Source organism: Streptomyces sp. S.PB5, assembly GCF_030403745.1.
GTDB lineage: Bacteria > Actinomycetota > Actinomycetes > Streptomycetales > Streptomycetaceae > Streptomyces.
The window spans coordinates 171145-227859 of record NZ_JAQMWP010000013.1; the positions used below are offsets into that span (position 1 = coordinate 171145).

Annotated in this window: 55 protein-coding genes and 2 pseudogenes (2 of these 57 cut by a window edge); 26 read left to right on the forward strand and 31 right to left on the reverse strand. The window is 69.9% G+C overall.

The features are described from left to right. The 3 genes from PH203_RS31485 to PH203_RS31495 form a co-directional block, all read right to left on the reverse strand. Positions 1–46, reverse strand: the 5' end (the start) of a protein-coding gene (locus tag PH203_RS31485; RefSeq protein ID WP_289924242.1) for a helix-turn-helix domain-containing protein. It extends 164 nt beyond the left edge of the window; the window shows 46 of its 210 coding nt (coding positions 1–46); its start codon is at positions 44–46; its stop codon lies off the left edge, out of view. 217 nt (positions 47–263) lie between these two features. Next, entirely contained in the window at positions 264–1412 is a 1149-nt protein-coding gene (locus PH203_RS31490) for a DUF3631 domain-containing protein (protein WP_289924243.1), read from the reverse strand. 23 nt (positions 1413–1435) lie between these two features. Further along, positions 1436–1792 carry a hypothetical protein gene (locus PH203_RS31495; RefSeq protein WP_289924244.1) on the reverse strand — a complete coding sequence of 119 codons (357 nt, stop codon included), beginning with the start codon at positions 1790–1792 and terminating at the stop codon, positions 1436–1438. 386 nt (positions 1793–2178) lie between these two features. On the opposite strand from PH203_RS31495, the gene PH203_RS31500 reads away from it, so the two are divergent. From PH203_RS31500 to PH203_RS31525, 6 genes and pseudogenes are all read left to right on the forward strand, one after another. After that, positions 2179–3105: a DUF4231 domain-containing protein gene (locus tag PH203_RS31500; protein ID WP_289924246.1), complete on the forward strand. Its 927-nt coding sequence runs from the start codon at positions 2179–2181 to the stop codon at positions 3103–3105. A 5-nt stretch (positions 3106–3110) separates the two neighbouring features. Further along, positions 3111–3722, forward strand: a complete 612-nt coding sequence (locus PH203_RS31505; RefSeq protein WP_289924247.1) for a TIR domain-containing protein — start codon at positions 3111–3113, stop codon at positions 3720–3722. 49 nt (positions 3723–3771) lie between these two features. Then, positions 3772–4620: a hypothetical protein gene (locus PH203_RS31510; RefSeq protein ID WP_289924248.1), complete on the forward strand. Its 849-nt coding sequence runs from the start codon at positions 3772–3774 to the stop codon at positions 4618–4620. 455 nt (positions 4621–5075) lie between these two features. Then, a complete protein-coding gene (locus tag PH203_RS31515; RefSeq protein ID WP_289924249.1) occupies positions 5076–5597 on the forward strand; it encodes a toll/interleukin-1 receptor domain-containing protein in 522 nt (173 codons plus the stop codon). Positions 5598–5952: 355 nt separating this feature from the next. Further along, positions 5953–6267: pseudogene (locus tag PH203_RS31520) on the forward strand (HNH endonuclease); the annotation flags it as partial. A gap of 316 nt (positions 6268–6583) precedes the next feature. Then, positions 6584–6766 (forward strand): hypothetical protein, encoded by a 183-nt coding sequence (locus PH203_RS31525; RefSeq protein ID WP_289924251.1) that lies wholly within the window; start codon positions 6584–6586, stop codon positions 6764–6766. A gap of 86 nt (positions 6767–6852) precedes the next feature. Here the strand turns inward: PH203_RS31525 and PH203_RS31530 are convergent, their stop codons facing one another. Then, positions 6853–7740, reverse strand: a complete 888-nt coding sequence (locus PH203_RS31530) for a helix-turn-helix transcriptional regulator (protein ID WP_289924252.1) — start codon at positions 7738–7740, stop codon at positions 6853–6855. 516 nt (positions 7741–8256) lie between these two features. On the opposite strand from PH203_RS31530, the gene PH203_RS31535 reads away from it, so the two are divergent. The 3 genes from PH203_RS31535 (at position 8257) to PH203_RS31545 (ending at position 9371) form a co-directional block, all read left to right on the forward strand. Further along, positions 8257–8565 (forward strand): hypothetical protein, encoded by a 309-nt coding sequence (locus PH203_RS31535; RefSeq protein WP_289924253.1) that lies wholly within the window; start codon positions 8257–8259, stop codon positions 8563–8565. A gap of 224 nt (positions 8566–8789) precedes the next feature. Further along, positions 8790–9038 (forward strand): hypothetical protein, encoded by a 249-nt coding sequence (locus tag PH203_RS31540; protein WP_289924254.1) that lies wholly within the window; start codon positions 8790–8792, stop codon positions 9036–9038. Positions 9039–9128: 90 nt separating this feature from the next. Beyond that, positions 9129–9371 carry a zinc-ribbon domain-containing protein gene (locus PH203_RS31545; protein ID WP_289924256.1) on the forward strand — a complete coding sequence of 81 codons (243 nt, stop codon included), beginning with the start codon at positions 9129–9131 and terminating at the stop codon, positions 9369–9371. On the opposite strand, the gene PH203_RS31550 is transcribed toward PH203_RS31545, so the two are convergent. After that, a complete protein-coding gene (locus PH203_RS31550; RefSeq protein ID WP_289924258.1) occupies positions 9322–10017 on the reverse strand; it encodes an NAD(P)H-dependent oxidoreductase in 696 nt (231 codons plus the stop codon). The genes PH203_RS31545 and PH203_RS31550 overlap by 50 nt on opposite strands. Positions 10018–10116: 99 nt before the next feature. Here PH203_RS31550 and PH203_RS31555 point away from each other — a divergent pair, with 99 nt between their 5' ends. After that, positions 10117–10965, forward strand: a complete 849-nt coding sequence (locus tag PH203_RS31555; RefSeq protein WP_289924260.1) for a helix-turn-helix domain-containing protein — start codon at positions 10117–10119, stop codon at positions 10963–10965. Here PH203_RS31555 and PH203_RS31560 read toward each other — a convergent pair whose 3' ends face one another. Then, entirely contained in the window at positions 10966–11676 is a 711-nt protein-coding gene (locus tag PH203_RS31560; protein ID WP_289924261.1) for a TIGR03943 family protein, read from the reverse strand. After that, entirely contained in the window at positions 11673–12740 is a 1068-nt protein-coding gene (locus PH203_RS31565) for a permease (protein WP_289924262.1), read from the reverse strand. Before PH203_RS31565 ends, PH203_RS31560 begins: the two co-directional genes overlap by 4 nt. A 193-nt stretch (positions 12741–12933) precedes the next feature. Between PH203_RS31565 and PH203_RS31570 the strand changes: the two genes are divergently transcribed. Next, positions 12934–14868 carry an NAD-binding protein gene (locus tag PH203_RS31570; RefSeq protein ID WP_289924411.1) on the forward strand — a complete coding sequence of 645 codons (1935 nt, stop codon included), beginning with the start codon at positions 12934–12936 and terminating at the stop codon, positions 14866–14868. A gap of 163 nt (positions 14869–15031) precedes the next feature. Here the strand turns inward: PH203_RS31570 and PH203_RS31575 are convergent, their stop codons facing one another. After that, positions 15032–16855, reverse strand: a complete 1824-nt coding sequence (locus PH203_RS31575; RefSeq protein ID WP_289924263.1) for a prolyl oligopeptidase family serine peptidase — start codon at positions 16853–16855, stop codon at positions 15032–15034. A 105-nt stretch (positions 16856–16960) separates the two neighbouring features. Between PH203_RS31575 and PH203_RS31580 the strand changes: the two genes are divergently transcribed. The 3 genes from PH203_RS31580 to PH203_RS31590 all read left to right on the forward strand — a co-directional run bounded on the left by PH203_RS31580 (position 16961) and on the right by PH203_RS31590 (position 19069). After that, positions 16961–17794, forward strand: a complete 834-nt coding sequence (locus PH203_RS31580) for a class I SAM-dependent methyltransferase (RefSeq protein ID WP_289924264.1) — start codon at positions 16961–16963, stop codon at positions 17792–17794. Positions 17795–17859: 65 nt separating this feature from the next. Then, the gene (locus PH203_RS31585) at positions 17860–18234 is read left to right on the forward strand and encodes a nuclear transport factor 2 family protein (protein WP_289924265.1); all 375 of its coding nucleotides are present in this window, start codon (positions 17860–17862) and stop codon (positions 18232–18234) included. A gap of 43 nt (positions 18235–18277) precedes the next feature. Then, the gene (locus tag PH203_RS31590; RefSeq protein ID WP_289924266.1) at positions 18278–19069 is read left to right on the forward strand and encodes an SURF1 family protein; all 792 of its coding nucleotides are present in this window, start codon (positions 18278–18280) and stop codon (positions 19067–19069) included. Positions 19070–19487: 418 nt separating this feature from the next. Here the strand turns inward: PH203_RS31590 and PH203_RS31595 are convergent, their stop codons facing one another. The 4 genes from PH203_RS31595 to PH203_RS31610 all read right to left on the reverse strand — a co-directional run bounded on the left by PH203_RS31595 (position 19488) and on the right by PH203_RS31610 (position 24137). Further along, positions 19488–20531, reverse strand: a complete 1044-nt coding sequence (locus tag PH203_RS31595) for a hypothetical protein (RefSeq protein WP_354671281.1) — start codon at positions 20529–20531, stop codon at positions 19488–19490. A gap of 194 nt (positions 20532–20725) precedes the next feature. Continuing rightward, entirely contained in the window at positions 20726–21301 is a 576-nt protein-coding gene (locus PH203_RS31600; protein ID WP_354671286.1) for a SigE family RNA polymerase sigma factor, read from the reverse strand. Between the two features lie 464 nt (positions 21302–21765). Continuing rightward, positions 21766–22860 (reverse strand): aspartate-semialdehyde dehydrogenase, encoded by a 1095-nt coding sequence (locus PH203_RS31605; RefSeq protein ID WP_289924269.1) that lies wholly within the window; start codon positions 22858–22860, stop codon positions 21766–21768. Continuing rightward, on the reverse strand, positions 22860–24137 hold the full coding sequence (locus tag PH203_RS31610; RefSeq protein WP_289924271.1) for an aspartate kinase: 1278 nt from the start codon (positions 24135–24137) through the stop codon (positions 22860–22862). Before PH203_RS31610 ends, PH203_RS31605 begins: the two co-directional genes overlap by 1 nt. 212 nt (positions 24138–24349) lie before the next feature. Between PH203_RS31610 and PH203_RS31615 the strand changes: the two genes are divergently transcribed. Further along, complete coding sequence (locus PH203_RS31615) at positions 24350–25093, forward strand: response regulator transcription factor (protein ID WP_289924272.1); 744 nt, start codon at positions 24350–24352, stop codon at positions 25091–25093. After that, complete coding sequence (locus PH203_RS31620; RefSeq protein ID WP_289924273.1) at positions 25090–26442, forward strand: HAMP domain-containing sensor histidine kinase; 1353 nt, start codon at positions 25090–25092, stop codon at positions 26440–26442. The genes PH203_RS31615 and PH203_RS31620 overlap by 4 nt, the downstream gene beginning before the upstream one ends. Here the strand turns inward: PH203_RS31620 and PH203_RS31625 are convergent. The 4 genes and pseudogenes from PH203_RS31625 to PH203_RS49750 form a co-directional block, all read right to left on the reverse strand. Then, positions 26408–26914: an SgcJ/EcaC family oxidoreductase gene (locus PH203_RS31625; protein ID WP_289924274.1), complete on the reverse strand. Its 507-nt coding sequence runs from the start codon at positions 26912–26914 to the stop codon at positions 26408–26410. The genes PH203_RS31620 and PH203_RS31625 overlap by 35 nt on opposite strands. A gap of 328 nt (positions 26915–27242) precedes the next feature. Further along, complete coding sequence (locus PH203_RS31630) at positions 27243–27461, reverse strand: hypothetical protein (protein ID WP_289924275.1); 219 nt, start codon at positions 27459–27461, stop codon at positions 27243–27245. A 403-nt stretch (positions 27462–27864) separates the two neighbouring features. Next, positions 27865–28098, reverse strand: coding sequence for a tetratricopeptide repeat protein (locus tag PH203_RS49745; protein WP_354671282.1), 234 nt, complete (start codon positions 28096–28098; stop codon positions 27865–27867). Further along, positions 28073–28246, reverse strand: a pseudogene (locus tag PH203_RS49750) (tetratricopeptide repeat protein); the annotation flags it as partial. The gene PH203_RS49745 and the pseudogene PH203_RS49750, both read right to left, overlap by 26 nt. On the opposite strand from PH203_RS49750, the gene PH203_RS31635 reads away from it, so the two are divergent. After that, entirely contained in the window at positions 28178–28870 is a 693-nt protein-coding gene (locus PH203_RS31635; RefSeq protein ID WP_289924276.1) for a hypothetical protein, read from the forward strand. The pseudogene PH203_RS49750 and the gene PH203_RS31635 sit on opposite strands and share 69 nt — an antisense overlap. A gap of 562 nt (positions 28871–29432) precedes the next feature. On the opposite strand, the gene PH203_RS31640 is transcribed toward PH203_RS31635, so the two are convergent. Continuing rightward, the gene (locus PH203_RS31640) at positions 29433–29993 is read right to left on the reverse strand and encodes a hypothetical protein (RefSeq protein WP_289924278.1); all 561 of its coding nucleotides are present in this window, start codon (positions 29991–29993) and stop codon (positions 29433–29435) included. Between the two features lie 286 nt (positions 29994–30279). Here PH203_RS31640 and PH203_RS31645 point away from each other — a divergent pair, with 286 nt between their 5' ends. Beyond that, complete coding sequence (locus tag PH203_RS31645) at positions 30280–31524, forward strand: IS110 family transposase (protein WP_289924280.1); 1245 nt, start codon at positions 30280–30282, stop codon at positions 31522–31524. Between the two features lie 310 nt (positions 31525–31834). Here the strand turns inward: PH203_RS31645 and PH203_RS31650 are convergent, their stop codons facing one another. The 4 genes from PH203_RS31650 to PH203_RS31665 form a co-directional block, all read right to left on the reverse strand. Further along, positions 31835–32146 (reverse strand): trypco2 family protein, encoded by a 312-nt coding sequence (locus PH203_RS31650; RefSeq protein ID WP_289924281.1) that lies wholly within the window; start codon positions 32144–32146, stop codon positions 31835–31837. A gap of 77 nt (positions 32147–32223) precedes the next feature. Further along, positions 32224–32886, reverse strand: coding sequence for a DUF5063 domain-containing protein (locus PH203_RS31655; protein WP_289924283.1), 663 nt, complete (start codon positions 32884–32886; stop codon positions 32224–32226). Beyond that, entirely contained in the window at positions 32879–33478 is a 600-nt protein-coding gene (gene recR / locus PH203_RS31660) for a recombination mediator RecR (RefSeq protein WP_289924284.1), read from the reverse strand. The genes PH203_RS31655 and recR overlap by 8 nt, the downstream gene beginning before the upstream one ends. Positions 33479–33596: 118 nt before the next feature. Next, positions 33597–33938 (reverse strand): YbaB/EbfC family nucleoid-associated protein, encoded by a 342-nt coding sequence (locus PH203_RS31665; RefSeq protein WP_289924413.1) that lies wholly within the window; start codon positions 33936–33938, stop codon positions 33597–33599. 258 nt (positions 33939–34196) lie between these two features. Between PH203_RS31665 and PH203_RS31670 the strand changes: the two genes are divergently transcribed. Beyond that, on the forward strand, positions 34197–34949 hold the full coding sequence (locus tag PH203_RS31670; protein ID WP_289924286.1) for an SLATT domain-containing protein: 753 nt from the start codon (positions 34197–34199) through the stop codon (positions 34947–34949). 381 nt (positions 34950–35330) lie between these two features. Here PH203_RS31670 and PH203_RS31675 read toward each other — a convergent pair whose 3' ends face one another. Further along, positions 35331–35909: a hypothetical protein gene (locus PH203_RS31675; RefSeq protein ID WP_289924287.1), complete on the reverse strand. Its 579-nt coding sequence runs from the start codon at positions 35907–35909 to the stop codon at positions 35331–35333. Then, on the reverse strand, positions 35906–36319 hold the full coding sequence (locus PH203_RS31680; protein ID WP_289924289.1) for a hypothetical protein: 414 nt from the start codon (positions 36317–36319) through the stop codon (positions 35906–35908). The genes PH203_RS31675 and PH203_RS31680 overlap by 4 nt, the downstream gene beginning before the upstream one ends. Before the next feature lie 216 nt (positions 36320–36535). Between PH203_RS31680 and PH203_RS31685 the strand changes: the two genes are divergently transcribed. Beyond that, positions 36536–37738, forward strand: coding sequence for a histidine kinase (locus tag PH203_RS31685; RefSeq protein ID WP_289924290.1), 1203 nt, complete (start codon positions 36536–36538; stop codon positions 37736–37738). Continuing rightward, positions 37735–38340 (forward strand): response regulator transcription factor, encoded by a 606-nt coding sequence (locus PH203_RS31690; RefSeq protein ID WP_289924291.1) that lies wholly within the window; start codon positions 37735–37737, stop codon positions 38338–38340. The genes PH203_RS31685 and PH203_RS31690 overlap by 4 nt, the downstream gene beginning before the upstream one ends. A 16-nt stretch (positions 38341–38356) precedes the next feature. Here the strand turns inward: PH203_RS31690 and PH203_RS31695 are convergent, their stop codons facing one another. From PH203_RS31695 to PH203_RS31705, 3 genes are all read right to left on the reverse strand, one after another. Further along, positions 38357–39823, reverse strand: coding sequence for a M20/M25/M40 family metallo-hydrolase (locus PH203_RS31695; RefSeq protein ID WP_289924292.1), 1467 nt, complete (start codon positions 39821–39823; stop codon positions 38357–38359). Positions 39824–39927: 104 nt separating this feature from the next. Next, entirely contained in the window at positions 39928–41448 is a 1521-nt protein-coding gene (locus PH203_RS31700) for a substrate-binding domain-containing protein (protein ID WP_289924294.1), read from the reverse strand. 57 nt (positions 41449–41505) lie between these two features. Continuing rightward, positions 41506–43821, reverse strand: a complete 2316-nt coding sequence (locus PH203_RS31705) for a protein kinase (RefSeq protein ID WP_289924295.1) — start codon at positions 43819–43821, stop codon at positions 41506–41508. Between the two features lie 337 nt (positions 43822–44158). Here PH203_RS31705 and PH203_RS31710 point away from each other — a divergent pair, with 337 nt between their 5' ends. The 3 genes from PH203_RS31710 (at position 44159) to PH203_RS31720 (ending at position 47132) form a co-directional block, all read left to right on the forward strand. Beyond that, positions 44159–45514 (forward strand): aspartate aminotransferase family protein, encoded by a 1356-nt coding sequence (locus tag PH203_RS31710; protein WP_289924297.1) that lies wholly within the window; start codon positions 44159–44161, stop codon positions 45512–45514. 143 nt (positions 45515–45657) lie between these two features. After that, positions 45658–46356 (forward strand): GntR family transcriptional regulator, encoded by a 699-nt coding sequence (locus tag PH203_RS31715; protein ID WP_289924298.1) that lies wholly within the window; start codon positions 45658–45660, stop codon positions 46354–46356. A 125-nt stretch (positions 46357–46481) separates the two neighbouring features. Beyond that, the gene (locus PH203_RS31720) at positions 46482–47132 is read left to right on the forward strand and encodes a hypothetical protein (RefSeq protein ID WP_289924301.1); all 651 of its coding nucleotides are present in this window, start codon (positions 46482–46484) and stop codon (positions 47130–47132) included. Between the two features lie 3 nt (positions 47133–47135). On the opposite strand, the gene PH203_RS31725 is transcribed toward PH203_RS31720, so the two are convergent. The 5 genes from PH203_RS31725 to fsxC all read right to left on the reverse strand — a co-directional run bounded on the left by PH203_RS31725 (position 47136) and on the right by fsxC (position 56063). After that, positions 47136–47426, reverse strand: a complete 291-nt coding sequence (locus tag PH203_RS31725; RefSeq protein WP_289924302.1) for a hypothetical protein — start codon at positions 47424–47426, stop codon at positions 47136–47138. 115 nt (positions 47427–47541) lie between these two features. After that, positions 47542–49380 carry an AAC(3) family N-acetyltransferase gene (locus PH203_RS49755; RefSeq protein WP_354671283.1) on the reverse strand — a complete coding sequence of 613 codons (1839 nt, stop codon included), beginning with the start codon at positions 49378–49380 and terminating at the stop codon, positions 47542–47544. Continuing rightward, complete coding sequence (locus PH203_RS31740; RefSeq protein ID WP_289924303.1) at positions 49377–50648, reverse strand: FxsB family cyclophane-forming radical SAM/SPASM peptide maturase; 1272 nt, start codon at positions 50646–50648, stop codon at positions 49377–49379. The genes PH203_RS49755 and PH203_RS31740 overlap by 4 nt, the downstream gene beginning before the upstream one ends. A gap of 113 nt (positions 50649–50761) precedes the next feature. Continuing rightward, positions 50762–54760, reverse strand: coding sequence for an FxSxx-COOH system tetratricopeptide repeat protein (gene fxsT, locus PH203_RS31745; RefSeq protein ID WP_289924305.1), 3999 nt, complete (start codon positions 54758–54760; stop codon positions 50762–50764). A gap of 4 nt (positions 54761–54764) precedes the next feature. Beyond that, on the reverse strand, positions 54765–56063 hold the full coding sequence (gene fsxC / locus PH203_RS31750) for an FxsC protein (RefSeq protein WP_289924306.1): 1299 nt from the start codon (positions 56061–56063) through the stop codon (positions 54765–54767). A gap of 117 nt (positions 56064–56180) precedes the next feature. Here fsxC and fxsA point away from each other — a divergent pair, with 117 nt between their 5' ends. After that, a complete protein-coding gene (gene fxsA / locus PH203_RS31755; RefSeq protein ID WP_289924307.1) occupies positions 56181–56417 on the forward strand; it encodes an FxSxx-COOH cyclophane-containing RiPP peptide in 237 nt (78 codons plus the stop codon). Between the two features lie 205 nt (positions 56418–56622). Next, on the forward strand, positions 56623–56715 hold the beginning of the coding sequence (locus tag PH203_RS31760) for a serine/threonine-protein kinase (RefSeq protein ID WP_289924308.1). Its footprint extends 1788 nt past the window's final position; the window shows 93 of its 1881 coding nt (coding positions 1–93); it begins with the start codon at positions 56623–56625; its stop codon lies off the right edge, out of view.

A 56715-nucleotide genomic window follows, 5' to 3' on the forward strand; every position in this document is an offset into this window, starting at 1 on the left:
CCGGGCGGTAGAGGAGCTGTTCGGCGGGTTCAGCAATGGTGGCCATGCGGCGGTGCCTCCTCGGCAGGGCTCCGGGGGCGGTGGCCCCCTTCCTGTCAGGTCCGCTACTTCCGCTACCTCCGCTACCGCCCTGGTCAGGGGCATGATCCAGGTAGCGGATAGGGGCAGCGGTAGCGGATGGAGCCGCTACCGGCCCCGGATTCGTGGCCACGGGGCGGGTAGCGGATGGGGTGTTGCGGTAGCGGATGCGGAGCGGCTTGCCGCTACCCAGAAACCGCCTCTGAGCTGCCCGGTAGCGGAAGTAGCGGAAGTAGCGGACTTTCCGCGGGGGGTGGGCAGTAGCGCTGCCACGCGTCGTGCAGATCGCTCGCGTAGTAGCCCTTCATGACGCTCCCGCCTGCCTTGATGTTGCGGGCCGCGATGGGGGTGTTGTCCGCGGTCATGTACTCCCGCAGTATCCTCGACAGCCCGCGAGCATCGAGCGCCTTGCCGCTCATGTCCGCCCACGGCGCCTCTTCGAGGCTGTGCAGCCTGTCGAGGATGGCGACGGTGGGCAGGCGGTCGATGCCGTTGAACACGTAGTCGCGCAGGTCGGTCAACAGCCGGATACCGACGCTGCCCTTGTCGCTGGTCTTGGCCGCGTTCACCAGCTCGATGCACGCGGCGCGGGCTCGCTCCGGCCAGGCGCCGCCCGCCGCATCCGCCACGGCGAGCAGGGGTTCCCACACGTCCGCAGGCCGGTCGCTGATGCCCTCCGGCAGTGCCGGGAACACCCCGTCGACCAGGTGGCGGATGGACTGTGCCCAGGTGGCTAGCCGGTCGCGCAGCGCGTGGCCTTCCTTCTCGTGGATGCGCTGCCGGAACGGCTCCACCTGCTCGTTCGGCGCGCGGCGGCGCATGCGGACGATGACCGAGCGCGTGAGGATCGTGTCCGGCAGCGAGCCGAGACCAGCGACCGCGACTCCGCAGAACGACGGGAACTCCTGTACCTGTTGGTTGGAGCCGTCGCCTACGCAGCGCCACATAACGCCGGAGCGTCGGTGACCTGCGTTCAGGAAGCCTCGAAGCTGTTCGTTCTCTCCGGCCTTGGGGCTAAAGATGGTGTCGATCTCGTCGAACAGGATCGTGGGCCGCCCCTCCATCCCGGACACCGCACGGAAGAGCGCGGAGGCGGAGGCGTTGACCGCGACCATCGGTTGCGGCACGAGGGTTTCCACGATCTCCAGCGCGCGGGACTTGCCGGAACCCGGCTCCGGGGAGAGGAACGCGAGCCGCGGTGTGGAGTCGAAGCAGTCGAGCAGGTGCGCGTGTGCGTCCCACAGCGTCACGGCGACGTACGCGGCTTCGAGGGGGAAGATGTTGAAGCGCCGGTGGAAGGCTTCCACCTCATCGAGCAGTGCGGAGCCGTCCATGGCGGGTGCCGACGGATTGGTGCTCATGCCGCCTGCCTCCCTTCCTGGTTGGTGCGGAGCGGGCATGCGTCGCGGTGGGCGGTGTGGTCTTCGATCAGGGCGAGCACCTTCGTGTGACCGACGGCGCTGCGGTCCCTGCCGCACAGGCACTTCGAGGTGGCGGTAGGCACGGCGCCGCGTGGTGCGCAGATGCACAGCCACGCGACCGGGTACCGGCCGTCTCCCTCGTGCGGGTCAGGACGAAGAGCAGAAGGGACGCCCTTGCGGGCGGCGCCTTTCGGCTCGCCCACGGCCGGACCGAGCGCGGCTTGTGCGGCGGCACGCGGCACGGTCGGGGTGGCGGGAAGGCTCTTCAGTGCAGGGCTGGGCGGAGCGCTCATGCGTGAGGGCGACCTGGAGCAGGCACTCATCTTGGGGGAGCGGGCTCTCGAAGGGGACCGACAGTCGGTGCCATCGCTCATCATGACCAGTCGCGAGCTTGCAGCCGAGATGCGGCGCCGATACGCCGCAGAACCTGCGGCGCAGGACTACCTCGGCCGGCTCCACTCATTGGCACAGGAGAAGCCTGGCTTCATGCCCCGATGAGGTTCAGACCGGACGATCACCAGCCCAGGGCTTATTGTCCTGGGCTGATCCTTGCCGTGGACGAGAGCTGGGCAACGCACCAAACATCCGAGCATTCGTTCAAATCTGCGTATCCCATGACATGCAAGGAGCTCTGGCTCTATAGTGTGCCAACTGCATGCGCAACCTGTTCGGAGCATAAGTGGCGCCCCTTGAGCAAGGTCTCACCGAAGCGGACTTCCCAGACATTTATCGCTCTGCAGATTCTGCTTCCCTAGAGGGCCAGAAAAGGTATCTGAAGTATACCAAACTGCGGCTCTATTTCGTAATCTCCGCCGCTACAGCCAGCGCGCTATCCACTGGAATTTCAAGCACGGGAATTCAGAAAACCCTGATAGCCCTTTCACTATTTTCCTTCCTAGTGGCATCCGCTGCCGAGATTGTTTTGCTCAGCATCAGTCCGGAGGAATCTTGGTACCACGGACGCGCCGTGGCGGAATCCGTAAAAACTCTGACATGGAAATTTGCGGTCTGTGCAGATCCATTCTCCCGCCCCGTTGAAGCGGCAGATTCCGAGCGCCTCTTTCTTCAACAGCTCACCGAAATCGTAGCCGAATCGCCGATATTCGTCGACTACAGCTCGACCGGGTCGCAGCAAATTACTCCAAAAATGAGGGAACTACGTGGAGCAGACTTGGAAACCCGCCGGATGGCCTACCGTGATGGGCGAGTTGAGGACCAAAGAATCTGGTATTCAGGAAGTGCCAAGAAAAATGAGCGTAACGCCCTAAGGTGGCGTATTGCTCTAGTTGTTTTGGAACTTCTGGGAGCTACCGGAGCCCTACTTATTTTGCTTAACGTGACCAATCTAGACGTGGGTAGTGCACTAGCCGCAGGTGTAGCCGCCGGCGGGGCGTGGATTGGGGTAAAGCAGTACGACAGCCTAGCGAGCGCCTACTCATTGACTGCTACAGAGTTGGCACTTGTCCGCGCAGAGGCAGAACAGGTAACAGATGACACATCTTGGTCCAAGTACGTCATCTCTGCAGAACAGGCGATTAGCAGGGAGCACACTATGTGGCTGGCTCGGCGAGCACGTGTAAGAATGCCCCGAAGGAGATCGGCGTAAATTCTGTGGCCAACTACTACGCAAATGAGCAGGCGAAGCGGGAGCTTCGTCAGATCTCGGCACGCTATGCGGGATCTAGCGAAACAGCCACTCGGCACAAATGTTTCATCAGCTACCACGGTGCCAACGCTACAGAGGTTCTCTCTTTCGTTAAGCGATTCGAGCACATCTTCATTCCTCGGGTGATCGGCGTCACCGATGACGACCCCAGGATTAACAGTGACGACGTTGACTATGTCATGGATACGATCCGAGAAAAATACCTATCGGACTCAACCGTCACAATCCTAATGGTTGGCAGTTGCACTTGGTCGCGAAAATTCATTGACTGGGAAATCTACAGTTCGTTGAGGCGTGACAAGGTAAACCGCTTGAACGGTCTAATGGGTATCGAACTTCCCAGCGTGGCGCAGGCGGGCGCGACACTTCAAAGCAGGTTCAGTGACAACCTACCTAAGGGGGAGGGAGAGGAGGGGTACGCACGCTACTGGTCATACCCTCGGACTGACCAGGCTTTGCGCGACTGCATTCAAGATGCCTTCAACGCCCGCCAGCAAAGAGATCATTTGATTCGTAACGCGCGCCAACGCCGGCAGAGAGATTCGACATGCCCGTGAAAGGGCCGTCGATACATCTAATCACATCGTGACACCCAAGGAAGATGTCATGGACGAGATCGCTTTTGTGGCTATGAAATTCGAAAGTGATCCTTGGCGGGATAAGAAGTACCTAGCCATCTCTGACGTATTAAGTGAGGCAGGCTTCAAAGCGCTGCGCGCCGATGAGATTCGCACCTCTGGCATATCCATGAATGAGGTAACAAATTATCTCCGGAATGCCAACCTCGTCGTTGTGGATATCTCAGGGCAGTCTCTTAACGTATCCTACGAATTGGGATATTGCCATGGAATCGGGAGGGACTCGGAAAACGTCATTCTACTATGCAAGGAAGGAGTTAATATCCCATTTAACTATGCGCACTACAGACATAACATGTACAGAGATTTGCGTCACCTGCGCACAATTCTAAGATACCGGCTGGAGATCTCAACCCCGCTCACAGACGATCAGCTGGGATACGCCTTTTCCATTACTGACCTTTCTCGTACCTACGGTGCCACGGTAGCCGAGGCAGTACTGGATTCTCTGCGGGCAATGAGCTTCACAGGTCGTTGCGAGTATTACGCAGGCGACACACTTCCGGGGCTTTATGTCGTTGGCCTCGCTGTGAAAGGTGCCTCCCGCAGGCAGAAGTTCGACGATAGATGGTGGATGAAGCTTAGACAGTTGGTCGCAAGAAACCTGGATGAGGGCGAAAGCACATGCAAGCTTGACGAGATTTTGTCTGAGTACGCAGAAGTAAGAGCATTCCGTCAGCAGCTGCTGCCACGAGGCGTAGCCGAGTTCGCCGATGGGCACCCGAAGCAGCTCCTAAGACCAGCTGAAGAAGATTCTTGGTTTTCCGGTGCAATTCTGGACAGGCTGCAGCCCGAAAGGGAAACGGGTCAGGAATAAGCAGCTACTCCGGCCCGTCCTCCTCAGCGCGTAGCCCGCTGTCGGTTCCTGGCGCCTCCGGCATCCATACCGCCCTACACCGAGGTCCGTTGGCCGCAGGCGAGCAGAAAGTCGCGGTGCATGCGAGCAGCCGCCATCGTCTCTAACCCTCGGACAATCGCAACCTGCTGGAATGTGCTGGCGACCCGGGTATGCGTAAACGAGATGGCTCCAGGGGCCGCGTGGACTACCGTGTAGTCATGAGTCGTTGTACAGCCCCACGTCAAGGGCATCGGACCGCCAGCGGACGTGCGGCGTGCCCCGCATGCGGCGGCGGAGGCTACGGGTACTCATCGCCCCGGTCCTACTACCCGCCGCCGACTTACACGTCGCGGAACAACGGCGGCGGCGCGACCAGTAGCGGCCGCTCCAGTAGCGGTAGAACGCGGGCGCCTTGGTCACCGAGCACCTCGTCCGTGACTTACACGCCTGCCGAGGTGAAGGGGCTGGCTCCTGTTCGCGACGCCGCCGTATTGCGCGCGCGTCAACTGCCAGACCTTCGCGATGTGTTCCTCTGCCACGCATGGGATGACCGGCGCGGTGCTGCCAGGGAGTTGTGCGACCTGTTGGAAGCAGAGGGCGTGTCCGTCTGGTTCAGCGAGAAGGACATCGCGCTCGGCCTACCGTTCATGCGGGAAATCGACAGGGGCCTGGCGAGGTCGCGTACGGGTCTCGTCCTGGTCACCCCTGCGCTGCTGAGGCGCATCGAGCACGGTGGCGTCTCTGACAAGGAGCTCTCGGAGCTCCTTGCGCGTGACCTGCTGCTCCCTGTCGTGCACGAGACGACCTACGGTGAACTTCGGAACGTCAGCCCCTTGCTTGCATCCCGAAACGGGTTGGACACGGCGGATGATTCGATGGCAGTCATTGCCACCAAGATTGCCGAGCTGGTCGCCCCTGAGGACGACTTGACCGCGCCACCCACATCGGCGAACTAGGCGTCTGGCGGCGTGCCCGGGCGTCGCTCCACGTCGCCGACGCCATGCCCAAAACGGACGCGACCCTGGCCAGCACCGCGGGCATAGCCTTACGGAACGTCCTCTCACAGGCTTGACCGTCGGGGGCCAAACGGGGGGCCAAAGCAGGTAGCCGGTCCAAGACCTTTCTGGACTCTAATGGACGGTGGCGGAGGCGAATGGGCAGTTCAGCCACTCCAAGTCCAGGTCACACGGGCCCCGATCGCGTTCGGGACGAAGAGGTCGTGGGTTCAAATCCCGCCACCCCGACAGTGAAGTACCAATTCAGGGGCCTGATCCGCAGTGCGGGTCGGGCCCCTGCGTGGTTTCTGGAGATCACGTGCGCTGGTCGGCCTTCGGCGGCCCGGACGGCGTCGACGACGGACTGTGCCTGTGCTCGCTGCACCACAAGCTCTTCGACAAGGGCGTCCTCGATGTCGGCGAGGGTCGCCGCGTCCTGGTCTCCCAGCGCTTCGTCGGCCACAGCCCCGCCGACCGCGAACACGTCATCGCACTCGCTGAGCGCCCACTCGTCGGATCTCAACCGGGCGCCCACCCCGTCGCCGCGATCCACCGCTCCTGGCACGCCGGATCCTGGCCGACGCCAAGTTGCACGGCCACAAGTGCGCAATCGACGCCGAGATCGCCGTGATCGCGCGGCAGCAGATGGGACAGGTCACCGTCTTCACCTCGGACGTCGACGACCTGGAGAAGTCGTTCCCGACACGGCCGTCGTCAAGAAGGTCTGACCCACCCACGCCCCTCAAGGGCCCGCAGTTCGGATGGCACCAGCGCGGGTGGAGGCTCCGTCGGGCGGCGAGCGCTACCTCCCGCTGCTCGGTCAAGCAACAGGTTCGCAGGATGCTGCGACGTGGCTCGCAGGAAGTTGCGCGTCGTTCTGGGCGGGTCGGGGTGAGGGCGCTGGAAAAGTGGAGGGACCAATCCCCCTTGCAGAAGGAGCCGGCACGATGGCCCAGAAATCCACGGGCGGGAGTACGCGGAATCCGCTGGCCGGGCTGACCGGCATGCTGATCGCGCTCGCCTGTTCTCTTGTGATCTTCGACGGTGCGACGAAGGTCGTGACGGTGTCCGTGTTCGCCATCGGGGCGCTCGTCTGTGCCCGTTCGCTGACGCGGGCGAGTCGGCAGTAGGGCCGACCGCGTTCCTCGTCCGGCGGGGTGGGAGCAGCTGCTTCTCAGCGTGCTCCCACCCCCGTCGTGTTGATTTCGGGCGCCGGTCAGACCCAGCCTCGTTCGCGGGCGAGCAGCGCGGCCTGGAAGCGGTTCGACGCGCCCAGTTGCTGCATCAGGGACGCCACGTACTTGCGGTAGGTGCGGACCGAGATGCCGACGTCACGGGCCCCCGTCTCGTCCTTGTCCACCGTGCACAGGGATTCCAGAATTCTGCGCTCGATCTCACCGGGGCGGTCGTCGGCCGGGGCCGGTCTGCCCTCACCCGACAGCGGTGGGAGTTCCTGGGCCTGGCCCCACATGCGCTCGAAGAGCGAGACCAGCGTGGCGACGAGCCCGGGTTCGCGGGCCAGCAGGGCGCCGCGGCTGGTGTCGGCCGGGTCGATCGGGGTGAGCGCGGCGGCCCGGTCGAAGATCAGGACGCGTTCCAGCGGGAGCCGGGAGATCCGGATCTCCGCTCCCTTGGCGGTCAGTTCACGCAAGTAGGCCATGGTGCCGGGGTCGTCCAGCGCGGCGGACCCGATCAGGCTCCGCATCCGTATGCCGCGGCGCAGGATGCGCTCGTCGGACGACCGGGACGTCGCGACGACCTGCGGCGGGATCAGTCCGCTCGGCCAGGTGGTCAGGCTCTCCGAGTGGGTGAAAAAGGTCAGCTCGTCGATCGCGGCGCGGACCCGGTCGATTCCCTCCAGTCGCTCCATCGCCGGCCGGCCGTCTCCTGCGATGGCGTCGCTCGCCGGTGCGGCGTGCCGCTCGGCGAGCAGGGAGGCGACGATGTCGTGGTCGGCGGCCGCGTTCTCCAGTTCCGACCGGGTCAGGGCCACCTTGCGCTCGATGAGGGCTTCGATCGCCTTGGCCGGAGCGACGGGGCGCGGCAGTCCGTCGGCGATGGTGGCGATCCCCAGTTCGAGGGTCCGCTTCTGCAGGGACCGCATCGATTCCTCGTCCGGGGAACAGTGCTCTGCCAGCTCTTTCGAGTCAGCACCTCCGGTCCGCAACAGCGCGCGGTAGAAGGCCTCCTCCTCCGGTCTGACGCCCAGGAACTCAAGACTCGGGTGCGCCACTGCTCCCCCCAAAAAAAATCCAACGATGGTCAGTCGTTTTCCTAGATCTAACCTGGTCAAGCGGGGAAAAGCCATGTAGATCCACATGCCTGTTCGAGCCGGTTGCGGCACAACACGCGCATCAAGTGACACGGCGATGCGCAGCAATCCGCCCTCCCCGGGCTGCCCTCCCTCCCCCCGGTGATCCTGCACGAGGTGGTGTCGGCCGGCCGCCTGATCCACGACTGGATGTAAGCGGTCCCGACGTCAGCCGAGGACCAATAAGGAACCAGAGGAACAACCAGAGGAACAACCAGAGAAACCAGAGGAACAAGGAGACAGCCCCGATGACCGCCTACTCGGTCCTCGTGCCGTTCGTCCCGAGCAGACCCGAGCAGACCCGAGCAGATGGTGCCGTTCGCGGGACTCGTGCACTGGACCGGCGCCCACCGGCTGTGGCATGTGCTCGTCTCCGCCACCCCCGAGCGGACGGATCGTCTCTTCCCCGGTGACGCCGACCAGTTCAGCCACCCGGACGGCAGCCTGAACATCGCCAACGGCGCGGCGGGCGTACTGTGGGCGCTGCACTTCGCGGGTGTCGCGGTGCCGGAGCAGCACGTCGACTGGCCGGCCGGGGCCGCCCGCAGGCTGGACGCCGCCCGCCCCAGGCTCTATGACGGGCTGGCCGGAAAATCGCCTGTGTCCTGCACGACCTAGGCCGTCCCGACGAGGCCGCCGAGCTGCTGGACCGCGCCCTGCCCCTCCCCGCGAACGCCATCGCGACGGCAGCCCCGCCCACAGTCTCGCGGGCGGCACGGCCGGGCTCGGCATGGCGCTGCTCCGTCTCGTCGGCCGCCGCGGCGACGACTCCCTGGCCCGGGAGGCACACCGGCTCGCCGACGAGCTGACCGCCGGGCTCCCGGCCGCCCACGGGAGTGCCCATGTCCACCCGGTTACTGGTCAGCATCCGCAAGACCGCGGACGCTCTGCCCGCGTCGGCGCCCGAGACGGCGGTCGTCCGTCTGGTCTCGATCCTGCCGGGAGACTGGGTCGTGCGACCGGCCGGCAACACGAGCAGCACCGCCACCCTGGCCGTCACGGCTCCGGACGGCACTCCGGCGCCCCAGGCCCTGCGCACGGTGGACGACGCCCTCTCCACTCCCCCCATGCACGGCTGGATCCGCGGCTGAGCAGCTGGGGGAGATGAGCAGCTGGGGGAGGTGAGCAAAGCCGTAGCCTTTGTCGGCAGGGACCGACCGCCTCCCGGAAAGGAACCCCTCGTGATCATCTTCGGCACCAAGGGCTACCTCTACCAGCTCGCCATACTCACCCTCGTCTGCGGCCACTGCGGCAACCCCGCGGCGCACACGCTCCGCAAGCGGGTCACGAAGTTCACGCTGTTCTTCGTACCGCTGTTCCCGTTCTCGACGAAGTACGCGACGCAGTGCACCTTCTGCGGCACCGAGCAGAAGATCACCGCAGAGCAGGCAGAGCAGTTGCAGGCAGTTCCGGCTCCTCGGTGAACAGGGTGTCCAGGCGCTTCGCGTACGCCTTCTTGGCCGCTTCGAAGCGTTCCTCCGGCAGCTCGTTCGTCTCGTACACCGCGAAGGGTTCCAGCGGGGTCATGCCCGTGAAGCGGAACACGCCGTGCTGCAAGGGGTGCAGTACGTCCGACAGGCGGCCGTGGATGCCCGTGTCCGCGAACGACTTCTCCTTCGCGCCCAGCGTCAGCGAGAGCAGGGCCCGGCGGCCCGTGAGCGGCGCGCTGTCGCCGTACGGCGGCGGGACCTGAGGGCCGTATGCGAAGCCGCTGGTGAGGACCCTGTCGATCCAGCCCTTCAGGATTGCCGGGACCGAGAACCACCACATCGGGAACTGCAGGATCACCGCGTCCGACCAGCGGATCTTCTCCTGTTCCGCGGCGGCGTCAGAGGACAGGCGGCCGGCCAGGGTGGCCCGTTCCGAAGCCGCCATCACATGGAGGCGGTGGTCAGAGGTGTGGTCCGGGTAGTCGTCGGCGTCGACCGTCGGCTTCCACTTCATCGCGTAGAGATCCGAGACCACCACCTCGTGTCCGGCCTCGCGCAGGCGGTTCGCCGCGAACGCCGTCAACTCGGCGTTCAGGGAGCGGGGTTCGGGGTGGGCGCTGACGATCAGGATCTTCTTCATGGCCTCCACGTTCGCGGGGAAGCCGCTCCCCAGCCAGAACCCCCTTCGACCGTCGGAACCGTGATCCTGGTATTGGCAGGGCCACGCATACTGGAATTCATGGATGTGAGCTACGACGGTCAGCGGGCCCTCGGTGGATTTCTGCGGGCCCGTCGTGGGCGGGTCTCGCCGGAGCAGGTGGGGATCAAGGCGCTCGCCGGGGCCGGTGCGGGCAAGCGGCGGCGGGTACGGGGGCTGCGGCGCGAGGAGTTGGCGCAGCTCGCCGGCATCAGCGTGGACTACTACGTCCGTCTGGAGCAGGGGCGGGCCACGCAGCCGTCCGCGGAGGTGCTGGACGCGCTGGCGCGGGTGCTCGGGCTCGATGTGGCGGAGCGGCGGCACCTGGACACCCTGGCCGCCGGGCGGAGCGAGCCGGTGCCGGACACCCGGATCGGGCCGGGGCTGCGGCGCGCGCTGGACGCCATGGAGCGACTGCCCGTGTTCGCCACCGATCACCGTCTCGATGTCGTCGCCTGGAATCGGCTGGGGGGCGCCCTCATGGGCGGGCTCGATGTGCCGGGGCGCCGGGATCCCAACAACGCCCGGTTCCTCTTTCTGGACCCCGCCGCCCGCGACCTCCATCCCGACTGGGAGGCACGGGCCGCCGAGGCGGTCGGACAGCTGCGCGTCGCCGCCGGACGGCATCCCGACGACACCCGGCTGGCCTCGCTGATCGGCGAACTGACCGCCGAGAGCGGGGAGTTCCGGCAGATCTGGAACTCGGGCGAGGTGACGATGTGCGCGGCCGGACGCAAGCGGGTAAGGCATCCCGCCGTCGGGGTGCTGGAGTTGGACTTCGAGACGCTGCATGTGCCGGCGGCGCCTGGGGAGTCCGGGCTGGTCCTGCATGTGTTCAGCGCGGCGGAGGACAGTCCTGAGGCCGCCGCGCTCCGCGAGCTGCTCGCCTAGTCATTCGTTCCACGTCTCGTCGTACGGGTCCGCCGGCGCCGTCGCCGGACGCGCCTCCGTGACCTTCAGATACGGGATCGGGCCGTTGTTGACCGGGTCCTTCGTCCGCTCGGGGGTGTAGGTGCCGGTGACCTCCAGCCAGGCGTCCGGGCGGAGCACCGGGGGGATCGCGCCGGTCAGGGCGATCTTCACCGGCTGGGCGTCCGCGGCACAGCAGTTGAGGGCCATGCGGACCAGGTAGGGGTGGCCCGCGCGGTCCATCGCGAGGAAGCCGGTCACCTTGAGCTCGCGGCCTTTTATGGAACGGCCCTGGTCGTACACCGCACGTCCCGCGTAGTCGGCCACACCGAGCCGGAGCGGGCCCTTGGCGGGCAGCTCGTCATAGCCGTACGGCTGTTGCAGGGCCGTCCCCGTGCGCATCGCGCTGTACGAGCCGAGGGCGGGCGGGGCCACCAGGACCAGGGCGAGGAGGGGGAGGACGAGCAGCCAGGAGACCCGGGGTTCGTGGTGCTGGTGCTGGTGTTCCTTCCGGGGGCCTCGCCTCTCGTACCAGACCGTCGCCACCGCCGCCGCGATCAGCACCGCCCCGGAGAGCAGCAGCAGCGGCCGCAGGCCCGACTTGACGTAGCGGAGGTAGAGGTCGGTGCTGCCCGCGTGGAGCAGGGTCGCGCCGAGCAGGAACATGACCGCCGACTGTGCGTGCCGGTTCACAGCAGCACCGCCCCCACCGCGACCGACACCAGGACCGCCAGGGCGAAGGTGGCGGGGGCGAAGCGCAGGGCGAAGGACCGGCCGAAGGTGCCCGCCTGCATCGCGAACAGTTTCAGGTCGATCATCGGGCCCACCACCAGGAACGTCAGCCGCGCGGTCAGCGAGAACTGGGACAGGGACGCGGCGACGAACGCGTCCGCCTCCGAGCAGATCGACAGCAGGACGGCCAGTACGGCGAGGGCGAGCACGGAGACGAACGGGTTCCCCGCCGCCGTACGCAGCCATTCCTCCGGTACGACCGCCTTCAGCGTCGCCGCCGCCATCGCACCGACGACCAGGAAACCGCCGGCATGCATCACGTCGTGCCGGACCGACCCCCAGAACGCCGCTCCCCTGCCCTGACCCTCGTACGACGAACGGGCCGGCGGGCGCAGCCAGTCGGTGCGGCCGAGGCGCAGCCACAGCCAGCCCATCGCGCACGCCACCAGCAGGCTCGCGACGAGACGGGCGAGGACCATCTCGGGGTTGCCCGGGAACGCCACCGCCGTCGCCGTCAGCACGATCGGGTTGATCGCGGGTGCGGAGAGGAGGAAGGCGAGGGCGGCGGCGGGTGTGACGCCTCGCCGTACCAGCGCTCCGGCGACGGGGACCGACGCGCACTCGCACCCGGGCAGCACCACACCGGCGGCTCCCGCCACCGGGACCGCGAGGGCGGGGCGTTTCGGCAGCGCCCGGGCGAAGAACGACGGCGGCACGAACACTGCGATCGCCGCGGAGAGGAGCACCCCGAGCACCAGGAACGGCAGCGCCTGCACGACCACGGCCACGAACACCGTCATCCAGCTCTGCATCACCGGCGCGGCGAGCAGACCCCGGATGGGCCCCTGCATCAGCAGCACCATGAGCAGGAGCATCGTGAGCAGGAGGGGGGAGTTGAGATGGCGGGCCTGATCGTCCGGACGCGGATCTCCCGAACCCTGATCTCCCGGGCGCGGATTTTCCGGATGTGAATCTTCCGGATGTGGCTCCGTCGCCCGGTTCGGCGCGGGCTTGGTGATGGCCACGGGCGAGGTACCTCCCGAAGGGTGCTGGTTTCCCTCCCCTCCAGTACGGCGGGGTGCGGGCGGGCGTTCAGTGCCTGTCAGCGCCTGTCAGTTCCTGTCAGTGCCTTCTGGAACCTCCCGCCCCGGTGAGGCACTCTTTTCCCTCGTGGCGAGCGTTCCGAATCAGGGTCAGGCGGGGAACAGCGCCGCACACATGGTGGTGTGCGGGGACGACGGGCTCGCGCATCGGCTGGCCGCCGAGTTGCGGGGGGTGTACGGGGAGCAGGTGACGCTGGTCGTGCCCGCCTCCGAACGGACCGTGCGGACGCCGGTGGTGGGGCGGGCGCGGGCGGCCTCCGCGGCGTTGCTGGGCCGGGTGGACCGGGTGGTCAGTGCCGCTGCCGGACGGGCGGTGGTGAGTGAACCGGCCGGTGGTGAGCGGACGTTGGAGGCCGCCGAGGCGAGCGAGGCGGTGCTGGCCGAGGCGGGGGTGGAGCGGGCCGCGGCGCTGGCGCTCGTCTATGACGACGACGAGACCAATATCCGCGCCGCCCTGATCGCCCGTCGGATCAATCCTCGGCTGCGGCTGGTGCTTCGCCTCTACAACCGGCGGTTGGGGGCACACATCGAGGAACTCCTCGATCAGGCCTCCGCGTTGGCGTCCGGCGGCGAGGGTGCGGGTGCGGGAGCGGGCGGTTCCGGGGTCGACGCCTCTACGACCGTGCTGTCCGACGCCGACACCGCCGCGCCGGCGCTGGTGGCCAGTGCCGTCGCCGGGACCAGCAAGGTCGTACAGACCGACGGATTGTTGCTGCGGGCGGTGGAGCGGCCGCCGGTGGGAGGCTCGGGGGCGGTGGGTGGTGCCGCCGGGCTGGCCACCCTGGCGTTGCTGTCCCCTTCCGGGAACGGGACGGGCGGGCCCGACGGGGCCGAACCGGGTGCAGCCGAGCAGGGGCCCGAGCTGTTGCCGGATGCGGCGGCCGTGCGGGACGCGGACGGGCGCGGGACTTTGGTGCTGGAGCAGGTGTCGTACGCGGGGCCCTCGGTGCCTTCGGGGCGGGGTGGGGTCGTGCCGCCGTTCGCCTCCTTGTTCTCGCGGCGGCTTCGGTGGTCGTTGGCGGGGCTGGTGGGGTGTGTGGCCGCGCTGGCCGTCGCGCTGTCGGTGGTCACCGGGGATCATCCGCTCTACGCCACGTACGAGGTGCTGCTCGATCTCTTCGCGATCAACGATCCCGCGCTCAATCAGCCTCTCGGCCGGCAGATTCTCCAACTCCTCGCCGGGCTCGTGGGATTGCTGCTGCTGCCGGTGCTGCTTGCCGCCGTACTCGAGGGGCTCGGGACCTTCCGGAGCGCGTCCGCGTTGCGCAAACCGCCTCGGGGGCTGGGTGGGCATGTCGTCCTCCTCGGGCTGGGCAAGATCGGGACCAGGGTGCTGACCCGGTTGCGGGAGCTTCATATTCCTGTCGTGTGCGTCGAGTCCGATCCCGAGGCCCGGGGGCTGGCGACCGCTCGGCGGCTGCGGGTGCCCGTGGTGCTCGGGGATGTCACTCAGGAAGGGGTGCTGGAGGCCGCCAAGATTCATCGGGCGCATGCACTGCTGGCTGTGACCAGCGCGGATACGACGAATCTGGAGGCCGTGCTGTACGCGCGGTCCGTGCGGGCCGATCTTCGGGTCGTGCTGCGGCTGTACGACGACGACTTCGCGACCGCCGTGTACCGGACGCTGCGGGCCGCTCATCCGCAGGCCTCCACACGGAGTCGGAGTGTGTCCCATCTGGCTGCGCCCGCGTTCGCCGGAGCGATGATGGGGCGGCAGATCCTGGGGGCGATTCCTGTGGAGCGGCGGGTGCTGCTGTTCGCGGCGCTTGAGGTGGCCGGGCACCCGGAGCTGGAGGGGAAGACGGTCGGGGAGGCGTTCCGGGCGGGGGCGTGGCGGGTGCTGGCGCTGGACACGGCCGCGTCCGGCGGGACGCCTGCCGTGGAGGAGGCTTACGAGGAGGCGGGGCAGGCCGGGGGGTCCGGGTTGGTCTGGGACCTGCCCGACACCTATGTCCTGAAGGGCGAGGACCGGGTGGTGCTCGCGGCCACGCGGAGGGGTCTGGCGGAGTTGCTGGGGAGGCGGCGGGCCCGGGAGCGGACGGGGACTTGAGCGGGGCGGGGACTTGAGCGGGGCGGGGTGCCCGTCGGGTGGGGTGTGCGTTGTCCGGGGACGAGTGGTTGCCCGGGGCGCAGGCTAGGTGGGTGGGCGCAGGCGGGCTTCGCTCGCCCTCGACGAGAGCGAGCGGGCGCGAGCGCGCCCGCTCCGCCCGTGGCTAGTTCGTCGTCGGCAGGTGCCTTGCCGCGAAGTCCAGTTCCAGTCTGACCTGCTTGATGCGTTCGTCGACCACCAAGGAGCCGTGACCGGCGTCGTAGCGGTAGACCTCGTGGGGTGCGGACCTGGTTTCGAGGCGCTTGACGTAGTTGTCGATCTGGCGGATGGGGCAGCGGGGGTCGTTGACCCCGGCCGAGATGTAGACGGGGGCCCTGACCTCGTCGACGTAGGTCAGGGGCGAGGACGCCTCGAAGCGTTCGGGGACTTCCTCCGGGGTGCCGCCCAGGAGGGTGCGGTCCATGGCCTTCAAGGCTTCCATCTCGTCGTGGTACGCCGTGACGTAGTCGGCCACCGGGACCGCCGCGATGCCCAGGGTCCAGGAGTGCGGCTGGGTCCCCAGGCCCAGGAGGGTGAGGTAGCCGCCCCAGGAGCCGCCCGTCAGGATCAGGCGGGCCGGGTCTGCCAGGCCCGAGCTCACCGCCCATTCGCGCACGGCCGCGATGTCCTCCAGCTCGATCAGGCCCACCCGATGCTTCAGGGCGTCCGTCCAGGCTCGGCCGTAGCCCGTGGAGCCCCGGTAGTTGACTCTGACGACCGCGTATCCGTGGTCCACCCAGGCCGCCGGGCCCGCCGCGAAGGCGTCGCTGTCGTGCCAGGTCGGGCCGCCGTGGATGTCGAAGACCGTCGGGAGGGGGCCGGAGGCGCCCTTCGGCTTCTGGACCAGGGCGTGGATGCGGCCGCCCGGGCCCTCCACCCAGATGTCCTCCACCGGGACCGAGCCGGGGGACTTCATGCCCGGCGGGTCGAGGACGACCTGGCCCGTGGTCGAGCGGACCGTCGAGGGTTCCGCGGCCGAGGACCACAGGTACTCCACGCTGCCGTCGGGGCGGGCGGTCGCGCCCGAGACCGAGCCGGGGGGAGTCGGGATCCTGACCAGCTCCCGGGTCGTCAGGTCGTAGCGGAAGAGTTCGCTGCGCGCCTCGAAGCTGTGGGCGATGAGCAGGCCCGTGCCGTCCGGGTACCACTCGGCGCTCACATCGCCCGGGAGGTCCAGGGCCAGGTCCGTCTCCTCGCCCGTGGACACGTCCCACACCAACGGCTCCCAGCGGCCTCGGCGCTGGTGGCCGATGAGGAGACGGGGGTCGCCGTCGACCGGGGCGAAGCCCAGGACCTCCAGGCCCAGCTCCTCCGTGCCCTCCTTGGTGTCGTCGAGCTCGGCGACCGCGGTGCCGTCGGGGCGGACCACGCGCAGGGCCGAGTGCATCGCGTCGCCGTGCTCGGTGTGCTCCAGGGCGATCAGCGTGCCGTCGTGGGAGAGGTCACCGACGCCGGCGGACTCGCGGTGGCGGTAGATCTCCACGGGCGCCTCGCCGGTGCGGGCGACATAGATCGTCGTACCGTCCTCGTCCGTGGAACGGCCCACCACCGCGGTGCGGCCGTCTCTGCCCAGGGCCAGGCCCGCCGGGTACGAGGCGTCCAGGCCGGGGGCCGCCAGCTCGTCCTCGCCGCCTTCGAAGGGCTGGCGGCGCCAGACACCGAACTCGTCGCCGTCCTTGTCGTCGAACCACCAGATCCAGGCGCCGTCCGGGGAGAGCACGCCGTCCGTCGTGCCGTTCGGCCGGTTGGTGACCTGGCGTTGCTCGTCCTTGGCGCGGTCCCAGGCGTACAGCTCGTACGTCCCCGTCGCGTTCGACACGAACAGGGAGCGGTCCGGTGCGTCCTCCGCCCAGTCCGGCAGGGACACCCGGGGCGCCCGGAAGCGCTTCTCCCAGTCCGGCATCGACTCGTTCTGCTCGGGCGAGACGGACTCGTTGCTCTCAGTCATGAGCCCATAGTGCCTGGCCCCGCCGACAATTCGCTGGCGAGGTCCTCAGCCTGTGGATAACCTCCACCGGTCCCCTACCCCCAGCAGTTCAGGCGGCCCCGCATCATGACCCCCTCCACCCCCACCGACTGGCGCGAGTCCAACCGCGCGAACTGGGACGAGCGCGCCGCCGTCCATGCCACGAGCGACTTCTACGACCTCGCCGGATTCCGGGCCGGCACCGATCCGCTACGGGACTTCGAACTCGCCGAGGTCGGGGACGTGACCGGCAGGTCCCTGCTCCATCTGCAGTGCCACATGGGGCTCGACACCCTGTCCTGGGCGCGGCACGGGGCCGCCCGGGTCGTCGGGCTCGACTTCTCCGAGCCCGCCGTGGAGACCGCCCGCTCGCTCGCGGCGGATCTCGGGTTCGGGGCGGAGCGGGCCGCGTTCGTCGCGGCCGACGTGTACGACGCGGCGCAGGCGGTGCCGGAGTCGTCGTACGACATCGTCTACACCGGCGGCGGGGCGCTGTGCTGGCTGCCGGACATCCGGCGCTGGGCGGAGACGGCCGCGTCGCTGGTGGCGCCGGGCGGGTTCCTCTATCTCGCCGAGTTCCATCCGATCACCGATGTGCTCGACGACGAGACCGGGTCGCGGGTCGTGCACGACTACTTCGACGCCGGCGCCCAGGAGTACGAGCTGTCCGGCACGTACACCGACGGGGGTTCCGGCCTCGCCCACAACCGGACGGTGGAGTGGCAGCATCCGCTCGGTGAGGTCGTCACCGCGATCGCGGCGGCGGGGCTGCGGATCGAGTTCCTGCACGAGCACGATGTGTCGCTGTTCCCGCGGTTCGAGGCGTTCGAGGTGCGGGACGGGTATCACCGGTTCCCGGCGGGGCGGCCGCGGATTCCGTTGATGTACTCGCTGCGGGCCCGGAGAGACGGCGAGGACTGAAGGCTGAGGACTGAGGACCGACCGGTCGAGGCCGATTGTCAGTGGTCGGGTGCAGACTCGGCTCCATGACCGATCTGCGCAAGACAGTCGAGACCTTCTGGGCCTCCGCCGAGGCGCGGGACTGGGGTGCGTTCGAGGGGACACTGGCGGAGGACGTGGTGTACACGCTGCCGCAGACGCGGGAGCGGATCAGCGGGCGGGAGCGGTATGTCCGGTTCAACCGGGAGTATCCCGCTGACTGGCACCTGCGGATCGAGCGGATCGTCGCCGAACCGGGGCAGGTGGTCACGTGGATCCTCTTCACGGTGGGGCTGGAGGAGATGTACGGCATCTCGTTCTTCACGGGGGACGAGAACGGCCGTATATCCACCGTCGTCGACTTCTGGCCGGAGCCGTATGAGCCGCCGGCGGGGCGGGAGCATCTCGTCGTGCGGTACTGACCCCGCGGGCGGGGTGGTGTGCGGTGCCCCGTACCGTTGAGGTGTGTACCGGTTTCTGCTGACGCCTCGTTGGTTCGGGATCAACGTCTTCGTGCTGCTCGCCATCCCCTTCTGTGTGTTCATGGGGTCCTGGCAGCTGAGCCGGTTCGAGGACCGGATGGCCGCCCACGACCGGGCGACGACTCAGGTCGCCTCGGACCGGCGGGAGGCGGCTCAGCCGTTGGCCTCGTTGCTGCCGGTGGACCAGGAGACGTCGGGGAAACAGGTGACCGCGACCGGGCGGTACGACAAGCAGTTGCTGGTGCCGGGGCGGGAGCTGGACGGGAAGCGCGGGTATTACGTGCTGACGTTGCTGCGGGTCGACGGGGGCAAGGCGCTGCCGGTGGTGCGGGGGTGGCTGCCGGGGGATGTGGATGCGTCCAAGGCACCGGCCGCGCCGTCGGGGGAGGTCACCGTCACGGGCGCGCTGCAGGCGTCGGAGCAGCCCGGGGAGAACGGGGTGAGTGCGCGGGGTGGGTTGCCTGCGGGGCAGACCTCGGCGATCAGTGCGGCTTCCTTGGTGAACCTTGTGCCGTACGACGTGTACGACGGGTGGGTCACGCTCAATTCCGGGGATTCCGGGATGAAGGCGGTGCCGGTGGCTGCGCCTGCGGACTCGGGGCTGAATCTGAAGGCGTTCCAGAACCTCGGCTATACCGGGGAGTGGTTTGTCTTCGCCGGGTTCGTGGTGTTCATGTGGTTCCGGCTGGTGCGGCGCGAGGTGGAGTTCCAGCGGGACGCCGCGCTGGGGTTGGTGCCGGATCAGGTCGTCGCCGTGGACGCCGGGGTCAAGTAAGCGGCCTTGCCGTCGGGGACGGGGTCAAGGTGACCGACGATGCCGCCGGCGTCGGGGTGGGTCGCGCGGCCCGGCGCTACCGGGGTGCCTCCCCCAGAGGGGGGACCCCCAGCGCCCACCCGTGCCGCCCTAGGCGGCACGAATGCCCGCAGGCTGGGCGGGCTGGACGGGCACCGACCCGGGCGGCACGCAGGCTATGCAGGCTAGGCGGGGACGGGGCTGCCGACTGCCGGATGGACGCCACCCTGGGCGGCACGAATGCCCGCAGGCTATGCAGGCTGGCGGACTTGGTGGGCGCCGTCCTGGGGGGTACGCCAGCCCGCGGGCTATGCGGGCTGGGTGGGTGACGGGGGCGGCCGACTGCCGGGTGGGCGTTGCGGTGAGTGTGCCGTGTCCCCCGTCCGTTACACCACGCCGCTCAAGACGAAGCCAGTACGCCCGTCCAGTACACCGTCCCCGCGCAGGCGTTGCTGATGGTTGCCGAGGTGGACGGGGCGCCGCCTTCTGCTGTGCCGGTGATGGTGACGGTGCCGTCTGCTGTGCCGTCTGCCGTCATCAGCTGGGTGGAGGTGCCGGTGTCGCCGCCCGTCGAGGTGCCGTCCGTGGTGCCGGAGTTCTCCGTGGGGGACGGGGAGGCGGTGGAGCCGCCGTCGGTGCCGCCGTCGGAGCCGTTGTCCGTGGGGCAGGTCCCGGAGGGGACCCAGGCGAAACGGACGTTGTAGGAGGCGCCCGGCTGGAGGACCAGGGAGGCGACCTCAAGAGACGGGTCCGGGAGCGACGAGGCCGCGTCGCCCGAGGCGTGGCGGGTCGAGAAGACCTTGGTGGAGTCCGCCGCGCCCGACGTCAACGTGGTGACCGAGCCGGGGCCGGTGACCGTGCACGCCGCCGCGGAGGAGTTGGTGAAGGTGAACGTGCCGTAGACCGCGCCCGCCGTGTCGACCGGGTCGGTGGTCGCCGTCGGCGTGCCGAGCTCCGTCGCCGTACACGCGGCTACGCCGGCCGTGCTGGTGGCCGACGGACCCGAGGTGTCGCTGCTGCCGTTGCCGGAGCCGGACCCCTTGTCCTTGTCGTCGCCCTTGGGGTCGTCCTTGTCCTTGCCCTCGACCTTGCCGGAGGAACCGCCGGAGGTGCTCTCGCCGCCGTCCGGGCCCTTGCCCTCGGTGGCGCCGCCCTGGGCCTCGGAGTAGTGCCCGGCGACGGAGGGGTTGGCGTCGGAGCCGGTGGCGCCGGAGACATGGAGCAGGGCCGGGACCGCGGTGCCGACGAAGAGCGCGGCGGCCGCCATGCCGACCATGGCCTGTCGCTTGCGGGCCCGCCTGGCGGGTACCGCGTGCCGCAGGTGGTCGAGCGTGCCGTCGCGAGGTTCGATCTCCTGGACCGCCTGGTGCAGCATGCGGCGCAGTGCCAGCTCGTCCGAGTCGAGCCCTCCCGAGGGGCTCTGGTCGTCGAGGCCGTGGTTCACAGTTCCGTTCCCAGCAGTTGATTGCATCGGCTTGTGCGGCGCGCCCGCGTCGCCCGGCTCGCGCCACTCGTAGGGCTCGTGGGGGGCATGCGGGACAAGAGGAACAAGCGGGACGTCCGGATTGCGACGTCCGTCACCCTTCCCGGCCCCCGGCCCAGTACCCGCCCCCGGCTCCGGCCCCGATCCCGACCCGCTCATGCCGGTGCCTCCATGGCTATCCGGAGCGCGGCGATGCCACGGGAGCCGTACGCCTTCACCGAACCCAGGGATATCCCGAGCGTCTCGGCGACCTGCGCCTCGGTCATGTCCGCGAAGTAGCGCAGGACCAGGACCTCGCGCTGGCGGCGCTGGAGTCCCTTCATCGCCTTGATGAGCGAGTCGCGCTCCAGCTGGTCGTACGCCCCCTCCTCCGCGCTCGCCATGTCCGGCATCGGCTTGGACAGCAGCTTCAGTCCGAGGATGCGGCGGCGCAGGGCCGAGCGGGAGAGGTTGACGACGGTCTGGCGGAGGTACGCGAGCGTCTTCTCCGGGTCCCGGACGCGCTTGCGCGCGGAGTGGACGCGGATGAACGCCTCCTGGACGACGTCCTCGCAGGAGGCGGTGTCGTCAAGGAGGAGGGCGGCGAGACCGAGCAGCGAGCGGTAGTGCGCCCGGTAGGTCTCGGTGAGGTGGTCGACGGTGGTTCCTGCGGCCGCCACATCCTCGGCGCCGTCACGCTGGTTCGGTATGCGGGCCGGCCGCGCTGCGGGCATGGGCGCGATCACCGGCATGCCACCGGGCGTACCGGCCATGCGGGGTCGTACGGCCGCAGGGCGCGGCGGCCGGAGGGCCGTGCCGCGCGAGACCGCTGTGAAGTCGAGAACCTCTGCCACGCCAGTTGGACACCGCTACCCCCGCAAGGGTTGTACGTGCCGAGCGTCACTTTCGCGTCGCACAACGAAATGCCGGACGAGGCCGTCTTCCGTCTTGTGTCAGGCAGCACAACTGACCGTGCGTCAAGCGCCCTCATGCCTACCCGCTCTTCCCCTATGTCCTGAAACGTTTCGGGGCGTCCCCACGCCCCGTCAAGCATCCCCGCACCCCCTGAAGGGCGTTCGCAAAGACGCTCCCCGCCCTTCGCGCGGTTGCGGAGAGCGGGGAGGAAAATCTTCGGACGACATCGACGTCCACAGCAAGTGGTCCGGACCATCGACCGGCTCACACTTGGTTCGCAGATCTTACAAACCTGTACACCTCAACGGCCTGCGAATTCCGCGGCCACCAGCTCGGCGATCTGCGCAGTGTTGAGTGCGGAGCCCTTTCGCAGGTTGTCGCCGCAAACGAAGAGTTCGAGAGCGGTCGGGTCGTCCAGCGCCCGCCGGACCCGGCCGACCCAGGTGGGGTCGGTGCCCACCACGTCGGCGGGGGTCGGGAACTCCCCCGCGGCCGGGTCGTCGAACAGCACGACGCCCGGGGCGGTGGCGAGGATCTCACGCGCCTTGGCCACCGTGACCTCGCCCTCGAAGCGGGCGTGCACGGTCAGCGAGTGAGTGGTGACGACCGGCACCCGGACACAGGTGACGGCGACGGGCAGCTCGGGGAGGCCGAGGATCTTGCGAGACTCGTCCCGCACCTTCATCTCCTCCGACGACCAGCCGTCCTCCCGCAGCGATCCGGCCCACGGTACGACGTTCAGCGCGACCGGCTCCGGGAACGGCCCGGTGTTGTCGCCCACGGCCCGTCGTACGTCTCCGGGGTGGGTGCCGAGATCGGTGCCGGCCACCAGGGAGAGCTGCTGGCGCAACGTTTCAACGCCCGCCCGGCCCGCGCCGCTCACCGCCTGGTACGAGGAGACCACCAGCTCGCGCAGCCCGAACTCGGCGTGCAGCGCGCCGAGCGCCACGATCATCGACAAGGTCGTGCAGTTGGGGTTGGCGATGATGCCCCGCGGCCGTACCCGCGCCGTGTGCGGGTTGACCTCGGGGACGACGAGGGGCACCTCCGGGTCCATCCGGAAGGCGCCCGAGTTGTCGACGACGACGGCACCGCGCGCGGCGGCGATCGGCGCCCACTGGGCCGCGACCTCGTCGGGTACGTCGAACATGGCGACGTCGACCCCGTCGAAGGCCTCCTCGGTGAGCGCGATCACCTCGACCTCCGCCCCGCGCACGGCCAGCTTGCGGCCGGCCGAGCGCGGGGAGGCGATCAGGCGGATCTCACCCCAGACGTCCGCGTGGTGGGACAGGATCTGGAGCATGACCGTGCCGACGGCGCCGGTCGCCCCCACGACCGCGAGCGTCGGCCGCCCAGGTCGCCCGGACCCCGGTCGCCCGGACCCTGTCCCTGCCATCAGCGTCCCGTGCCTCCGTAGACGACGGCCTCGTCGCTGTCGGAGTCGAGCCCGAAGGCGGTGTGCACGGCGCGGACGGCCTCGTTGACGTCGTCGGCGCGCGTGATGACCGAGATACGGATCTCGGAGGTCGAGATCAGCTCGATGTTCACGCCCGCGTCGGACAGGGCCTCGAAGAAGGAGGCGGTGACGCCCGGGTTGGTCTTCATCCCCGCGCCGACCAGGGAGATCTTGCCGATCTGGTCGTCGTAGCGCAGGGAGTCGAAGCCGATGCCGGTCTTGTTCTTCTCCAGGGCGTCGATGGCCTTGCGGCCCTCGGACTTGGGGAGGGTGAAGGAGATGTCCGTCAGACCGGTGGACGCGGCGGACACGTTCTGCACGATCATGTCGATGTTGATCTCGGCGTCGGAGATCGTACGGAAGATCGTGGCCGCCTCGCCCGGCTTGTCGGGCACGCCGACGACCGTGATCTTGGCCTCGGAGGTGTCGTGCGCGACACCGGAGATGATGGCCTGCTCCACCTTCTTGTCCCCTTGCTCGATGGGCTCACTGCTGACCCAGGTGCCCTGCAGCCCGCTGAAGCTGGACCGGACGTGGATCGGGATGTTGTAGCGACGGGCGTACTCCACACAGCGGTGGAGCAGCACCTTGGAACCGGACGAGGCCAGCTCCAGCATGTCCTCGAAGGAGATCCAGTCGATCTTCTTCGCCTTCTTGACCACGCGCGGGTCGGCGGTGAACACGCCGTCGACGTCGGTGTAGATCTCGCACACCTCGGCGTCGAGGGCGGCGGCCAGCGCCACGGCCGTGGTGTCGGAACCACCGCGACCGAGCGTGGTGATGTCCTTCTTGTCCTGGCTGACGCCCTGGAAGCCCGCGACGATCGCGATGTTGCCCTTGTCCAGGGACTCCCGGATGCGGCCGGGCGTGACGTCGATGATCCGGGCTTTGTTGTGGACGGAGTCGGTGATGACGCCTGCCTGGCTGCCGGTGAACGACTGGGCCTCGTGACCCAGGTTTTTGATCGCCATGGCCAGCAGTGCCATGGAGATCCGCTCTCCGGCGGTCAGCAGCATGTCGAACTCTCGCCCGGCCGGCATCGGGGATACCTGCTCGGCGAGATCGATCAGCTCGTCCGTCGTGTCGCCCATCGCGGAAACGACGACAACCACCTGGTTGCCGTTCTTCTTCGCTTCCACGATCCGCTTGGCGACGCGCTTGATGCCCTCGGCATCGGCTACGGAGGAGCCTCCGTACTTCTGCACGACAAGGCCCACGTGCGCTCCTCGCTCGTCCGTCTCTTTCCGCTGATACGCATATGTACCGCGGTCGGCTCAGTCTAACGAGCGTCCGAATTTCACTGCCCGAGTACCGCATGCTGAGATTCCGGACGCCCAGGTCAGCGCATGCCCACCCGAACGACTTCGGAAAAGTGCAGCGCGTCACAGCAGGCGCCTGTCAATTAAGTTTCAAGCACTAAGGTGCGCCTGTGCGCGTACTGCTGGTGGAAGACGATGAGCCGGTCGCCGAGTCGCTCCGGCGCGGACTGCTGCGTTACGGCTTCGAGGTGGCGTGGGTCGCCACGGGCGGGGCGGCCCTGCGGCACGAGGAGCCCTACGACGTCGTACTCCTCGATCTCGGCCTGCCGGACACCGACGGTCTCGACGTGTGCAAGGCGCTGCGCGAGCGCGGGGACGTGCCGATCATCGTCATCAGCGCGCGCAGCGACGAGACGGACCGGGTGGTCGGCCTTGAGCTCGGCGCCGACGACTACGTCTCCAAGCCGTTCGGGGTGCGGGAGGTCATCGCACGGATAAGGGCGGTGATGCGACGCGCCCAGCCGCGTACGTCGTCGGCGGAGCCTGCCGGTCCCGACCGCTACGGCGACCGGCTCACCATCGACCGGAAGGCGGCCCGGGTCCATCTGGACGGCGCGGAGGTCCCGCTGGCCCCCAAGGAGTACGACCTGCTGGCCTTCCTCACCGAGGAGCCGGGGGCGCTGATGTCCCGCGAACAGATCATGGAGGCGGTCTGGGACGCTAACTGGTTCGGGCCGACGAAGACGCTGGACGTCCATGTGGCGGCGCTCAGACGGAAGTTCGCCGGGGCGATCACCATCGAGGCGGTCCGGGGGGTCGGCTTCCGACTGGAGATCACCAAGGGTGGCGGGGCTGACGGAACGGACAGGACTGACGGGACTGACGGGACTGACGGGACTGACGGGACATCATGAACCGTCAGCTCATCCGGAGTTACATCCTTCTCGTCGCGGTGGCGATCCTGCTGTTCACGGTGCCGGTGGCGTTCACGCTCACCAACCAACTGCGGGGCGACACCAAGCAGTCCGTCCTGCGCGAAGCGAACACCATGGCGCTGTTGCTGGGCAACGGCGACAGCACCTCGTGCGAGGCGCTGAACAAGGTGGCCCGGGCGTACGACAAGGAGACCCCCGGCACCGTCCAGGTGACCCCGACCAGCACTTGCGTCCCGGACCTGCCGGTGCCGGGCTCGGACTCGGCGCTGGACCGGGCCGTCCACGAGAACACGGAGACGACCGACTGGGGTTCCGACTTCGTCTGGGGCAAGTATCTGACGGTCACCGTCCCGGCCGAGGGCGACGCCGCCGTACGGATCGTCTACTCGACGTCGGACATGACGAAGCGGCTGTGGCAGATCTGGGGCTTCCGGGCCGCGCTGGCGGTTCTGGTGCTGGCGGCCGCGGCCGCGATCGGCGCGTTCGTCGCCCGCCGGATCACCGCCCCGCTGCGCGAACTCAACGCCATGGCGAGCAAGTTCAGCGACGGCGACCTGACCGCCCGCTCCCCCGTGACGGGCCCGCCCGAGACCCAGACCCTCGCCCGCACCCTCAACCAGGGCGCGGAACGTCTCGACACGCTGGTCGCCTCACAGCGCATCTTCGTCGCGGACGCCTCCCATCAACTCCGTACCCCTCTCACGGCGTTGCGCCTGTCGCTGGACAACATCGCGGACGGCGTCGACGACGAGTTCGTACGGGAGGACGTGGAGCAGGCGACGGCGGAAGTGGTCCGGATGAGCCGCCTCGTCAACGGACTGCTGGTGCTGGCGCGGGCGGAGGCCAAGGTGACCGCCGCGGAGCCGCTCTCGCTGCGGGACATCATCGAGGAACGCCTCGCGGTGTGGAGACCGGCCGCCGACGAGCGCGGAGTCACCATCGCGCTTGGGGGGAGTGCCGACGGCCGGCCGCTGGTGCTGGCCAGCCCCGGCCATCTGGACCAGGTGCTGGACAACGTGCTTTCCAACGCGTTGGAGGTCTCGCCGGACGGCGGGAGGATCACGGTCCGGATCGAGACCGGCGGGGACTCGGTGGTGCTGTCGGTCCTCGACCAGGGTCCCGGGATGTCCGACGCGGAGAAGTCCCGTGCCTTCGACCGCTTCTGGCGCGGCCAGGGCCTGACCGGGCGCTCCGGTTCCGGCCTCGGCCTGGCCGTCGTCAAGCAGCTGGTGACGGACGACGGCGGGACCGTGACCCTGGCGGACGCGCCCGGGGGCGGACTGGCGGTGCGGATCAGCCTTCGGGCATCGCCGAAGAGTGGTGGTTGACGATCTTCCACTCGCCGTTGCGCTTCTCGTACTCGTACGTGTAGCGGGCCTCGACGACGCGCTTGGCGCCGGTGTCCGGGTCGGTGAGCGTGAACTCGTAGACGCCGGTGTCGACGGCGGAGTTGCCGTCGAGGACGTTGACGATCGTCTGGACCTTCTTGCCGACCGGCTTGTTGGCGAGGAAGTGCTCGAAGTAGTCGACGATGCCGGCGCGGTCGGTGCGGACCTTGTTCGACACGGTGGGCAGCAGGACCGCGTCCTTGGCGTAGCGGTCCGCGACCGTCTCGGCGTCGCCGGTCCGCAGGGCGGCGTTCCAGCCGTCGAAGAGCGCGGCGATCTCGGCCTTGGACGCCTTCTTGCCGCTCTGCTTCTCCGGCCCGGCGACGCCGACACCGGCGGCAAAGGTACCGACGGCGACGAGGGCACCGGCGGTGACGACGGCTACACGCTTGGGTATCGGGCGAGGGGGCATCTCATCTCCAGTGCGGGCGAGTTGGGGGGTTTGCCTTCCTCCACCTACCTGCCGCTCGCCTTGCCTGCGGCTCCTGCGGCTCCTGCGGAGGAAGTGACTCCAGATTCGCGTGGCACCGGTTAGGGCCCGTGCAGCCGCCGTACAGGGGACGTCCAGGACCGCCCCAACTCACGCAGGGTCGCTGCTTGGTTACGTTTGGCGCGCCGGCTGGCGGGACCCCGGCGGCGGGAAAGGGGTTGACGGGCCGAGAGGGTTGCGGCAGGGGAGGAAATTGAGTAACTGGCAGATCTGTTCCACACCCGGCGTCGGCCACCTGCGGTTTTCGCCGCTACGAGTGGAACGGATCTGCCAAACACTCCCGCAGCCGGTCACCGACGCCGCACCCCGCGTTGATCGGCCCCGCCGCGCGTCGGAGGGCCTCGACGCGCTCGGTGACGTCGATGACCTCGTCGGCGCCCGGCAGGCTGCCGTCGGGGTCCCGCGTGAAGTCCGCCCACCACTCCGGTGACCTGGGGGGGTACGGGACCAGTACGTGCGCGTTACCCACCGCATCGAGTTGTCCTCGACGGTGATGTGCTCCTTGATCCAGCGCAGGTGGGCGGCGAGGGAGATACGGCCCAACGTGGTGCGGACGGCTTGCTGGCCGTACATCGGGTGTTCCGCTGCGATCGCCTTGTAGCCCATCGCGTGGCCCTCTTCGAGGTGGTCGACGAAGACGGCGATCTCGCGGTCGCGGGGGCTCAGGTGTGCGAAGTCCGGGTCGGCGTGCGGGTCTTCGGCACCGGCAGGGCGTTTGCGGGAGAGGGGCTCGGGCGGTCACGTACATCGGGGTTCCGGCGCTGGACGGGAACACGTGGCCGCTGCGGTGGTACAGCGAGCCGACGGTTACGGCGCCGTTTGTGGAGACGGGGGGGGCTTGCGGGCGGTGCTGGAGGATGCGGGGTTGTAGGTCAAGGCTCCTCGGCACGTGCGGCGGACAGATTGTCGCGGACGATCCTTGTCGTCGGGTGGCCCTCGCCCAGCACCCGGACATAGCCGGCCAATGCACGCTCGTACAACGGGAGCGCCCGCGCCACCTGCCCCGACGCCCAACACGCAACGGCCAGATTGTTCTGCGACATCAGCGTGTTCGGATGATCCTCCCCCCCCCCAGACCCGTACAGCGGCCTCCAGCGTCCGCTCATGCAACGGGAGCGCTCGTTCCGCCTGCCCCGACGTCCGGTATGCGGCAGCGAGGTTGTTACGCGAGATCAGCGTGCTCGGGTGATCCTCGCCGAACAGCCTCGCGGAGGCCGCCCAAGAACGGGCGTGATACTCGATCGGCCGGCTCAACTGCCCTTGGGTTTCAAGGAACTTCCCTGTCGTGCTGAAGATCTGGGCAGTCCCAGCCGTATCCTCGTCCAGATCGTACGTATCCAGGACGGATTCGATGTGAGGAAGCAGGTCCCGCCAAGTGGGCCACCCCTCGACATTCACGCGTGGGTCGTCCGGGAGCCGGCCGTGCAGCAGCTCCACGGCCCGAGTACGCGCGGCCAGAACGCGCGCCTGATCACGATGCGGATCGTCCGCGGACGGCGTGCGGGACACCATCTGCACCAAGCGGTGGATACCGACTCCCGCACGATCGAGCGTGATCATGTTGTAGTCGGCCAACAGCCCGAGGAGTTGTGCGAGGTCGAGCGCGTCCTCGGCGAGCGGTGCGAGGAGAGTGCGTGGAATGCCCGTCGGGGCGTACCACGCGGCGATCCGCAGGATCTCCACGGCCCGGGGGTCCCGCTCCTGGAGTGCATCCAGGGTGATGCGCCAGATCCGAGCCACCGTCCGCGCGGGATCCGAACCTCCCGGCGCCGCGTCCGTGGTGCGCTCGGGATGCCTGCGCAGCATGTCCCGGTACTCGGCGATCGTGATCCCGGTCTGCCCGATGAAGGCTCCCGCCTGTTCCAGGGCGAGGGGTAGATGGCCCAGGTCGTCCGCGAGCGCGCGGCCTCGTCCTCGTCGTCGGCGCCGCTGAGGCGTGAGAGAAGCATCAGCGAGGCGTCCTCGTCCAGCACCGACAACGGGATCGGATCGCAGACCCAGCCTCTCTTGTACCGGCTGGTGATCAAGTGGCGCCCAGCGGCGCGTAGTTGGCCCGTCCAGGCGTACACCTCCTCCGCCTTCTCCGCATTGTCGAAGACCAGCAGCCACCCCGGATGCGTCTGCAACCACCCGACAGCCCACTCGGCGGCTTGAGCCGTCGTGAGATCGCCCTCCGTCCCAGCGCCCCGCAGGCGGAGCGTGAGCGCTGCGAAACCCGCCTCGATCTGCTCGGGAGTGTCCGCGCGGATCCACCACACCAGCCGGTACGACCCCGCGTGATCGTGGGCGTAATGCAGGGCCAGTGTCGTCTTCCCGACCCCGCCCAGTCCGTGCACGGTCTGCGTGATCGTCTGCGACTCCGCAGCCAGAGCCCGCTCCAACGCCGCCATCGCCTCCGTCCTGCCGACGAAGATCGGTGACGGCAGTTCCGGCAGGTTGTTCACGCCTCGCCGGACTCGACGTCGTACGCCGTACGCGACCGCCCCGAGTCCGCGGCCGTGACCTCCTCCGGGGTCAGCTCCGTCCCAGCCGCCTTCACCTCGACGGCGAATCCCGGGCGAGCCGCCAGCGACGTCAACGACACCGCCGTCAACTGGTCTGCTTCATAGTCCCGTTGCCGGTCGGTCGTCACGACTCCGATGAGCCGCCCCCTCGCGAACAACGCCGCCCCCGACGCTCCCGCCCACCGCGACTTCTCGTCCGGCTTGCTGGGGACGGCGACGCCATCGACGTATGCCGTGATCAGGCCCTCGGACTTGAGCCCGGTCAGTGTCTCGATGTGGCCGCGGATCTCCTTGGTGTCGCGGACCCCGTCCCGGACCTCCGACCGGGGGAAGCCGACCGCGACACACCCAAGCCGCTTCTCCCCCACCACCGATCTGTCGATCCGGCCCCACCGGACGGGTTCGACGCCCTCCGGCGCCTGCCACCCCGGGTCCGTGATCGTGACCAACTCCGCGTCGGCCTGCGGCTCCCTCTTCAGGTCAGCGATCCAGCGCACCTTCGGTGCACGCCGGGGGGCGTGGTAAATCCCGTGGCGCGCGCCGGAGGTGCTTCTGTCTGCCCTGACGTGGGCTGACGCCGGTTCGGAAGGCTGGAGAAGTTCGTTCCGGCCGAAACCGATGCCTCTGTGATGCCGGTGAGCTCGCAGGTCAGCGTGGTACTGGGGGCCGTCCACGGGAACCGTGGAGTGTTGCTGTGAGCACGTGCGTCAGAATTCCTGATTCACCCTGGCCCTCCCGGAACGGCGGACCACTTGGCCGTCCGGCGAGGGAGGGAGCAAGACCGTGGACGTGCTGCACGAACGCTGCGCCGGCCTGGACATCAGCAAGAAGGACGCCAAGGCGTGCGTCCGCACCCCGAGCACAAAGCGGCGGGGATCGTTCACCAGCCAGACCACAACGTGGGGCTCGACGACAAACGCCGTGCTCACCCTGCGCGATCACCTGCTGGCCGCCGAGGTCACCCTGGTGGTGATCGAGGCGACGTCGGACTACTGGAAGCCGTTCTACTACGTACTGGCCCAGGACTTGAACGTGATCCTGGTCAACGCGCGGCAGGTCAAGAACCTGCCCGGCCGCAAGACGGACGTCTCCGACGCGGCCTGGCTGGCCCAGCTCGGCGCCCACGGCCTGGTCCGTGCTTCGTTCGTCCCACCGCAGCCGGTGCGCGAACTGCGGGACCTGACCCGGGCCCGCACCCAGATGACCCGCGAGCGCGGGCAGGTCGTCCAGCGGCTGGAGAAGCTGCTGGAGGACACCGGCATCAAACTCGCCGCGGTCGCCTCCGACATCATGGGCGTCTCCGGCCGGGCCATGCTCGAAGCCCTCATCAGCGGGGAACACGACCCCCAGGCCCTCGCGGAACTGGCCAAGCGCAAGCTCCGCAACAAGATCCCCGAACTCACCGAGGCCCTGACCGGACGCTTCCGCGACCACCACGCCTTCCTGACCCGCCTCTATCTGGACCAGTACGACCAGCTCACCGCGATGATCGACGAGCTCACCACCCGCATCGAGGAGGCGATGGCCCCCTTTCGTCCCGCGCTCGACCTCCTCGACACCATCCCCGGGATCAACCGGGCCGTCGCCGAAGTGATCATCGCGGAGACCGGCGGCGACATGACCCGGTTCGCCTCGGCCAGGCATCTGGCCTCCTGGGCCGGGGTCTGCCCCGGCCACCACGAGTCCGCCGGCCGCACCAAGAGCACGAAGGTCCGGCCCGGCAACCCGTATCTCAAAGGTGCTCTCGGACTGGCCGCCCTCGGCGCAGTGCGGACCAAGGACACCTATCTGCAGGCCCGTTACAAGCGGCTGACCGCCCGCCGCGGCCCGCTCAGGGCCCTGGTCGCCGTCGAGCACTCCATCATCACCGCGATCTGGCACATGCTCACCGACAACGTCCCCTACCAGGAACTCGGCGGCACCTACTTCGCCCAGCGCGACCCCGAACGCGCCACCCGCCGCGCGGTCAACCAGCTCAACCAGCTCGGCTACACCGTCACTCTCAACCCCAGGGAAGAGGCCGCCTGACCATCACACCCCAGACACCCAGCGGCCCTCGACGGCCACCGGGCACCAAATCCTGCCCATACCCACCCTGACCTGCACCTATTTACGCGTCAGGGGCGGTCTCCGGCCAGCACACCTCCGCCGCCACCCAGGCCGACTCCTCGCCCCCGAGCCGTCGGACCTCCAACTGACCGCAACCCAGCACATTGTGAAGAGCCGTCAGGACAAGCCGACCCGCTACCAGGTAGCCCGTCCCCGCACACTTCCCCACCGGATTCCAGACCTCTACGACCCGCCCCACGTCCACAGGCCAACACCCCCGTGCCCACCGTTACTTGGGGCGTTCCCCCGAGTCGTCCCTGATACGCAGATCCGTGCCCTCCGCGTCGACCGGCTGGAGCGTGATCTTCACTCGGTTCGTCGTGCCCTTGGACCGTGCGAGCTTCGCCTCCGCGCTGAACGGCAGCACCAGGACCTTCGCCCGGGCCTCCCCGTCCAGCTTGACGTCCACCGCGAACTCGATCTCCACCGCGCCCGTCCGGAACTGGATCTCGTCCCCCGCGCCGTCCTGCGCCGCCTGCCGCAGTTCGGACCGGATCGCCCCGATCGCCTCGGCCGGCCCCGCCCACGCCTCGTCAGCCACCGAACGCCCCCGTCCCCGTGAACGCGGTGTGGGGCGCAGCGTACTCGCCGCGCCCCACAACGTACGGAAAAAGCCGGTTACTTCGCCGGGCGCATCCCCAGCGGGGCCGCGATCTCCTCCGCCATGACCTGACCCGCCTCGAACTCCAGGGTCTCGTCGCCCATGGCCGCCTGGTCGGTGTCCAGGCCGTCCAGTTCCTCCAGGGGCTGGTTGAGGCGGACGTGGGCCACTACCGACTGGAGTGCGCGCAGGGTCGCCGATGCCGTCGAGCCCCAGTTGGAGAAGTAGGAGAACTGCCACCACCACAGGGCCTCCGTGGTGCGGCCCTCGCGGTAGTGGGCCATGCCGTGGCGGAGGTCGGTGATGACGTCGGTGAGGTCGTCGGAGATCCGGGCCGGCACCGGGGCCTTGCGGGGCTCGTACGGGTCGAAGACCTCCGAGTAGACGTCGATCGGGTCCAGGAGGCGCGCCAGGTTCTCGCGGAGTTCGTCCACGTCCGCGTCCGGGCCCGTGTCGGGCTCGTAGCGCTCGTCCGGGACGATGTCCTCGTGGGCGCCCAGGCGGCCGCCGGCGAGGAGGAGCTGGGAGACCTCCAGGAGGAGGAAGGGAACGGCCGAGTCCGGCTCGTCGCCCTTGGCCACCTCTGTCACCGCCACCAGGAAGCTCTCTACCTGGTCCGCGATCTGGACCGCGAAGTCGTCGGGGTTCTGCGCACTCGCGTGCAGTGTGGCGTCAGACATCTAGGAGTCGTCTCCCCTCGAAGGCGCGGCCGAGGGTCACCTCGTCCGCGTATTCCAGGTCGCCACCCACCGGGAGGCCGCTGGCCAGGCGGGTGACCTTGAGGCCCATGGGCTTGATCATGCGGGCGAGGTAGGTGGCAGTCGCCTCGCCCTCCAGGTTGGGGTCCGTGGCCAGGATCAGTTCCGTGACCGTGCCGTCCGCCAGGCGGGCCAGCAGCTCCCTTATCCGCAGGTCGTCCGGTCCCACGCCCTCGATGGGGCTGATCGCGCCGCCGAGGACGTGGTACTTGCCCCGGAACTCACGGGTGCGCTCGATGGCCACCACGTCCTTCGGCTCCTCCACCACACAGATGACGGAGGGGTCGCGGCGGGTGTCGCGGCAGATGTTGCAGAACTCTTCCTGCGCCACGTTTCCGCAGGTCGCGCAGAAGCGGACCTTCGCCTTGACCTCCATCAGGGCCTGCGCGAGACGCCGTACGTCCGTCGGCTCCGCCTGCAGGATGTGGAAGGCGATCCGCTGGGCGCTCTTGGGACCGACGCCGGGCAGCCGCCCCAGTTCGTCGATGAGGTCCTGGACCACGCCTTCGTACAACGGACTGCCGCCCTTCCTGGGTGCCTTGAGTACGTACGGTAGTTGGCGGATGGCCTTCTTAGAAAGGCAGGGCCTGTTTCAGGAAGGCAGTGCCTGACTCAGAGAGGCAGGGACCTGTTCAGAAGGGCAGACCCGGGAAGCCGCCGCCCCCCAGGCCCTGGGCCAGCGGGCCGAGCTTCTGCTGCTGGAGGGTCTGCGCGTTCTCGTTGGCCGCCTGTACGGCCGCGACGATCAGGTCGGCGAGGGTCTCGGTGTCCTCCGGGTCCACCGCCTTGGGGTCGATCTTGAGGGCGCGGAGTTCACCGGAGCCGGTGACCGTCGCCTTCACCAGGCCGCCGCCGGCCTGGCCGTCGACCTCGGTCCGCGCGAGCTCCTCCTGCGCGTTCGCCAGGTCCTGCTGCATCTTCTGGGCCTGCTGGAGCAGCTGCTGCATGTTGGGCTGGCCACCACCGGGGATCACGATCAGCTCCTGTGTTTTCCGCAGTCTCTTGTCGTCTGTCACGAGCCTACGTGGTCTCCGCAGCCATCGCTCCAGCACTCTTTCGAGTGAGATGCCGTGGAGTCCTATACCTGATCAAGGCCCACTTCCGGGCGGAAAAGGAGTGAAAGCCGCACCTTCGCCACCCATTGGGCGGTAGGAAAGACCCGGCGCGTCAGCATCATGCGTCACAGAGTGTGATCGTCCGTGATCAGTAGCGTGGTCAGTAGGGAGTGCCTGGTGGGTCAGCCGGAGATGCAGCCCGAGGGTCCGCCTCAGGACGGGCGGGGCGGGGAGGCGGCCGGGGTGCGGCCGGGCGACCTGATGGGACGGACGTTTCCGCTCGGGGACTGGGGCGAGCCCGCCCTGCGGCTTGACGAGCTGTACCGGTGGGTGGAGCGCGGGGCGCTCGATACGGCGGCCTGGTATCTCGCCGACCGGGTGTGGAAGCGGCGGGGGGCGCGGGCCCTGCGGGGCGGGGCGGCGGCGGGGGCCGTTGTGGGCGCCTCGTTGCCCCTGCTGGACCTGACGGGGGTCGTCGGCGGGGTCGCCCCCTGGGGGTATCTCGCGCTGCTGGTCGCTGTCGCGTGTGTCGCAGTGGATCGGTTCTTCGGGGTCACGTCCGGGTGGATAAGGGACGTGGCCACCGCGCAGGCCGTGCAGCGGCGGTTGCAGGTGCTGCAGTTCGACTGGGCCTCGGAGAGTGTGCGGGAGGTTCTGGGGCCTACGGAAGGGACGGCGGGGGAGGCTGCCGAGCGGTGTCTCGGGGTGCTGCGGCGGTTCTCCGAGGATGTGACCGAGTTGGTGCGGGTGGAGACGGCTGACTGGATGGTCGAGTTTCGGACCGGGTCCGCGCCGCTCGGGATTCAGGGGGCGGTGGCGGGGGCGGCCCGGCCGGACGGGAACGTGGTCCAGGGGCGGTTTCCGTTGCCGCCGGGGGCGGGTGGGGCTCGGCCGAACATGCCTCGGCAGCGGCCGCCGGAGGCTAGGTGACGGGGGGTGCCGGGTGCGGTGCGTGCCGGGTGACGGTGCCGAGGTGACGGTGGGTGCCGGGTGACGGTGCCGAGGTGACCGTGGGTGCTCAGGTGACGGTCGGGCGGGGCCGAGGTCGGGTGGGTCGCGTGGCCCGGCGCTGGCGGGGTGCCGCCTGCGCCCACCCGTGCCGCCCTAGGCGGCACGAATGCCCGCAGGCTAAGCAGGCTGGGAAGGGCGAACGCCCGCAGGCTGAGCGGGCTGGGCAGGGCGAATGCCCGCGGGCTGGGCGGGCTGGGCGGGCTGGGCGGGCTGGGCGGGCTGGGCAGGGCGAACGCCCGCAGGCTGAGTGGGAGTGCGGCACGAATGCCCGCAGGCTGAGCCAGCTGCCAGGCGCTTCCCCTACTGCAGGAACACCAGCTCCACCGCCACCAGTACATCCACCACCGCGCACCACTCCGCGAAGCTCGGTGCCACTGTTCCCTTCAGGCGGGCCAGGGTCAGGTGGGCCAGGTCCCAGAGGCCGTGGAGGAACCAGCCTGACGCCACCAGCCAGCGGCCCGCGTCGGGGTCCAGGAGCAGGCCCGTCACCGCCAGGGCGCCGAAGGCCACGGCTCCCGCCGCTTGGAGCCACAGGCTGTCCCTACCGTGCGGGGTGCCTCGGAGCATGCCCCACAGGAGGACCGCCAGCGCGAGGCCGACCATCACGCCCGCCGGTGAGACCAGGTCCAGGGCCTGGAGGGCGAAGACGAGGACCAGGCCGCCGCCCAGGGCCGGCCAGGTCGACCTCGGGGTGCCGATCTGGTTGATCACCACGTAGAGCAGGGGCAGCAAGGGGAGGACCTCGCCGTACCCCACGACCGACTCGTCCAGGGTGCCGGAGGCGCCGGCCGCGGCCGTGGCCGCCCAGACCGCGAAGGCCAGGTGGGTGGGCCAGCGGCGGAGGAGCGAGGAGAGGGGGAGGGAGAGGGAGAGGTTCATGCGCCGTACTCCGTCCTGCGGCGGAGCATGACGACGAACATCAGCGGGAGCATCGTGAGGTGTTCCCATGTCATCGCCTGGTCTGGGGCGATCACGTTCAGGGACAGCAGGGGGATCAAGACCAGCGCGGGCACGAACATCGCCGCCGACATCTCCGCGATGCCCGGCCAGGCGTGCCCACGCCTCCGCATCCAGAACGCCATCCCCGCCGACATCGTGAACGCCATCTCCAGGGTGACCAGTTCGGGCTGGCCCGACATGCCGTACTCGACGGACCCCAGCGCCAGCAGGGCCCGCAGTGCCCCGCCCAGGACCACCATCCCGGCCACCATCGCGAGGATCATCTCGACGTAGTGACGGGCCAGGCCGTGGTGCCGCCGCTGATGCAGATCGTTCAGGCCGTGGTGCATGACGTCTCCCTGAGAGGTACCGGGGTGGGGTATCCACCCACGGGTCTCAGAGTGGCCGGGACCGGCGGCGCGTCAGTAGTGCCGACCGCACACGTCCTCGTATGACATCTGTCATCTGTCCGCCGCCATCCGCCATCCGCCATCCGCCATCCGCCATCCGCCATCCGCCATCCGCCGTCCCCGGCCGGCCCGAACTCCCGCTGACACAATGGCCGCGTGGACAACGGGGCGGGGCTCACGAGTTTCCGGCGCTACACATGGTGGGCCGTGCCGGGGACCGTCGTCTGTGTGCTGGTGCTGGCGTACGGCAGTTGGGCGCTGGACGGAGATGTGCCGCTGTGGGCGCGGGCGCCGGTCGTGCCGGCGCTGGGCGTGCACGCCGTGGCGGCCGCGGTGCTTCTGGGCGGGGCCATGGCGGACGGCAGGTCCTCGCTGCGGCCCCTCGCCGGCTGGGTGGTCACCGCCTGCCTCGCCTCCGCCGTGCTCGCCGTACTGCCGCTCGTCCGGCACAACTACGGGCTGTGGGCGGTCGCTCCGGCCGTGACCGTGGCGATCGTCGCCGCCTATCTGTCCGCGGGCGGGAGGCGGTGGCTGATCGGCGGGGCGGTCGTGCTCGCGCTCATCCCCGGGAGTGTCGTCCATCTCTCTTCCCGGGATGGGGAGTTGGCGTACGCCGCCCTCTTCCCCGCCTGTCTCACCGCCTTCACCGTGTGGACCGTGCTCGGGCCGCTGTGGGCGTGGCGGATCGCGGGGCGGCTCGATCGGGCACGGCGGCTGGAGGCTGAGCTGGCGGTGAAGGACGAGCGGTTGCGGTTCGCCTCCGACCTGCATGACATCCAGGGGCATCATCTGCAAGTCATCGCCCTCAAGGCCGAGTTGGCGTCACGGCTCGCGGAGATCGATCCTCCTCGCGCCGCCGCCGAGATGCGGGAGATACGCCAGCTCTGCGCGGACGCCCTGCGGGACACTCGGGCCGTGGTGCAGGGGATGCGGCGTACGAACCTCGACGACGAGATCGCCAACGCCACCCGGGTGCTGGCGGCGGCCGGTATCGACGCCCGGATGAACCTTGAACCGGGCGCCCTTGCCGCCGGGCTCGCCGACTCCACCCGTCAGCTCCTCGGGCTCGTCATGCGCGAGGCCACCACCAACGTGCTGCGCCACAGCCAGGCCGCCGGCACCGAGGTCGACTACCGAGTCACCGGCGACCGTGCCCGGCTGCGGATCGCCAACGACGGGGCCGAGCCGGCCCCCGGCACGCCCGGCGCCCCTGGCACCACCGGCACGGCCGACGGCACCGGGCTGCGCGGTCTCGCCGAGCGACTGCGCGACGCCGGAGGGGAGTTGACCTGGGAGAGGGCCGACGGGGACCGTTTCGTCGTGACCGCGACGCTGCCCGTGGAAGGAAACACCCCGTGATCCGGCTGCTCCTCGCCGACGACGAGGACCTCCTCCGCAGCGCCCTCGCCGCGCTGCTCTCCCTCGAGGACGACCTCACCGTCGTCGCCGAGGCCGCCACCTCCACCGAGGCCGTACGGCTCGCGCTCGAACTCCGGCCCGACATCGCCGTACTGGATCTCGAGATGCCGCCTACGGACGGGTTGCGGGCGGCCGAGGAGATTCGGGCGGCGGGGCCACAGACGCATGTCGTGATGGTCACCCGGCATGCCCGGCCTGCCGTGCTGCGGCGGGCGCTGGCCGCCGGGGTGCGCGGATTCGTGCCGAAGACCACGCCCGCCTCCCGGCTCGCGGAGATCATCCGGGACATCGCCGCCGGGCGGCGTTACGTCGATCCGGACATCGCCGCGTCCGCGCTGACCGAGGACGACTGCCCGCTCAGTGAACGGGAGTTGGAGGTGTTGCGGGCCGCGCGCACGGGGGCGTCGGTGGCCGAGATCGCCGAGCAGGTGCATCTGGCGCAGGGGACCGTGCGCAACTATCTCTCGGCCGCCATGTCCAAGCTGGGGGCCACCACACGGCATGCGGCGGCCCATCACGCCTGGCAACAAGGCTGGATCTGACAACCGGATACAGGGCTCATGCCTGCGGGTCCGGGAAGGCCACCGGGCTCTTCAGGCCCTTGGTGTTCACCGCCCGCACGCCGAAGAAGACGTTGTCCTTCGACAGGTCGACCTCGTGCCTCGTCACATCGCCGACCGGGATCACGTGCGTCCACTCCGGCGCGGTCGTCTCCCGCCAAACGACCTCGTAGCCCGCGAGATCCGGTTCCGTGCCCCGGGTCCACACCAGCTCCGTGGAGTTGGTGAGGTTGGTGGTGATGATCTTCGCGCCGCGCGGGGTGCCGGGGGCCTGGGCCAGGGTCCACAGGGCCGCGCCGTTCACCTTGGCGACGCGGGCGATGAAGCCGAAGTCACAGAACTCGGGCAGATCGCCGTACTGCTTGCCGGACTCGTCGACGCGTACGTCCTGGTGCTGGTGGGCGAAGTCCTCGGCGGGCTCGGTGAAGCGGGCGGCGGGGTAGGCGCGTTCGAGGAAGGGGATGTGGTCGCCGCCTCGGCGGTAGCGGTCGCGGCGGTAGATCACGCGGACGTTCATACCGGTGGCGTCGTTGTCAGCCACGTCCCTGACGAAACGGGCGAGTTGGCGGGTCGCCGAGTCGTTCTCGCCGCCCACCGAGCGGCGGGTCGCGGCCTGCTCGGGCGTCTCGGAGGAGGGGACTCCCTCGGCGAAGAGACGGATGGTGTACGGGTCTACGGCGCCGTCGTCCGCCGTCGGGCTGCCGACGATGTCGTTGGTGAACATGCCCTGGACGTCCGCGCCGGCCGACTTGAACTGCTGGGCCATGTACGCCGATCCGAACAGGCCCTGCTCCTCCCCCGCGACCGCCGCGAAGACGATCGTCGCGGCGGGCCGGCGCTTGGCCATGACACGGGCCAGCTCCAGCGCCACCGCCACGCCGGACGCGTCGTCGTCGGCGCCCGGGGCGTCCGAGGTGGCGTCCATGACGTCGGTGACGCGGGAGTCGTAGTGCCCGGAGACGACGTAGATCCGGTCCGGGGTGACCGAACCGCGCAGGGTCGCGACGACGTTGGTGATGCGGGTCGGCGTCGGGATACGAGGACCGGGTTCCTGGACGTACGACTGGAGTTCGGCCGTCATACGGCCGCCGGAGGCCTCGGCGTAGGAGCGGAGTTCGGCGAGGAGCCAGTCGCGGGCGGCGCCGATGCCGCGGTTCGGGTCGTCCTGGGAGGAGAGGGTGTGGCGGGTGCCGAAGGAGACGAGTTTGCGGACCGTCGCCTCGATGCGGGCCGGGTCGATCTCCCGGAGAAGGGCGCGGAGTTCGCGGGTCGGGCGCTGGGCGGTGGCGGGCGGGCGGCTGCCCGGGGCTGCGGTGCCCGTGGCTCCGGTCGGGGTGCCCGCGGCTTCGGTCACGGTGGTGGAGGGGGTCGCCTCCGCCGTACCGCCGGTGGTGCAGGCCGCGGCCGCCGCCGCGCCCGTCGCGGTCAGGACCGTTCTCCTGCTGGGACTCCTGCTGGGGCGCATGTGTCCTCCTGGGGCTGGGGTTGCCGGCCGACCTCAGTAATGGTCGTGGACACCTCAAGAGTCGGCAAGGGGGACCGGCGCCGCCCGCAAGGCTCCGGCAAGGGTCACCCGCAGGACTCCGTCTCCTGTGCGCACGGGAGATGGCCGTTGTCGCGGATCACGTCCTGGCTGGCGACCTCCTTCAGGTACGCGAGAAAGGCGGCGGTCAGTGAACCCGGCTGTGGCGAGCGGCGGGTGTAGGCGTACTCCACTCCCCGGTAAGGGTAGTTGTCGGCCTGCACGGAGGGGGAGACGCCGTCGAGCGGGACCGTCAGCAGGCCCTCGCGGCCGCCGGCGACGGCGAGTTCGCTGTAGCCGATGGCGCCCGGCACCTCCGCGACCTTGTCCAACACCTGCTCCGTGGAACCGAGTTCGCAGCGCACGACGGGTGCGGAGCGGTCGTCCTTGTGGACGCAGTCGAGGGAGGTGCTGGGGACGCGTTCCCAGGTGCCGAGGACGCGCCGCTGGAAGATCTGCTGGGTGCCGGAGTCGGCGTTCCGGCTGACGAGGACGACCGGGAGATCCGGGAGGGCCGGGTCCAGTTGGCGCCAGCGGGTGATCTCGCCGCTGTAGAGGCGTCGTACCTCCGCCCGGGTCAGACCCACGCGCCCGAGGCCGATCCTCTCGTTCACGACGAGGGTGAAGGCGGAGAGGGCGACCTTCTCGCCGTGGAGGTCCAGCCGGTCGCCCATGGGGCCGTCGGTGAAGGCGATCACGGCCGACTCCGGGTCGTCGGCGGCGAGTTCGGCGGCCCCGGCCTCGCTGCCGCGCGCCTCGACCGTGATCTCCGCGCCCTCGCAGTCCTTCTCGTACTCCTTCGCCAGCGTTCTGACGACGGGGGCGAAGGCGGTGGAGCCCGTCACGGTCAGGGTGCCCTTTTCGCAGCCGAGGGGCGGGCGGGTGTCGTCGGTGGCGAGGATGATGCCGGCCAGCGCGACGACGGAGAGCGTGAGCAGGGCCGTGAGGATCCGTGCCGGGCCGCTGAGGATCGGCGGGGTCTCGTCGGGGGTCGCGCTGCGGTTGGGGTGCACCTCGCCGTCACGCAGGCCGCCGGTGAGGCGTATCGCGCGGCCGACGTCGCCGCCGGAGAGGAGGACGAGGAGCTTGAAGTGGTCGCCGCGGTTGAGCGGGACGCGGGGGATGCGGAGGATGTTGCCCTCGTAGGCGAAGCCGCGTTCCGGGGTGAAGTGGTCCATCAGGTGGTCGCGGTCGGTGGGTTGGGTGACCGAGACGCCGCGGATGGTGCGGTCGGTGAAGACGGCGGTCAGGCCGTGGGTGGTGGGGCCGGTGTAGTCGTCGCGGTCGATGCCCTGCGAACCGTCGTTCTCGACGCGGAGGAGGACGAGGGTGGCGTCGGCCATGTCCGGGGCCTCGTTGAAGAGACCGAGGCGTACTCCCCCAGAGGGGGCACCCCCAGCCCGCCCCGAACGCACGTCGTCACCGATGGGGTTGTCCATCTGGACGCGGTAGCCGATCCGTTTCCGGCGGGGCACTCTTCGCTCGTACCAGACCAGGACACCGGAGGCGACGATGCCGAGGACGGCCGTCCCGACGGCCACGGCATTCTCTGCGTTCAGCCATTCCACCGACGGAAACGTACGGCTGTGCGAGCTCAACCGCCTTACGGGCAGGGGGTGTTCGGGTTACTGCTTCGTGTACGTCAGCTTCTCGCCGTTGCCGGTGTTCACGCGCTCCAGGGTGCCGTTCGGGAGGAGGGTGATCTCGGTGGCGGCCCCCGGCGAGCAGGAGGAGGCGGGCTCTCCGACGGTCACGGTGGACGGGCCGATCCGCAACGGGCCGTCCGCGGCCGGCTCTTCGGCCAGGTCCGCCTCGAACACGCAGTGGTAGTCAGGGCCGTCGGCGACGAGGGAGAGGACCGTGTCCCCGACTTCGCCTTCCTGGAGGGTGAGTTGGCGGGTGTGCGAGCCCTCGGCGTTGTCGATCGTCGCGGTCCAGGTGCCGAGGTAGTCGGCGGGGACCGTGCCGTCCGTGGGCGTGGAAGTGGACGGCTGGGTGGAGAGGGAGGGGGACGGAGAGGGCGCGTCGGTGGTCGGGCCGGGGGTGGTGGGCGCGGTCGCCGTGGGCGTGCCCCCGCCGCCCTTGTCGTCCTCACCGCCGCCGTTGCTCATCAGCGCGTAGACCGAGCCACCCGCGCCGAGCGCGACGACCAGCGCGACGGCGACGAGCGCGATCGTGGAACGGGAGTTGCGGCGCGGGGGGTTTGACTGCGGGTGCAGGTGCGGGGGGTAGGGGGCGGCGGCGCCGTAGGGCGGGGTCGAGCCAGGGCCGTAGGGCGGGGTGGGGCCGGGGCCGTACGGCGGGGTCGAGCCGGGACCGTAGGGCGGCGTCGAGCCGGGACCGTACGGCGGGGGCTGGCCGGGTACGGCGGCTCCGCCGGTGTACGGGTGGTACGGCGTCGGGGCTCCGGGCGTCCACGGCTGCTGCGGGTGGCCGTGAGCCGGGGGCGCTGCGGGCGCCTGAGGGTGTTGCTGGGGCTGGTGGGGCTGGTGGGGTTCCTGGGGTTGGAGGGGCTGCTGGGGGTAGCCGTAGGCGGGGTGGGCCGGTGGCGGAGTCTGCGCATGGCTCGCAGGAGTCTGTGCGCGACCCGACGGAGTCTGTGCCCGGCCCGACGGAGTCTGTGCGCGACCCGGCGCGGGCGTCTGCTGGGGCCCCGGCGGAGGCATCACCTCGCCCTGCTGCCCGACGAGCGTCGGCTGGTGGTTCAGCGGCTCCCCCGCCCCGGGCTGCCCCGGCGAAGGCGGTACGGAGGCGTCCTCGGCGGCGGCAGGAGCGTGCTCGGGGGACGCCTCACCGGTCGAGGCGGCCGAGCCGGGCGAGCGGCCCGCGCCGGACACGCCAGCCATGCCCGCCGCGCCAGGCGAGCCAGGCGAGCCGGTCGAGCCCGACACCCCTGCCATGCCCACCACGCCCACCGGACCCGCCCGGCCAGCCGGACCCACCGGACCCGCCGGACCCGCCGGACCCGCCCCGCCCGCCAGCCCCGCCGCCCCTGACAGCCCAGCCCCACCCTCCGTGTTCTCCGGGTCCTCGGCCTCCAGCAACTGCACGGCGTGCCGCCCGAGTTGGGCAACCAACGCGCTCGGCAGCCACGGGTCGCGTGAGCGGCCGCCGGACACCGTGTCCCCGGCCCCGATGCGCTCAAGGACGCGGTCCAGGCTCGGCCGGGCCGCCGGGTCCTTCTTCAGGCAGGCCCGTACGAGATCGGCGAGGCCCTCCGGCACTCCCTCCAGGTCGGGTTCCTCCTGGGCGATCCGGAACATCAGGGCGTGCACCCCGCTGCCCCCGGCGCCGAAGGGAAGCTTGCCGCTGGCGGCGTACGCGAGGACGGAACCCAGGCAGAAGACGTCGCAGGCGGGCGTGATCCGGTCGCCCCGCACCTGCTCGGGGGCCATGAAGCCGGGCGAGCCGACGAGCGCGCCCGTCCGCGTCAGACCTCCGTCCGTCACCGTCTCCAGCGCCCGCGCGATCCCGAAGTCGATGACCCGCGGCCCGTCGATCGTCACCAGCACGTTGGAGGGCTTCAGATCCCGGTGGACGATCCCCGCAGCATGGATGTCCTTAAGCGCGTGCGCGAGGCCCGCGGCGAGGATCTTCACCGAGCGCTCGGGCAGCGCCCCGTGATCATGTCCGACGACCTGCTGGAGGCTGGGCCCGGCGACGTACCCGGTGGCGACCCAGGGCACGGCGGCCTCGGTGTCGGCGTCGAGGACGGGTGCGGTCCAGTGGCCGCCGACCTGCCGGGCGGCCTGCACCTCCTGCCGGAACCGGGCGCGGAACTCCTCCTGCTGGGCCAGTTCCTCGCGCACCAGCTTCACGGCGACGGTCCGGCCCCGGTCCGAGCGGGCGAGGTACACCTGCCCCATCCCCCCGGCCCCGAGCCGCGCCAGCAGCCGACACGCGCCGATCCGCTGCGGATCCCCGGCCCCCAGCTTCTCCACCGCAGCCCCACCCCCGACGTCCCCGTACCTGTGTGCCCCCCGTACAACAGCCCACGATAGTGCGGCCATACGCCGAGGTGAGCGCCCCCCGTCGACGGTTCCGTAACGGAGCTTCCGCTCTCCACTGCCGGCGGCCCGTCACGGTGATTGGCAGATCCGTTCCACGCCCGAAGAGCAAAACCGCAGGTGGCCGAGATCGGGTCTGGAACAGATCTGCCAATCACCCCCACCCCACCCCGTCCCCGGCGCCAAGCGCGACAACCTGTCGCGGAAAGGCGCCGTCCGCAGACAGGACGCCGATGTCGCTTCCGTAGCGCGGAGATTTACGCTCGGGCGCATGACCCCTCAGCCAAACCCCGAGGTCGGCGCCGCCGTGAAGGCCGCGGACCGTGCCCACGTGTTCCACTCCTGGTCCGCGCAGGAGCTCATCGACCCGCTCGCCGTCGCCGGCGCGGAGGGGTCGTACTTCTGGGACTACGACGGCAAGCGGTACCTCGACTTCACCAGCGGTCTCGTCTACACCAACGTCGGCTACCAGCACCCGAAGGTCGTCGCCGCGGTTCAGGAGCAGGCCGCGACCCTGTCCACGTTCGCGCCCGCCTTCGCGATCGAGGCGCGTTCGGAGGCGGCCCGGCTGATCGCCGAGCGGACGCCCGGAGACCTGGACAAGATCTTCTTCACCAACGGTGGTGCCGACGCCGTCGAGCACGCCGTGCGCATGGCGCGGCTGCACACCGGGCGGGCCAAGGTGCTCTCCGCGTACCGGTCGTACCACGGCGGTACGCAGCAGGCCGTCAACATCACCGGCGACCCGCGCCGCTGGGCCTCCGACAGCGCCGCCGCCGGTGTCGTGCACTTCTGGGCGCCGTTCCTGTACCGCTCGCGCTTCTACGCCGAGACCGAGGAGCAGGAGACCGCACGGGCCCTGGATCACCTGGAGACGACGATCGCCTTCGAGGGGCCCGGCACCGTCGCCGCGATCATCCTGGAGACGATCCCCGGCACCGCCGGGATCATGGTCCCGCCGCCCGGCTACCTCGCCGGTGTCCGCGAGATCTGCGACAAGTACGGGATCGTCTTCATCCTGGACGAGGTCATGGCCGGGTTCGGGCGGACCGGTGAGTGGTTCGCCGCCGACCTCTTCGACGTGACCCCCGACCTGATCACCTTCGCCAAGGGCGTCAACAGCGGATACGTGCCGCTCGGCGGTGTCGCCATCTCCGGCGAGATCGCGGCGACCTTCGGCAAGCGGCCGTACCCCGGCGGCCTTACGTACTCCGGGCACCCGCTGGCCTGTGCCGCGGCCGTGGCGACGATCAACGTCATGGCGGAGGAGGGTGTCGTCGAGAACGCCAAGAACCTGGGCGCCGCCGTCCTCGGACCCGCCCTGCGCGAGCTCGCCGAGCGTCACCCCTCCGTCGGCGAGGTGCGCGGTGTCGGCATGTTCTGGGCGCTTGAGCTGGTCAGGAACAAGGAGACCCGCGAGCCGCTGGTCCCGTACAACGCGGCCGGTGAGGCGAACGCCCCGATGCTGGCGTTCGGGGCCGCCGCGAAGAAGCACGGCATCTGGCCGTTCATCAACATGAACCGCACCCATGTGGTGCCGCCGTGCAACGTCACCGAGGCGGAGCTGAAGGAAGGTCTCTCGGCGCTCGACGCGGCGCTCTCCGTGGCGGACGAGCACACGGAGTAGCCGTGGGCGTTTCCTCCCTGTGACGGACGCTACGCGGGTAAACACCGCGAACGCCCGAACGCGTAAGGTGGCGTGCTCGTAGACATAGACGCAGAGACGTGTACGCGTACGCCACCCGACCGCCATCAGGGAGAGGCCCGACCATGCCCGGCAGCAACGGCGCCGTCACCCGCAACACCCTGCGGCAGCAGATCGCCGACGCGCTCCGCGACGAGGTGCTCGCGGGGCGGCTCCAGCCGGGTCAGGAGTTCACGGTCAAGGAGATCGCGGAGCAGTACGGGGTCTCCGCGACGCCCGTGCGCGAGGCGCTGGTGGATCTCTCCGCTCAAGGTCTGCTGGAGGCCGACCAGCATCGCGGTTTCCGTGTGCACGAGTACTCCCTGGCCGACTACCGCGGCATCATCGAGGCCCGCAGTCTGGTCATCGACGGCATGTTCCACGCGCTGGAAGGCGGCCACCAGGGGTTCGTCCACGATCCCGACAACTCCCGTGTGCTGGCCGCCCTCGCCGGGGTGCGGCGGCGCGGTGAGGAGGCCCAGCGGGCGGCCGCCGCGGGCGACATCACCGTACTGATCGGCTACGACCTGCGCTTCTGGCGCGAACTGGGTGCCGTCTTCGGCAATCCCTACCTCTCGGACTTCCTGCACCGGCTGCGTGTGCAGTCCTGGGTCTGCGCGGTCCAGCATCTGCGCCGCCTCACCGATCTACGCGGGGAGCTGTGGGCCGAGCACACCGCGCTGGTCGACGCCCTGGTGGCACGGGACACCGCGGCGGCGCGGGAGATCGTCTCCGCGTACAACACCCATTCGCTGACGGTGGTCGAGCGACTGGCCGGTCAATGAGCCGGAGGGTGGGTATGGGACCTGCGGCGGACCATCTGGACGCGCCCAGGGGGAAGCCACGACCCGCCGTACCGATTACTCTTCCCTGACCACTTCGCTACACCGTGCTATGCGAGGAGCCCTCTTTGGCCTGTGACCTGTGGCTGGTACCGCTCGTCGACGTGTTGTGCCACACCCCCGACAACCCGTTCGCCGAGGAACTCGCGCAATACAACAAGGTGCTCGCCGAGGCCGGGCTGCCGCCGGTGCCGGTGTACCAGTACATGCCGGGGCTGTCCGGCGAGGTCGCCCCGGTGGCCGGCTTCGACTACGACGCCCTGCACTTCCTGCGCCGCGCGTATCTGCTCCAGGTCTGCGGGCTGCCGGTGACCCCGGTCGACGAACTGGGCGGCGACTACGAGCAGTTGCTGGAGATGTTCGAGACGACGGCCCAGCAGTCCCATCTGGTCTGGCACTACGACCACGCGGGCGCGTACGTCCCGGTCGACTTCCCGCACCCGCTCGCCAACGACGAACTCCTCGCCGGCGGCGGCCCCTTGGGCTCCTCCCAGTCCCTACTGCGGGAGCTGGAGCTGGTGGCCCCCGCGATCGGCATCGACCCCGCCAACCCCCCGGCCCCGCCCCAGCCGCCGCTCGGCCCCACGGAGTTGGAGGAACCGGCCGTCCCCGCGCCGTACGACCCCAGCCCCTTCGCCCGGGAGCGCCACGTCTGGCTGGGCCTGCACGCGGCGGCGACGCGGAGTCTGGCGCAGGGGTCGATGATCATCTTCAGCTGAGGGTCAGCGCAGCTGGGAGAGACCCTTCTTCAGGTCGTCGAGGTTCATGATCGGGAAGACCTCGACCTTGGCGTTGAGGTGCGAGAAGAACGGCTCACCGACCGGGGGCAGGTCCGAGCTCTCCTTCATGTCGAACACGAGGAAACAGGTCCGCCGGCCGCCCTCGGGCCCGAAGTAGGCCGCCTCCGGCTTGATGTGCTCCAGGGTCTCCGCCAGCAGGTCCTGCATCTTCCCGCTCCGCAGGACCTCGTTCGCCTTGTCGGTGTCCAGGGTCGCCTTCAGCATCACGCGCATCGCAGTCACCTTCTTCGCCACGAAGATGCACGTACGTGTACAGCGTAAATCCATAAGCCCGCTTTGTCCGTCCGGGTGGACGACGCCCTCATGCCCGGCGGGACGGACCGAACAGTCAGGCCCGCGCCCCGAGCCACTCCGTGGCGTAAGCAACAGCCGGGGCCAGATCCAGCAGCCGGCAGCGCGCGTCGCCGACGCGGCCCGTCGACACCGCGCCGGTGGCCTCGTAGGACCGGCCCAGCTCGGCGAACGGCGAGGCGTCGAGGGTGACATCGTGGTAGCGGTACCAGACCGGCCGCCCCCGCTCGTCGGCGACCACGCACGCGTAGGGTGCCTGCGGCCGCCCCGGTACCCGGTACTCCGCGAGGTGGAAGGCCGTGCACACGTCGTACCCCACACCCAGCAGCAGGACCCGGGCGCCTAGCCGCTCCAGCCGGGCCAGCGGTGACCGCTCGCCCAGGTGGCAGTCGGGCGCGTGGCCCTCGGTGATGTGACGGGCCCGGGGGCCCAGCGCGGTGAAGGAGCTCTGCGGATGGGCACTGCGCAGCGCGCCGGGCCGGGTCCGTACGGCCTCCGGAAGGACGCCGACGCCGAAACCGGGGCTGCTCGACGGGTCGAAGGCGGGCATCCGGGCCCGCAGCCCCGCCCAGTGCTCCTCCGGCACGGAGTAGCCGCGGGTCAGGTGCCAGCGGGAGGGATCGGAGTTGTCCGGTGTCTGGGTGTACGCCACCAGCGTGCCGTCCGGGCCGAGGACCTCGCGCAGCGCGTCGACGACCGTCTCCGCACCGCCGGCCACCGGGCCCAGCGTGCGCAGCGAGGCGTGCACCAGCACGGTGTCCCCCGGCCGCAGCCCGAGGTCGCGGAGTTCGGAGGCGAGCGCGCCCCGGGTCCGCGCGATCCTCGGCGGGGGCGTCGGGCGGCGCAGGGCCGCGCGGGTCTCGGTCACGAACCGCACGCCCGCGGGCAGCAGTTCGCCGCTGTCCAGGAGCGTGCCCGCGGCGGCGTCGGTGTGCCCGCGCCACATGTCGTACTCGCGCCGGGCACGGCGTCCCCCGACCGCGAGCTCGGCCCGCCAGAAATCGGTCACGCCGAGGTGCGCGTGGGTGCCCTGCAGCAGCGCGCCGATCGGGCGCGGGTCCGGGCGCCAGGGAGCGTGGTGGCGTACCCCGGTCGGCGGGCCGTGCAGGGGCAACAGGTCCATCAGGGCGCCGAGTTGGACGTGCAGGAACTCGTGCACGAGGGTCAGCGCCAGCAGGACGGGGTCCTCCTGGAAGGAGGCGGCGACGGCACCGTAGGCCCGCCGGGCGGCCGAGCTGACCGCGGATCCGTCGAGGCCGGGGCGCAGCGGGGCGAGCGTGGTCAGAGCGGACGCCAGCGGGCGGACGTGCCAGGGGTGCCGCTGTACGAGCACCTCCCAGGCGGCGGACAGGGCCTTCTCCCAGTGCCGGGTGCGTTCCCCGGTGAGGGGGCCGTCGAGTGTGTGCCCGTGGGCGTCGCGGAAGGGACCGCTGTCGGCGAGCCGCAGCTGGAGAACCTGGCCGTCGCACTCCGCGCGCACGACCGGCCAGGCGGCACCGGGCGCGCCGGAAAGGAGCCGCTCCCACCAGGTGAGCCACGCCGGCTCGATCTCCTCGCCGCGCTCCAGCACCACCAGCGCGCGGGCCAGCCCCTCGTCCAGATAGGGGTGGAGCATGACGGCCCGCCATGCGCCGGGGTCCCGGCGGCCGAGGTCCAGCAGCCGGGGGTAGACGGTGCCGAGCCCGGCGGCGGCCGGTCCCCGGCGCTCCGCCGCCCGGTGCAGCGCTCGGACCAGCAGCTTCCGCTTGCTGAGCTGACCGGACCGCAACAGCGCCACGGCCTCCGCTCCGCCACGGGCCCGCGCCAGCGCCCCGAAGACATGCGGCGGCACGAAATGCCGTCCGGCGGCGGCCGCCTGCTCCCGCCCGCCGGTCACCGGACCGCCTCCCGTCGTCGTGCGGTCAGCTCGGTGACGTCGTGGCGCAGACGGTTCGCGATGTGGTCCACGAGCAGGGCCAGGTCGGCGCAGTAGACCGACGGGGTCGAGAAGCCGGGGCCGCCGGAGGGGGCGTAGCGGTGGGCGTACAGGCCGCCGCCGCAGACCCGGGCGCGCGGGCAGGCGCGGCAGACCGGGCCGAGCCCGGCGAACCCGCGCTGTCTGACCTGGAACGCCGGGTGCGCGGCCGCGTCCGCGAAGGTGTGCCGGAACACGTCGAGGCCGGTCGCCGGGGCCCCGGGATAGGAGACCTTCAGCGAGTCCGCCTGCTCGATCGCCCCGTCCGTCTCGACGACGACCAGGTCGACCGGGGTCAGCCCGACCGCCTCGCTGCGCGAGGTGCCGCCCAGCAGCAGCGCCATGATCTCCTCGAAGAGCCGCACACCGGTCTCCCTGCGGGGGGCGTCGTACCAGCGGTCGAAGACGGCCCGCAGCCATTCCCCGTACGGCACGGTCCGGCCGGGCGCGGCCGGTCCCGGTGGTGTGGTCGGGGGTGATGTGCGCTCGGCCAGGCCCGGGGGCGGCGCGGCCCAGGTCGCGTGCGGCAGCAGCAGGTCGATGCGGGGCGGGGCGAAGGAGAGCAGGGACTCGTAGGTGGCGAGCGGCTCGGCCGCCGTGTCCACCACGCACAGCAGGCCCGCGAAGAGCTCCCGGTACGGTCCCTCCGTGAGCAGCCGCAGCGACCGCGCGACCGCGGCGTGGCTGCCGCGTCCGTCCGGCCGCAGCCGGTGGCGGTCGTGCGCGGCCGCCGGCCCGTCCAGGCTGACGCCGAGCCGGACCCCGTACCGGCCGAGCACGGGCAGCAGCGCCGGGTCCTCGGCCAGCCGCACCCCGTTGGTCTGCATGGTCACCCGCAGCTCGGCGACCGCCGCCACCTCGTCGGCGAGCACCCGCAGCATCGCCTCCAGATGCTCGGCACCGACCAGCAGCGGCTCCCCGCCGTGCAGCACGAGCTGCACCGTCGACAGCCGGTGGTGCCGGGCGTGTTCGGCGATCAGCCGGGCCGTGCGCCGCACGGTCTCCAGTTCCATACGGCGAGGCCGCCCACGCCAGCTCTGGTCGGCGGCCTCGTACATGTAGCAGTAGGAACAGGCCAGGTCGCAGCGGCTGTGGACCTTCAGCAGGAACTGGCGGAAGGGCAGCGTCGCGTGAGGCGGCCGCTCTCGCGGTCCGCACGGCTCGGAAGGCGTGGGCCGGGTGGCGTCCATGGGCCTCGATCGCTCGGGTGCGACAGTGGTGAAGCGGCATCCTACAACCCGTCATTCCCGCCAAATGCCGTGCGGGGAACGGCAGACGGACCGGCGGACAGGGCGGGTACGCATCAGGTCGTCGGCGGTTCGATGTCGGAGTCGAGCCGCTGTCCCGACCGCACCGCCTTGGTGGTCTGATGGTCCTCGCCGAGAGTGCGCACGGCGTTGCGCCGGGCCTCCTCGGCCAGTTGGTCGGCCTCCTCCGTCCGGCCCGCGGCACGCAGGGTGAGCGAGAGGTTGGAGGTGACGCCGATGGTGTCGTAGTGCTCGGGACCGAGCAGCCGCTCCAACTGCTCGCGCACGAACCGCTCCTGCGCGGCGGCGCCGTCGAGATCGCCCTCCCGCACCAGCTCGTTGGCGTGGTTGATGGTGCAGGCGAGCGTGTACAGGTGGGTCTCGCCGAGCACCTCGCGCAGCCCCCTCAGCGCCTGGTCCACCAGGTCGTGCGCCTCGGCCGTACGTCCCACCAGACGCAGATAGACCGACACGTTGTTGGCGCAGGCCAGGGTGACCGGGTGCATCTCGCCGAGGTAGTCGCGGTAACGGTTCATCGCCCGCTCCGCGAGTTCCAGGGCTCCCGCCGGTTCGCCGAGCGCCGCCAGGTCGCTGGCCAGGCTGGAGGCGGCGGCGAGGGTGTCCTGGTGGTCCGGGCCCAGATCCGCCACGTACCGGCCGCGGATGTCCTCGTCGATCTCCCTGGCGCGTTCGTACTCGCCGTTCCTGCGCAGCGCCACCGCCAGGTTCTTGCGGGCGCGCAGGGTCTCGACGTGGTCCTCGCCGAGGGTCTCCCGGTAGCGCGCCACCGTGCCCTCCAGCAGCTCCAGGGCGTCCCGCAGCCGTCCGGTCTCCCGCAGGTCGCGGGCGTAGTTGCTGGCCGAGGAGAGCGCGTTGATGCTGTTGGCGCCGTGGATCTCGCTCTGCTGCCGCCAGGCGCTGTGGTGCAGGTCCAGGGCGGCGCGGCGGTCGCCCGCCAGGTATTCGGACAGGGCCAGGTTGTTCAGGTACATCAGGGTGCGCTTGTGGTCGTCGCCCAGGGCGCGCCGCGCCGCCCGCAGCGTCTGCCGGTCCAGCTCGCGCGCCTCCTGGTAGTGGCCCAGTTCCCGCAGGTCGGCGGCGACGTTGCCGGCCGCGGCGAGGGTGTAGGCGTCCTCGTCGCCCCGGCTGAGGCGCAGCTTCTCGTGGGTGTCCCGGTCGGACTCGTACGCCTCCCCCAGCCGGCCGAGCGAGCGCAGGACGTTGCCGAGCTGGATGCGCAGGATGAGGGTCTGGGCGTCGCCCTCACGGCTGATGCCCAGGTCGCGCCAGCGCTCCAGGGTCTGGGACGCCAGGTCGTGCGCGGCGCCGTGCAGGCTCCGCTTCCACAGGTAGCGGACCGAGTCGGTGATCCACGCCCGCACCTCGGGGTCGGCGCTCCGGTAGGCGCGGGAGGGTGCCAGGTGCGGCAGCAGCAGGTCGTAGACCTTCCAGTCGGACGTGCGGTCCGGGTCGCCCGGCCGGGCGTCGGCCAGTGCCGTGTGCACCACGCGCCGCAGGTCCGGCTTGCGCTCGTCGGGCACCTGGTCGCGGATGACGGCCTGCACCAGCCGGTGGACGGTGAGCGTCTCGCTGCTCTGGTCACTCTTGGCGAGACCGAACCGGTTGATGGCCCGGACCACCTGTGCGATGGCCATCTCGTCGCGTGGCTCCCCCTCGGGGAGCGTCAGCGCCTGGGTGACGGCCCTGCCGTAGAGCAGGGCCTGGGGGATGGGTTCGGGGCCGAAGAAGGAGCAGATCTCCAGCATCTCGGCCGCCGCCCGGTTCACGCGGCGCAGTTCGTCCAGCGCGAGGAGCCAGGTCGCCGCGGCCGAGTGCGGGTAGTCCCGGTCCGGCAGCCGGGTGTTGCGCAGGACCTCGGTGAGCCGCTCGCCCAGCGAGCTGAGGTAGGTCGTCACCGGCATGCTGCTCTCGCTGAGCCAGACGGCGGCCTGGCCCACGGCCAGCGGCAGGTCGCCCAGTTCCTCGGCGACCCGCTCGGCGTCGTCCTTCGCCAGACCGGGGTTGAGCCGGCGCAGCAGCTGGACGCTCTCCCCACGCTGGAACACCTCGACCTCCACCAGGCCCGCGTTGTTGACCCAGGCCCGGTCGCGCGAGGTCATCAGGACATGTCCGCCGGGCGGCCCCTCGGGGATGAGCTCGGCGAGCTCCTCAGGGCGCCCGGCGTTGTCGTAGACCAGCAGCCAGCGGTCGTACGGCTCGCCGCGCCTGAGCGCCCGCAGCACCGCGTCGGCCGTGCCGGACATGTCCTCGCCCCGCTCCAGGCCCAGGTCGGGGGCGAGTTCGGCGAGTCCGGAGCGAATCAGGCCGGGTTGCGCGGCGTTCACCCACCACACGGCGTCGTAGGCGGACTTGAAGCGGTGGGCGTACTCCTGGGCGACCTGTGTCTTGCCCATCCCGCCCAGTCCGTAGAGCACTTGGGGCCGGGGTGCGGGCCCGGTGGTGAAGCCGTCGCGGACATGGTCCAGGAGAGCACCGCGGCCGGTGAAGGAGACGTTGCGCGAGGGGACGCGCTGCACGGCCGGCGCGTCGCCCGGGTAAGGAGGAACGACCGTGCCCAGAGGCGGGGTGTCGGTCTCCGACGACCGCCGGCCCGACGGCGCTCCGACGGTCAGCAGCAGTTGCACGGCGGCCTCGTCGGGCTGCCTGCGGGTGAGGTCGAGGGCGGCCCGGTCGCCGAACGGGCCGTCCGCGGAGGCCTCCGTCTCCTGGACCCGCACCGGCAGCAGCGCCGGGCCGCCGCCGGCCTGGACCTCGCGCAGCCGTTGCGCGATGCTCCGGGCCCGCGGCAGCGTGAGGTACTCGGGGGAGAGCAGGGCGAGCAGCCGGCCGCGTCGCTCCAGTACGTCCGTCGCCTCCGGCGGGGTGCCCGTGACGGGTTCGGCGGCGCTGTGCAGGGACACCTGGTAGCCGACGCTCTCCAGATGGGCGGCGGCCCACTCGGCCCACATCCGGTCGATCGGCGCGTAGCTGACGTACATCCGCGGCGGCACGGCGCGTGGGTCACGCAGGTACTCCGTCGCCAACTGCTTGCGTTCCTCGGCCGGTTGGGGCTCCAGGGACTGCACGTCGTTGTCGGTGATCCACGCGGTGAGCCGTTCGAACGCGGTCAGCAGCGAGTCCTTCTGCAGCAGCCGGTCCCGCACGGTCGCCGGTATCTCCGCGTAGGCGTAGTACGGCTTGTAGGGGATCTCCACCTCGCCCCAGTACCGGGCGTGGTCCTCCTCCGCCAGCCAGGACAGGAACGGCGCGAACCCGGCGCGGGCGGAGTCGCGGCCCTGGTCCAGCAGTTCCTGCTCGGCGTTCTCGACCCGCATCGGCACCGGCAGGATCCGGATCGGGCGCGGGGCGGACGCGGCGACCGAGCCGGCGGCCGCGATACCGCCCTCGATGCTCTGGTGGTTCAGCACGAAGCCGTCCACCACGATGTCGGGCAGCAGGATGGTGCAGATCCCGGATATGTCGCTGACCCCGGTACGGCTGTCGATGAGGACGTAGTCGTACTCCTCGATCATCCGGCGGCGCAGCATCTGGAGGAAGGAACCGCCGCCCAGACGCTCGTAGAACGAGTGCCAGTTGAAGCTGGTGACGGCGGCCGAGTAGGCGGCGGACTGGCGGCCGGCCGGCAGGAAGTCGAGACGCCCGCCGCGCTGCAGGCTCAGCCGCAGGCCGGTGGTGTAGGGGCCGGGGTCGGCGCAGGCGCGCAGCTCCTCCTCGTCCATGACGGCGGGCTCCGCGCCCCGTTCGGCGGCCGGCTGGTCCGGGCGGCCGGAGCCCATGACCCGCCCGACATAGGCCTGCACCATGTTGATCAGGCCGTCCGTGGACCGCAGTTCGGAATCGACGACGAGCAGCGGCCGCAGATAGCGGTGCATGCCCGGGGCTTCGAGATCCCAGTCGACGAGCAGCACCCGGTACCCCTGACTGGCCAGGATCCAGCCGACGTTGACCAGCGCCATGGTCCGTCCCGTTCCACCCTTGTACGAGTAGAAGGTGACGATCTTGCCCTCGCGTCGCGCCTCGGTGTCAGCGGTCATCGTCCTATCCATCGGTGAGGTATGCCTCGGGCAGATCGTCCGGCTCGTCGCAGACCATGGGCGGCCGCGCCGGAACGCCCAGAGCGGGCAGCGGCGGTGCGGCCGGCCCCTCCGGGAGCACCACGGGGTCGGCCCGCTCCGCCAGCCGGTTCTGGGCCACGGTGACCATCACGGACAGCTTGTCGTCGAAGTGTCCCTTGTCGACCCGGACCCGGAACAGCGGATCCCAGGCATCGTTGCGGCGCATCCAGTTGCGCTGGAAGACCTGGCTGAGGTCATGCCACAGCGTGTCGGCGTGGGACTCCTCGTCCGTCTCGTGACAGGGCACGAGCACCCCCGTGACCGGGTGGTTCTGCTGGTCGAAGGCGGCGAGCACGGTCCGGTACGGCTCCCTGCGCGCCGCCCACGCGTCGATGAGCAGCACACTGGTCTCGCGGTTGCGCAGGCCCTCCTCCAGCTTGCGGACGAGATCGTCGCCGACCTCGTCCAGATGTGCCATGCATCGCGAGTCGTTGATCACCTGCTGGGCGCGGAACGCCGCGGTCGGGTGCACCGGCGGGTGGTAGGGCGCCCAGTCGTAGGGCGAACGCCCGTAGTACTGGGAGTTCCGCCGGCCCTCGGGCGGTGCGGCGACGGTCCCGGCAGCGACGAACACCCGGACGGATCCCGTCTCGCTCCCGAGGTGCTCGCCCACCTCGTGGCCCTCGAAGGCATTGCGCACGGTCCTCAGATCGGGGCTGAGCCGAGGCAGACGGTAGCGTTCGGCCGCCCTGCGCACGGCGTCGGCGATCACCGAGACGATCGTGCGATAGGTCGCGCCGGCCGGGTCGGTGCGCATGATGTGCATCAGTCCGCGCTCGGCGTACTCCTCGCGGGTGCGCAGGTCCATGCCCCGCTCGGTGTACTGGTACCGGCTCATCTCGGGGGGCAGCGCACCGCGGACGGGCCGCCAGCGCACGGGGATCAGCGAGGGCGCGTCGATGTCGGTGTCGTGGCGGAAGCGTGTCAGCCGGTCCTGGAAGACCGTCCATTCCTTGCCGCAGTAAGGGCTGTTCACATAGCCCGGCGAGCACAGCGCGACCATGGCGCGGCAGTTGCCGACCGCGTCCCCGATGGCCTTCTCCCAGTCCGTGCCCATCCTGATCTGCTCCAGGTCGCGGAAGGCCGGCTGGCCCTCGCAGTCCGCCCCTTTGGCCTGGAGTTCGGCCAGCAGGTCCGCGTGGAAGCGGCTGACGAACGCGTCCTGACGGTCCTCGCGCCGCGCATAACTGAGGAAGAAATAGAACCCCTGAGCCAAGGGCATCCCCACCACCCCCGTATCACGCCGTCGCCGGCGCCCCCCGTGCTGGCATACGCACGCGGCGCCTTCATACCCACGCCGTCCCGGGCTCAGACGTACTCGCGGAAAACCTATAGGCTCATGCCGTCGCCGCTGACCTGGCAGCAGCCGCAGAGAAGGGCACATCACGTGCAGAAGGACGCGGGCGGTTCCGAGTTCGTCTCGGTGCTGGTGGATGTCGCGGATCTGCCCATGGAATTCCTGGACGATCTGCCGGACACGGTCCTGGCCGAGCAGCTCCGGCGGGTGGTCGGAGAGGCCCTGAACCCGACGAGCGAGACCTTCGCCGCGTTCCAGTCCGCTCTGTCCGACTCCTGAGCGGCACGGCCGGGACGGCGCGCGTGCTTCAGGCGCACACCGGGGTCCCGCCCTGTGTCAGCCTCCAGTTCGTCACCGCGAAGTCCTTCGGGTCCAGCGTCCCCTTCGCCGTCACATATGCGCCAAGGACGGAGAACGACCAGGTGCGCGGCTTCCGTTCGGGGGCAGGCCATGTCCGGATCAATTTCTGGAATGATCGCCGTCCATGCAGCCCTTGGCACCCGAGGACCCCGCACACATAGGCCCGTACCGCCTCGTCGCCCGGCTCGGCGCAGGGGGTATGGGGCGGGTGTTCCTC

Coding starts and splice junctions, on each gene's coding strand:
- PH203_RS31495 (WP_289924244.1), bottom strand. CDS start 1,792: ATGAGCGCTCCGCCCAGCCCTGCACTGAAGAGCCTTCCCGCCACCCCG.
- PH203_RS31710 (WP_289924297.1), top strand. CDS start 44,159: ATGACCCCTCAGCCAAACCCCGAGGTCGGCGCCGCCGTGAAGGCCGCG.
- PH203_RS31525 (WP_289924251.1), top strand. CDS start 6,584: ATGGCCCAGAAATCCACGGGCGGGAGTACGCGGAATCCGCTGGCCGGG.
- PH203_RS31490 (WP_289924243.1), bottom strand. CDS start 1,412: ATGGACGGCTCCGCACTGCTCGATGAGGTGGAAGCCTTCCACCGGCGC.
- PH203_RS31725 (WP_289924302.1), bottom strand. CDS start 47,426: ATGCGCGTGATGCTGAAGGCGACCCTGGACACCGACAAGGCGAACGAG.
- PH203_RS31510 (WP_289924248.1), top strand. CDS start 3,772: ATGGACGAGATCGCTTTTGTGGCTATGAAATTCGAAAGTGATCCTTGG.
- PH203_RS31580 (WP_289924264.1), top strand. CDS start 16,961: ATGACCCCCTCCACCCCCACCGACTGGCGCGAGTCCAACCGCGCGAAC.
- PH203_RS31740 (WP_289924303.1), bottom strand. CDS start 50,648: ATGGACGCCACCCGGCCCACGCCTTCCGAGCCGTGCGGACCGCGAGAG.
- fsxC (WP_289924306.1), bottom strand. CDS start 56,063: ATGCCCTTGGCTCAGGGGTTCTATTTCTTCCTCAGTTATGCGCGGCGC.
- PH203_RS31550 (WP_289924258.1), bottom strand. CDS start 10,017: ATGAAGAAGATCCTGATCGTCAGCGCCCACCCCGAACCCCGCTCCCTG.
- PH203_RS31535 (WP_289924253.1), top strand. CDS start 8,257: ATGGTGCCGTTCGCGGGACTCGTGCACTGGACCGGCGCCCACCGGCTG.
- PH203_RS31605 (WP_289924269.1), bottom strand. CDS start 22,860: ATGGCAGGGACAGGGTCCGGGCGACCGGGGTCCGGGCGACCTGGGCGG.
- PH203_RS31620 (WP_289924273.1), top strand. CDS start 25,090: ATGAACCGTCAGCTCATCCGGAGTTACATCCTTCTCGTCGCGGTGGCG.
- PH203_RS31600 (WP_354671286.1), bottom strand. CDS start 21,301: ATGCCGGTGATCGCGCCCATGCCCGCAGCGCGGCCGGCCCGCATACCG.
- fxsA (WP_289924307.1), top strand. CDS start 56,181: ATGCCGTCGCCGCTGACCTGGCAGCAGCCGCAGAGAAGGGCACATCAC.
- PH203_RS31585 (WP_289924265.1), top strand. CDS start 17,860: ATGACCGATCTGCGCAAGACAGTCGAGACCTTCTGGGCCTCCGCCGAG.
- PH203_RS31575 (WP_289924263.1), bottom strand. CDS start 16,855: ATGACTGAGAGCAACGAGTCCGTCTCGCCCGAGCAGAACGAGTCGATG.
- PH203_RS31680 (WP_289924289.1), bottom strand. CDS start 36,319: ATGCACCACGGCCTGAACGATCTGCATCAGCGGCGGCACCACGGCCTG.
- PH203_RS31570 (WP_289924411.1), top strand. CDS start 12,934: ATGGTGGTGTGCGGGGACGACGGGCTCGCGCATCGGCTGGCCGCCGAG.
- PH203_RS31540 (WP_289924254.1), top strand. CDS start 8,790: ATGTCCACCCGGTTACTGGTCAGCATCCGCAAGACCGCGGACGCTCTG.
- PH203_RS31625 (WP_289924274.1), bottom strand. CDS start 26,914: ATGCCCCCTCGCCCGATACCCAAGCGTGTAGCCGTCGTCACCGCCGGT.
- PH203_RS31555 (WP_289924260.1), top strand. CDS start 10,117: ATGGATGTGAGCTACGACGGTCAGCGGGCCCTCGGTGGATTTCTGCGG.
- PH203_RS31675 (WP_289924287.1), bottom strand. CDS start 35,909: ATGAACCTCTCCCTCTCCCTCCCCCTCTCCTCGCTCCTCCGCCGCTGG.
- PH203_RS31655 (WP_289924283.1), bottom strand. CDS start 32,886: ATGTCTGACGCCACACTGCACGCGAGTGCGCAGAACCCCGACGACTTC.
- PH203_RS31715 (WP_289924298.1), top strand. CDS start 45,658: ATGCCCGGCAGCAACGGCGCCGTCACCCGCAACACCCTGCGGCAGCAG.
- PH203_RS49745 (WP_354671282.1), bottom strand. CDS start 28,098: ATGAGCGGACGCTGGAGGCCGCTGTACGGGTCTGGGGGGGGGGAGGAT.
- PH203_RS31530 (WP_289924252.1), bottom strand. CDS start 7,740: ATGCGGTCCCTGCAGAAGCGGACCCTCGAACTGGGGATCGCCACCATC.
- fxsT (WP_289924305.1), bottom strand. CDS start 54,760: ATGACCGCTGACACCGAGGCGCGACGCGAGGGCAAGATCGTCACCTTC.
- PH203_RS31695 (WP_289924292.1), bottom strand. CDS start 39,823: ATGCGCCCCAGCAGGAGTCCCAGCAGGAGAACGGTCCTGACCGCGACG.